46 protein-coding genes and 1 tRNA gene (2 of these 47 only partly in view) are annotated in these 57,671 nt (G+C 68.4%); 25 read left to right on the top strand and 22 right to left on the bottom strand.

Annotated elements, in window-relative coordinates:
- The 9 genes from FQ137_RS05190 to gdhA all read right to left on the bottom strand — a co-directional run.
- Positions 1-1,612 carry the 5' portion of an AMP-binding protein gene (locus tag FQ137_RS05190; protein WP_255584105.1) on the bottom strand. Its footprint begins 995 nt before the window's first position, so 1,612 of the gene's 2,607 nt are visible here — the first part of the coding sequence; its start codon is at positions 1,610-1,612; the stop codon falls past the left edge of the window.
- Positions 1,613-1,691: 79 nt separating this feature from the next.
- On the bottom strand, positions 1,692-2,750 hold the full coding sequence (locus tag FQ137_RS05185) for an ABC transporter ATP-binding protein (protein WP_149291444.1): 1,059 nt from the start codon (positions 2,748-2,750) through the stop codon (positions 1,692-1,694).
- Positions 2,747-4,222: an iron ABC transporter permease gene (locus FQ137_RS05180; RefSeq protein WP_188064955.1), complete on the bottom strand. Its 1,476-nt coding sequence runs from the start codon at positions 4,220-4,222 to the stop codon at positions 2,747-2,749. Before FQ137_RS05180 ends, FQ137_RS05185 begins: the two co-directional genes overlap by 4 nt.
- Positions 4,223-4,379: 157 nt before the next feature.
- The gene (locus FQ137_RS05175) at positions 4,380-5,402 is read right to left on the bottom strand and encodes an iron ABC transporter substrate-binding protein (RefSeq protein WP_255583651.1); all 1,023 of its coding nucleotides are present in this window, start codon (positions 5,400-5,402) and stop codon (positions 4,380-4,382) included.
- Between the two features lie 123 nt (positions 5,403-5,525).
- On the bottom strand, positions 5,526-5,954 hold the full coding sequence (locus tag FQ137_RS05170; protein ID WP_149291443.1) for a heat shock protein transcriptional repressor HspR: 429 nt from the start codon (positions 5,952-5,954) through the stop codon (positions 5,526-5,528).
- Complete coding sequence (dnaJ, locus tag FQ137_RS05165) at positions 5,951-7,135, bottom strand: molecular chaperone DnaJ (RefSeq protein WP_149291442.1); 1,185 nt, start codon at positions 7,133-7,135, stop codon at positions 5,951-5,953. The genes FQ137_RS05170 and dnaJ overlap by 4 nt, the downstream gene beginning before the upstream one ends.
- Positions 7,136-7,294: 159 nt before the next feature.
- Positions 7,295-7,855 (bottom strand): nucleotide exchange factor GrpE, encoded by a 561-nt coding sequence (grpE, locus tag FQ137_RS05160; protein ID WP_149291441.1) that lies wholly within the window; start codon positions 7,853-7,855, stop codon positions 7,295-7,297.
- Positions 7,852-9,711, bottom strand: a complete 1,860-nt coding sequence (gene dnaK / locus FQ137_RS05155) for a molecular chaperone DnaK (RefSeq protein WP_149291440.1) — start codon at positions 9,709-9,711, stop codon at positions 7,852-7,854. Before dnaK ends, grpE begins: the two co-directional genes overlap by 4 nt.
- 334 nt (positions 9,712-10,045) lie before the next feature.
- The gene (gene gdhA / locus FQ137_RS05150; protein WP_149291439.1) at positions 10,046-11,392 is read right to left on the bottom strand and encodes an NADP-specific glutamate dehydrogenase; all 1,347 of its coding nucleotides are present in this window, start codon (positions 11,390-11,392) and stop codon (positions 10,046-10,048) included.
- 263 nt (positions 11,393-11,655) lie between these two features.
- Between gdhA and FQ137_RS05145 the strand changes: the two genes are divergently transcribed.
- Positions 11,656-13,284, top strand: coding sequence for a S1 family peptidase (locus FQ137_RS05145; protein WP_149291438.1), 1,629 nt, complete (start codon positions 11,656-11,658; stop codon positions 13,282-13,284).
- Between the two features lie 174 nt (positions 13,285-13,458).
- A complete protein-coding gene (locus FQ137_RS05140; protein ID WP_149291437.1) occupies positions 13,459-16,629 on the top strand; it encodes a (Fe-S)-binding protein in 3,171 nt (1,056 codons plus the stop codon).
- Between the two features lie 81 nt (positions 16,630-16,710).
- On the opposite strand, the gene FQ137_RS05135 is transcribed toward FQ137_RS05140, so the two are convergent.
- Positions 16,711-18,561 carry an NAD(P)/FAD-dependent oxidoreductase gene (locus tag FQ137_RS05135; protein ID WP_149291436.1) on the bottom strand — a complete coding sequence of 617 codons (1,851 nt, stop codon included), beginning with the start codon at positions 18,559-18,561 and terminating at the stop codon, positions 16,711-16,713.
- A gap of 68 nt (positions 18,562-18,629) precedes the next feature.
- Between FQ137_RS05135 and FQ137_RS05130 the strand changes: the two genes are divergently transcribed.
- Complete coding sequence (locus FQ137_RS05130; protein ID WP_149291435.1) at positions 18,630-19,694, top strand: helix-turn-helix domain-containing protein; 1,065 nt, start codon at positions 18,630-18,632, stop codon at positions 19,692-19,694.
- Between the two features lie 71 nt (positions 19,695-19,765).
- Positions 19,766-21,019, top strand: coding sequence for a pyridoxal phosphate-dependent aminotransferase (locus FQ137_RS05125; protein WP_149291434.1), 1,254 nt, complete (start codon positions 19,766-19,768; stop codon positions 21,017-21,019).
- 40 nt (positions 21,020-21,059) lie between these two features.
- On the opposite strand, the gene dcd is transcribed toward FQ137_RS05125, so the two are convergent.
- From dcd to FQ137_RS05110, 3 genes are all read right to left on the bottom strand, one after another.
- Complete coding sequence (dcd, locus tag FQ137_RS05120; RefSeq protein WP_149291433.1) at positions 21,060-21,623, bottom strand: dCTP deaminase; 564 nt, start codon at positions 21,621-21,623, stop codon at positions 21,060-21,062.
- Positions 21,604-22,380 carry a hypothetical protein gene (locus FQ137_RS05115; protein WP_149291432.1) on the bottom strand — a complete coding sequence of 259 codons (777 nt, stop codon included), beginning with the start codon at positions 22,378-22,380 and terminating at the stop codon, positions 21,604-21,606. The genes dcd and FQ137_RS05115 overlap by 20 nt, the downstream gene beginning before the upstream one ends.
- Positions 22,381-22,548: 168 nt before the next feature.
- Entirely contained in the window at positions 22,549-23,361 is an 813-nt protein-coding gene (locus FQ137_RS05110; RefSeq protein WP_149291431.1) for a hypothetical protein, read from the bottom strand.
- Positions 23,362-23,585: 224 nt separating this feature from the next.
- On the opposite strand from FQ137_RS05110, the gene FQ137_RS05105 reads away from it, so the two are divergent.
- The 6 genes from FQ137_RS05105 to FQ137_RS05080 all read left to right on the top strand — a co-directional run bounded on the left by FQ137_RS05105 (position 23,586) and on the right by FQ137_RS05080 (position 30,370).
- Complete coding sequence (locus FQ137_RS05105) at positions 23,586-23,840, top strand: DUF2207 domain-containing protein (RefSeq protein ID WP_149291430.1); 255 nt, start codon at positions 23,586-23,588, stop codon at positions 23,838-23,840.
- Between the two features lie 61 nt (positions 23,841-23,901).
- Positions 23,902-23,975 (top strand) — tRNA-Gly (locus FQ137_RS05100).
- A 225-nt stretch (positions 23,976-24,200) separates the two neighbouring features.
- Positions 24,201-25,658: a class I adenylate-forming enzyme family protein gene (locus FQ137_RS05095; protein WP_149291429.1), complete on the top strand. Its 1,458-nt coding sequence runs from the start codon at positions 24,201-24,203 to the stop codon at positions 25,656-25,658.
- Positions 25,659-25,712: 54 nt separating this feature from the next.
- Positions 25,713-27,593, top strand: a complete 1,881-nt coding sequence (locus FQ137_RS05090) for a DUF3556 domain-containing protein (RefSeq protein WP_149291428.1) — start codon at positions 25,713-25,715, stop codon at positions 27,591-27,593.
- Positions 27,594-27,597: 4 nt separating this feature from the next.
- Positions 27,598-29,016 carry an NAD(P)/FAD-dependent oxidoreductase gene (locus tag FQ137_RS05085; protein WP_149291427.1) on the top strand — a complete coding sequence of 473 codons (1,419 nt, stop codon included), beginning with the start codon at positions 27,598-27,600 and terminating at the stop codon, positions 29,014-29,016.
- 43 nt (positions 29,017-29,059) lie between these two features.
- Entirely contained in the window at positions 29,060-30,370 is a 1,311-nt protein-coding gene (locus tag FQ137_RS05080) for a CdaR family transcriptional regulator (RefSeq protein ID WP_255583646.1), read from the top strand.
- Between the two features lie 26 nt (positions 30,371-30,396).
- Here the strand turns inward: FQ137_RS05080 and FQ137_RS05075 are convergent, their stop codons facing one another.
- Positions 30,397-31,248, bottom strand: coding sequence for a methyl-accepting chemotaxis protein (locus FQ137_RS05075; RefSeq protein ID WP_149291426.1), 852 nt, complete (start codon positions 31,246-31,248; stop codon positions 30,397-30,399).
- A 216-nt stretch (positions 31,249-31,464) separates the two neighbouring features.
- Between FQ137_RS05075 and FQ137_RS05070 the strand changes: the two genes are divergently transcribed.
- On the top strand, positions 31,465-33,303 hold the full coding sequence (locus FQ137_RS05070; RefSeq protein ID WP_149291425.1) for an acyl-CoA dehydrogenase: 1,839 nt from the start codon (positions 31,465-31,467) through the stop codon (positions 33,301-33,303).
- A gap of 87 nt (positions 33,304-33,390) precedes the next feature.
- Here the strand turns inward: FQ137_RS05070 and FQ137_RS05065 are convergent, their stop codons facing one another.
- Both FQ137_RS05065 and FQ137_RS05060 read right to left on the bottom strand, forming a co-directional pair.
- Entirely contained in the window at positions 33,391-35,325 is a 1,935-nt protein-coding gene (locus FQ137_RS05065; protein WP_149291424.1) for a VanW family protein, read from the bottom strand.
- A gap of 244 nt (positions 35,326-35,569) precedes the next feature.
- The gene (locus FQ137_RS05060) at positions 35,570-36,883 is read right to left on the bottom strand and encodes an acetyl-CoA C-acetyltransferase (protein ID WP_149291423.1); all 1,314 of its coding nucleotides are present in this window, start codon (positions 36,881-36,883) and stop codon (positions 35,570-35,572) included.
- A 122-nt stretch (positions 36,884-37,005) separates the two neighbouring features.
- Here FQ137_RS05060 and FQ137_RS05055 point away from each other — a divergent pair, with 122 nt between their 5' ends.
- The 3 genes from FQ137_RS05055 (at position 37,006) to FQ137_RS05045 (ending at position 40,713) form a co-directional block, all read left to right on the top strand.
- Positions 37,006-38,355 (top strand): 3-oxoacyl-ACP reductase, encoded by a 1,350-nt coding sequence (locus FQ137_RS05055; RefSeq protein ID WP_149291422.1) that lies wholly within the window; start codon positions 37,006-37,008, stop codon positions 38,353-38,355.
- A 6-nt stretch (positions 38,356-38,361) separates the two neighbouring features.
- On the top strand, positions 38,362-39,285 hold the full coding sequence (locus FQ137_RS05050; RefSeq protein WP_149291421.1) for a MaoC/PaaZ C-terminal domain-containing protein: 924 nt from the start codon (positions 38,362-38,364) through the stop codon (positions 39,283-39,285).
- Between the two features lie 216 nt (positions 39,286-39,501).
- Positions 39,502-40,713: a sorbosone dehydrogenase family protein gene (locus FQ137_RS05045; RefSeq protein ID WP_149291420.1), complete on the top strand. Its 1,212-nt coding sequence runs from the start codon at positions 39,502-39,504 to the stop codon at positions 40,711-40,713.
- 10 nt (positions 40,714-40,723) lie between these two features.
- Here the strand turns inward: FQ137_RS05045 and FQ137_RS05040 are convergent, their stop codons facing one another.
- Together FQ137_RS05040 and FQ137_RS05035 are read right to left on the bottom strand one after the other, a co-directional pair.
- Complete coding sequence (locus FQ137_RS05040; RefSeq protein WP_149291419.1) at positions 40,724-41,506, bottom strand: fructosamine kinase family protein; 783 nt, start codon at positions 41,504-41,506, stop codon at positions 40,724-40,726.
- Positions 41,503-42,810, bottom strand: coding sequence for an MFS transporter (locus FQ137_RS05035; RefSeq protein ID WP_255583645.1), 1,308 nt, complete (start codon positions 42,808-42,810; stop codon positions 41,503-41,505). Before FQ137_RS05035 ends, FQ137_RS05040 begins: the two co-directional genes overlap by 4 nt.
- Before the next feature lie 78 nt (positions 42,811-42,888).
- Here FQ137_RS05035 and FQ137_RS05030 point away from each other — a divergent pair, with 78 nt between their 5' ends.
- The 4 genes from FQ137_RS05030 (at position 42,889) to FQ137_RS05015 (ending at position 47,261) form a co-directional block, all read left to right on the top strand.
- Complete coding sequence (locus FQ137_RS05030; RefSeq protein WP_149291418.1) at positions 42,889-43,830, top strand: SRPBCC domain-containing protein; 942 nt, start codon at positions 42,889-42,891, stop codon at positions 43,828-43,830.
- Positions 43,831-43,986: 156 nt separating this feature from the next.
- On the top strand, positions 43,987-45,054 hold the full coding sequence (locus FQ137_RS05025) for a beta-ketoacyl-ACP synthase III (protein WP_149291417.1): 1,068 nt from the start codon (positions 43,987-43,989) through the stop codon (positions 45,052-45,054).
- An 88-nt stretch (positions 45,055-45,142) separates the two neighbouring features.
- Positions 45,143-46,225 carry an SGNH/GDSL hydrolase family protein gene (locus tag FQ137_RS05020; protein ID WP_149291416.1) on the top strand — a complete coding sequence of 361 codons (1,083 nt, stop codon included), beginning with the start codon at positions 45,143-45,145 and terminating at the stop codon, positions 46,223-46,225.
- 49 nt (positions 46,226-46,274) lie between these two features.
- Positions 46,275-47,261, top strand: coding sequence for an SGNH/GDSL hydrolase family protein (locus tag FQ137_RS05015; protein ID WP_149291415.1), 987 nt, complete (start codon positions 46,275-46,277; stop codon positions 47,259-47,261).
- A gap of 99 nt (positions 47,262-47,360) precedes the next feature.
- Here FQ137_RS05015 and FQ137_RS05010 read toward each other — a convergent pair whose 3' ends face one another.
- The 4 genes from FQ137_RS05010 to FQ137_RS04995 all read right to left on the bottom strand — a co-directional run bounded on the left by FQ137_RS05010 (position 47,361) and on the right by FQ137_RS04995 (position 50,436).
- Positions 47,361-48,632: a Dyp-type peroxidase gene (locus tag FQ137_RS05010; RefSeq protein ID WP_149291414.1), complete on the bottom strand. Its 1,272-nt coding sequence runs from the start codon at positions 48,630-48,632 to the stop codon at positions 47,361-47,363.
- Entirely contained in the window at positions 48,625-49,182 is a 558-nt protein-coding gene (locus FQ137_RS05005; protein WP_149291413.1) for a copper chaperone PCu(A)C, read from the bottom strand. Before FQ137_RS05005 ends, FQ137_RS05010 begins: the two co-directional genes overlap by 8 nt.
- A 73-nt stretch (positions 49,183-49,255) precedes the next feature.
- Positions 49,256-49,906 (bottom strand): hypothetical protein, encoded by a 651-nt coding sequence (locus FQ137_RS05000; protein ID WP_149291412.1) that lies wholly within the window; start codon positions 49,904-49,906, stop codon positions 49,256-49,258.
- A 32-nt stretch (positions 49,907-49,938) separates the two neighbouring features.
- Positions 49,939-50,436 carry an NUDIX domain-containing protein gene (locus FQ137_RS04995; RefSeq protein ID WP_149291411.1) on the bottom strand — a complete coding sequence of 166 codons (498 nt, stop codon included), beginning with the start codon at positions 50,434-50,436 and terminating at the stop codon, positions 49,939-49,941.
- Positions 50,437-50,558: 122 nt separating this feature from the next.
- On the opposite strand from FQ137_RS04995, the gene FQ137_RS15670 reads away from it, so the two are divergent.
- The 7 genes from FQ137_RS15670 to FQ137_RS04960 all read left to right on the top strand — a co-directional run.
- Positions 50,559-51,260 (top strand): pentapeptide repeat-containing protein, encoded by a 702-nt coding sequence (locus FQ137_RS15670; protein ID WP_149292658.1) that lies wholly within the window; start codon positions 50,559-50,561, stop codon positions 51,258-51,260.
- 51 nt (positions 51,261-51,311) lie between these two features.
- Positions 51,312-51,569 carry a pentapeptide repeat-containing protein gene (locus tag FQ137_RS15665; protein WP_149292657.1) on the top strand — a complete coding sequence of 86 codons (258 nt, stop codon included), beginning with the start codon at positions 51,312-51,314 and terminating at the stop codon, positions 51,567-51,569.
- 588 nt (positions 51,570-52,157) lie between these two features.
- Positions 52,158-53,609 carry a hypothetical protein gene (locus FQ137_RS04980; protein WP_149291410.1) on the top strand — a complete coding sequence of 484 codons (1,452 nt, stop codon included), beginning with the start codon at positions 52,158-52,160 and terminating at the stop codon, positions 53,607-53,609.
- A gap of 71 nt (positions 53,610-53,680) precedes the next feature.
- Positions 53,681-54,556: a PspA/IM30 family protein gene (locus FQ137_RS04975; RefSeq protein ID WP_149291409.1), complete on the top strand. Its 876-nt coding sequence runs from the start codon at positions 53,681-53,683 to the stop codon at positions 54,554-54,556.
- Positions 54,557-54,593: 37 nt separating this feature from the next.
- Positions 54,594-55,808 (top strand): alpha/beta hydrolase family protein, encoded by a 1,215-nt coding sequence (locus tag FQ137_RS04970; protein WP_188064777.1) that lies wholly within the window; start codon positions 54,594-54,596, stop codon positions 55,806-55,808.
- Between the two features lie 29 nt (positions 55,809-55,837).
- Positions 55,838-56,332, top strand: a complete 495-nt coding sequence (locus FQ137_RS04965; protein ID WP_149291407.1) for an SRPBCC domain-containing protein — start codon at positions 55,838-55,840, stop codon at positions 56,330-56,332.
- A gap of 169 nt (positions 56,333-56,501) precedes the next feature.
- Positions 56,502-57,671: the 5' portion of an HNH endonuclease signature motif containing protein gene (locus FQ137_RS04960; RefSeq protein WP_149291406.1), read on the top strand. 366 nt of this gene lie beyond the right edge of the window; 1,170 of the gene's 1,536 nt are visible here — the first part of the coding sequence; its start codon is at positions 56,502-56,504; its stop codon lies off the right edge, out of view.

The following is a 57,671-nucleotide window of genomic DNA, read 5'->3' as shown; positions in this document are numbered from 1 at the left end:
CGGACAACCGGGCCAGTGCGTCGAGTTCGCGCAGCGAATGCAGGTGCCAGTCCCGAGGGAGGCCCGGGACCTGCTCCTCCAGCCGAGTGGACAGCACCACGTAGGTCAGCGAATCCCCACCGAGGTCGACGAACGTGGCAGCGGGGTCCGGGTCGGTGAGGGCGAGCGCCCGGGCCACGAGCGTGCTCGGCGGATCCGCCGACCCGGTATCGGCGGCCCGCGGTCTCGCTGCGACCAGCTCCCGCAGCGCGGCGTTGTCGACCTTCCCCGCGGACGTACGGGGCGGTTCGGCCACTTCGAGGATGTCGATCGTGGGCGCGGGCAGCCCGGAGGCCCGGGACGCGGCCGCCCTCGTGTTCCGGCCGTCGTTCCACTCCTTGATCACCACGACGAGCCGATCAGACTCCCCCACGCACCAGGCATCGATGCCGCTCTCGGCTAGAGACGCCTCCACCCGGCCGAGATCGATCCGATGGCCGAAGATCTTCGCCTCGCGCCCCAGCCGGCCGACGATCTCCACCAGGCCGTCGTCGGCGATGCGCGCCAAGTCCCCGGTGCGCAGTTCCTCCAGTTCCGGCCCGCCGGCCAGGTCGGCCGAGCAGCGGGCGTACCCCATCATCACGTTCGGACCGCGATAAACGAGTTCCCCCTCCTCGCCGTCACCGCGAACATCGACCCGGAACGATCCGCCGGGGATCGCCACCCCCACGGCTTCGGGGCGGGTGCGCGCCAGGTGCGGCGGCAGGTATCCCATGCGGGCCGTCGCCTCGGTCTGGCCGTACATCACCACCAGGTGGGCGCCGCGGGACTCGAGATGTTCGGCGAGCCGGCGGACGGCCGCGGGCGCCAGTCGACCACCCGCCTGGGTCAGGTACCGCAGTAGCGGCAGCTCGTCGAGCCGGTCCAATCCCACGCGTTCGAGCAACTCGACCGTGTGGGGGACCGCCGCGAAGGTCGTGACGTCGTGGGCGAGTGCCCGGTCCCAGAATTCGGGAGTGGACACCGACGCCTCGTTGAGGACGATCGAGGCCCCGACAAGCAGGTGACTGTGGATCACCGACAGCCCGTAACAGTAGTGCGGAGGCAGGGTCGTGATGGCGCGGTCGTCGGAGGTGATGTGCAGGTAGTGGGCGATTGACCGGGCATTTGCCAGCACCGCCTGGCGTGACTGCCGCACCAGTTTGGGCGTGCCGGTGGAGCCGGAGGTGCTGAGGAGCAGCGCGAGGTCGGGATGCAGCTCGTGACGCGGAGCCGCATGCCCGGAGTCGTGGATCCGCTCCCCGGCGCCCACGACGAGATCGGGAGCCCACGACTCGATGAGGGTGGACGTGGCCGCACCGCCGGGCGGCAGCAGTAGGACGGCGTGCCCGGCCTCGAGGGCGGCGAGATAGTCGATGAGGAACGGCACCGAGTTGGTGGCGACGACCCCGATCATCCGACGCCCCGTCGTGACGGCCGGGAATTCCGCCGCGCGATCGCGGATACGTCGGGCCAATTGCTCGTAGGTGAGCGCCTGTTCGTCCGCGATCACGGCGACCGCGCTGCCCCACCCGTCAAGAAGCGAGACAAGGGCGTGCGGCCGCAGTGCGCGGTCCAGCTGCGTCAGTGTCATCGTCACGTGAACTCCACCCTCGGCATCACTGCTCCGTCAGTGCCCCCCGAGCGATCGGCCACCTGGTGAGTCGAGCCGCTCACCGATCAGGAGTGAGTCGGTCCACCCACCCCTGGCCGACCACAGTGAGCCCGACCGCGTCACCGGGCACGGGCGCGTCCTGGGGTCGGCAGCGGGCCGCCACCGTCCCTGCACCATCCACGTCGACCAGGCACCGCACGGATGCGCCGAGGAACCTGCAGTCGCGCACGACGCCCCTGGCGGCTGAGGAATAGACCGAGCCCAGCAGCACCTGCTCGGCCCGTACGGACAGCGCCACCCGACCATCTGCCACGTCACCGACGAGCCTGACCGGCCCAAGCGCGGTGGCGGCCACTCCGTCGCGGGCATCCCCCTCCAGCCGCACCATGTCCCCGAAGAACTCGGCGGTGGCCCGGTCCACCGGCTCCAGATAGACCTCGCGGGGCGTACCCACCTGGGCAAACTTTCCGTCGCGCATCACGGCCACCTGATCAGCGAAGGACAAGGCTTCCTCGTGATCGTGCGTCACCAGCACGGTCGTCACGCCCCCGGCGCGGAGGATCTCCGCGACCGAGGACCGGATCTCTGCGCGCAGGCCCGCGTCCAGGGCGGAGAACGCCTCGTCCAGCAGAACGGCGTGCGGGGACTGTGCCAACGCCCGCGCGACGGCCACCCGCTGCTGCTGCCCGCCCGATAGCTGATCGGGGCGCCACCGAGCCGTGGCGGGATCAAGGTGGACGCGGTCGAGTAGTTCCGCGATCCGATCGGGCGTGCGCTCCCGGCGGGGCAGTCCGAATCCGACGTTGCCCCCTACGGTGAGATGCGGGAACAGCGCGCCATCCTGGGGGACATACCCGATGTGACGCTTGTGTGCGGGGACGGCACGGTGTGCCCCGACGAGTTCGCGCTCGCCCAGGCGGACGCTCCCGGCGTCCGGGCGTTCGAACCCGGCGATGATCCGCAGCAGCGTCGTCTTCCCACATCCCGACGGACCGACCACAGCCACCGAATCACCCGCGGGGACCTCGAGGTTGATGTCCCGAAGGATCGTCCGGTCCCCGAAGGACTTGCGCAGGCCGCGGACGCTCAACTCCCGGCCGACTGTCCGGGGGGTCATGGCTTGCCCGCCGCGGTCTGACGCAGCAGCAGATACGTCATGGGGGCGCTCATCACGATCATGATGAGCGCGAACGGTGCCGCTGCCGCGTAGTCCAGATCCAGTCCGAGAGACCAGAAGCGGGTCGCGAGCGTGCTCGTCCCGGCCGGCGAGAGCAGCAACGTCGCGGTGAGTTCGTTGACCACGGCCAGGAACACCAACGCGAAGGCGGCGACGAACGAGGGCAGCATTCTCCGCAGCGTCACCGTGAAGACCGCGACCAGTGGTGGGCGCCCCAGTGCCCGTGCGGCCTCCTCCAGTCGTTCGGGTGCCTGCGCCAGACCGGCACGCAGCGTGACCACCGCTCGCGGAATGAACAGCAGAACGTATGCCGCCAGCACCATCACAACGGTCTGATATAGCTGCGGCAATACCCGGATGAACACGGTGGTGAGCGCCAACGCCACCACGATCCCCGGCAGTGAACTGGCAACGTAGTTGCAGGCTTCCACGAGTCGCGCCGCGGGGCCCGGGTAGCGGATCGTCAACCAGGCCACCGGCAGGGCGAGCGCCACGCACCCGGCGGCGCCGTAGAAGCCGTACCCCACCGACTGGCCGAACGCCTCGGCGAGCCGAGGGTCGGTCCACACGTCGGCGCCACCGACGACGAGCCAGCGGATCACCACGAAGAGAGGCACTCCGAGGGAGACCCCGACCACCGCGCCGCATCCCAGCAGAGCCGGCACCGTCCATGCGCCCAACTGCACGGGCGCAGAGCGACGCGCCGCACCGGACCCCAGGCGGGCGTACCGGGCCCGCCCGCGGGCCGAGGCCTCCCCCATGAGCAAGAGCAGGCACAGCAGCACCAGCACCCCGGCCAGAATCCCACCGGCCTCGGAGGCATACGTCGACTGATACTGATCGACGATGGCGGTAGTGAAGGTGTCGAACCGGATCATGGAAAAGGCGCCATACTCGGCCAGCAGGTGCAGGGCCACCAGCAGTGCCCCGCCCAGCACGGCCAGTCGGAGTTGCGGCAGCATCACTCGTGCGGCAACCCGCAGGGGGGACAGCCCGAGCGAACGCGCGACCTCCTCCTCTGCAGGGTCGATCCATCGGAGTGTCGCCGCCGCCGGGAGGTACACCAGCGGAAAATACGAGGACACCGCGATGAGCGCTCCACCGCTGAGCCCACCGATCGTCGGGTCGACCCCGAGCCACGCGTAGCTGGTCACGAACGCCGGGACAGCCAGCGGGGCGGCGAAGAGCACTCCCCAGACACGTCGCCCCGGCAGCGCCGTCCGCTCCACCAGCCACGCAGTGGCCACGCCGATCACCACCGTCAGTGGCACAGTCACGGCCACCAGCGCAGTCGTGGACGACAGGAGGTGGAGCACACGCTCGCGCAGGATCAGTTCCCCGACACGGTCGATCCCCATGTCGATCGTGAGCCACACGATGTAGCCGATTGGCAGGAGGAACAGCGCGGTCAACGCGGCCACTCCGAGCAAAAGGACCACCGGAGCCCGTCGGCCGGTCCGTCCTGCGCGCCGCCTGCCTCCGTCGCGTGGGGATGGCGCGCGCTCGGGCTGCAGGGCAGACTCGCCCGATGTCGCGGGCGGGCGGGGCGCGAGCGTGGTCACGCGCGGATCAGGCCAGACCGATCGAGGTGAGCAGGTCGGTCACGGCGGGGCCGTTCAATCCTGCCGGGTCCACGTCCGGGGCGTTGAGTTCCGGCAGTGGCACGAGCTCCGGGGCAGCGGACACGCCTGATGCCACCGGGTATTCGAAGGACGAGTCCCGCAGGATCTCCTGGCCCTTCTGCGAGGTGATGAAGGCCAGGAAGCGCTGGGCTTCCTCGGCATGCGGCGCGGTGCCGAGGACTCCCCCTCCGGAGAGCGAGAGGAAGGATTCGGGCCCACCGTTGCGGAAGTAGTACTGTCCGACGTTCTGCGAGGACTCCCCGGTGCCCGCGCGGTCACCGAAGTAGTAGTAGTGGTAGATGACCCCGCCGTCGATCTCGCCCGCGTTGACGGCGGCCAGAATCGGCTTGTTGCCCTTGTAGGTGGAAAATCCCCCGTCGGGTCGGCGCAGCGACTCGAGCCACGTGCGGGTCTGCTGCTCCCCCGAGAGTTCGAGTGCCGCGGAGACGATGGCCTGGAAGTCCGCGCCCGCCGGGGCGGCACCCCACTTGCCCTGCCAACGCGGGGTCGCGAGATCTGCGAACGATTTGGGCAGGTCCTCCTCGGCAACAGCCTGCTCGTTGTACACGAACACCGTGGAGCGGGCGGCTATCCCGACCCAGTCCCCGGTCGACGGACGGTACTGCTCGGGGACCTGGGCGAGGGACTGATCCTCCACCGGCGCAAGCAGCCCCTTGTCCGCGACCATCGAGATCGCCGGGGAGTTTTCCGTCAGGTAGACATCGGCCTTCGAGGCGTCGCCCTCGGCAACCAGCTGATTACCCAGGTCGAAGTCGCTGCCGTTGCGAAGTTCGACCTTCACGCCGGTTTCTTCGGTGAACGCGTCGGCCCACTCGCGCGTGAGCGACTCGTGTTGGGCGTTGTACACCACCAGGGCGTCGTCATCGCCGCCGGAGAGTCCACACGCCGAGAGCGATGCGATCAGCACTCCGGACATCGTCGCGGCGAGGGCTCGGGAACGGAGCGTCACGGAGGCCTCCAAGCAGGCTACGAATGGTGCGTCGTCAGGAACACACGCAACTTACCATCGGTTAGCCTATCCTCAGTAATTGTGTGCGGAACATCGCACATCCGGGTGCCCGGCCCCTCCGGATCAGTCGTGATCCCCGCGCCTGTGGCGTGGACTCCACACCACTACCGACGTCGATCTGGGCACGTGGACGAGCTCACCACCGGCCCGCCCGGCCGTTCCCGAGCGGCGCCGGAGATCGCTAACCTCGTCGACCAGCTCTGACACTCGGCTGCGTAGGGCATCGACCTGATTGGTCAGTTCGATGATCCGCTTGATGCCGGCGAGGTTGACGCCCTCCTCCTGGCTGAGGCGCTGGACCTCACGGAGCATCGCCACGTCCCGCAGCGAGTAGCGTCGCCCGCCGCCGCTGGTGCGCTCGGGGGTGACGATCCCCAGCCGGTCATAGGTGCGCAGGGTCTGCGCGTGCAGGCCGGAGAGTTCGGCGGCCACCGAGATCACCAGGACGCTGTCGTCGGGCCCGAGCTCTCCGACGTCCCGCCGGGGGCTCATGCCGAGCCTGCCCAGCCCGACCGTGGATCGAAGCCGGCGGCGCGCAACGCGTCGTCGTAAGCGGCGAGCTCGGTCTCGGCCATCCCGGCAGGGGGCGTGGCCACCCGGAGAGTCACCTTGAGGTCACCAGTTCCGGTCTTGCGGGCGATTCCGCGGCCGCGCACCCTCAGGATCTGCCCATCCCTCGAACCGGCCGGGATTTTCACGGTGACTCGTCCCGTGAGCGTGGGAACGGACACCTGGGCGCCGCGAACCAGCTCCGGATAGGACACCGGTAGGTCGACGAGCAGGTCGGAACCGTCGCGGTCGAACACTGCGTCCTTCTGGACGGTGACCGTCACGTACAGGTCTCCCGAGGGCGCCCCGCGGAACCCCGCCTCACCCTGACCCGAGAGTCGGATGCGCTGGCCGTCCTGGACGCCGGCGGGGACCTTGACGTTGATGGTGCGGGCTCGTTCGGTGACGCCGCTCCCTGCGCACTCGGTGCACGGATCGTCGATCTTGGACCCGGTTCCGCCACAGTCGGTGCAGGGTTCGGCGAAGCCGAACGCACCCTGGGTGCGCTGGACGACACCCGCTCCGTGACAGGTTCCGCACACCTTGGGGCTGGTCCCCGGCCTGGCGCCGCTTCCGTGGCAGACCAGGCAGGGCGAGGCCGAGGAGAGTTTGATCTGGACCGTCTCCCCGAGGGCTGCCTCGCGGAAGGTCAGGGTCAGGGCCGTCTCGACGTCCTGTCCTCCGCGCGAGCGTTCCGCCCGGCCGCGTCCAGTCCCGCCGCTGCCCGGGCGGGCCTGGTTGAATAGGCCGCCGAACAGGTCCGAGAACCCGCCGGCGCCGCCTGCTCCGCCGCCGGCGCCGCCGAAGATGTCGCCCAAGTCGAAGTCCCCGCCGGTGGACGTGTACCTGGCGCCGCCGCCGGGCGCGAAACCGCTGAACCCGCCGGAGGAGACCTGGGCACGGAACGTGTCGTATTCCTTGCGCCGAGTCGGGTCACCGATGACGTCGTTGGCCTCGCTGATCCGCTTGAACTTTTCCTCCGCGGCCGAGTTGCCCGGGTTGGAGTCCGGGTGGTTCTCCCGCGCGAGCTTGCGGTAGGCCTTGCGGATGTCGTCCTGGGTGGCGGACTTGGAGACGCCCAGTTCGGCGTAGTAGTCCTTCTCGACCCATTCGCGCTGACTCACCTGACGCCTCCCTTCTTCTTCTCTCGATGTATCAGTTGTAGAACCGTGTCAGGTGTAAAAGTCTCTCAGTTCCCCGGTGCGTCCGGAGTGGGTCGGCGTGCGGGTGCTACCCGAGATTTCTCGGGCGGCACCCGCACGCCGGGAGGTGAGCCTGGTGACTCAGCGGACGACGACCATCGCCGTCCGCAAGGTCCGCTCACCGTGGCGGTAGCCCTTGCGCAGGATTGTGCCCAGCACGGGCTCGGAGCCCTCGGACTCGTCCTGCACGGCTTCGTGGACGGCCGGGTCGAACGCGTCGCCCTCCTCGCCGAATGCCTCGACACCCTGGGAGGCGAGCAGCGCGCGGACCTTGTCGGCGAAGACCTTGAGCGGCCCCTCCGCGAGGTCACCGTGCGCCTCGGCCCGGTCGAGGTCGTCGACGATCGTCAACAGCTCGGTCAGGACCGTGCCCTTGGCGGTGTCGATGATCGACTGGCGGTCGCGCTCGACGCGGCGGCGGTAGTTGGCGAACTCCGCCGACACGCGCTGCAGGTCCGCGGTTCGCTCGTCGAGCTGCGTCTGCAATTCGGCGGTCGAATCATCGGCCGGCGCGTCGCCGGCAGGCGCGGTGCCGTCGTCGACGACCTCGGCCTCGACCGCCTCGGCGGCCTGTTCGGCCTCGGCGTCAGCGCCGGCCCATGCGGCCTTCTCGGAGGCGTCGCTCTCCTCGGGGCGGGTCACTTGGCCTCACCGTTCCCGGCGGGATCGTCCTCGTCGACTACCTCGGCGTCCACGACATCATCGTCGGCCGAACCCGCGCCCGACGCGTCGCCGGCCTCGGCGCCCTCGGCCGCTGAGGCCTCGTAGATGGCCTGTCCGACGGCCTGGGCCTCGGTGTTGACCTTCTCGACCGCGGACTTGATGGCGTCGACATCCGAGCCTTCGAGGGCGGTCTTGGCCTCGGCGATCGCGGCCTGGAGCGAGTCCTTCTTGTCGGCCGGGATCTTGTCCTCGTTCTCCGAGACGAACTTCTCCGTCTGGTAGATCGTGGACTCGGCCTGGTTGCGGGCGTCCGCCTCCTCGCGACGCTTGGCGTCCTCGGCGGCGTGCTCCTCGGCGTCCTTGATCATCTGGTCAATCTCTTCCTTGGACAGGCCGGAGCCGTCCTGGATGATGATCGTGTTCTCCTTGCCGGTGCCCTTGTCCTTGGCGGTGACGTGGACGATGCCGTTGGCGTCGATGTCAAAGGTGACTTCGATCTGCGGGACACCGCGCGGCGCGGGGGCGATGCCGGACAGCTCGAACGAGCCGAGCAGCTTGTTCTGCGCCGCCATCTCGCGCTCGCCCTGGAAGACCTGGATCTGCACGGACGGCTGGTTGTCGTCGGCCGTGGTGAAGGTCTCCGAGCGCTTGGTCGGGATGGTGGTGTTGCGCTCGATCAGCTTGGTCATCACGCCACCCTTGGTCTCGATGCCCAGCGACAGCGGGGTCACGTCGAGCAGGAGCACGTCCTTGACCTCACCGCGGAGCACGCCGGCCTGCAGCGCGGCACCCACGGCCACGACCTCGTCCGGGTTGACGCCCTTGTTGGGCTCCTTGCCGCCGGTGAGCTCCTTGACCAGGTCGGTGACGGCGGGCATACGGGTCGAGCCGCCGACCAGCACCACGTGGTCGATCGAGCCGACCGCGATGCCGGCGTCCTTGACTACAGCCTGGAACGGCTGGCGGCACCGGTCGAGCAGATCCTGGGTGATCTTCTGGAACTCGGCGCGCGAGAGCGTCTCGTCCAGGAACAGCGGGTTCTTGTCCGCGTCGACCGTGATGTACGGCAGGTTGATCGAGGTGGACTGTCCGCTGGACAGCTCGATCTTGGCCTTTTCCGCGGCCTCACGCAGACGCTGCAGGGCCATCTTGTCCTTGGTCAGGTCGATGCCGTTCTGCGCCTTGAACTTGTCGACCAGCCAATCGACGATCCGCTGGTCCCAGTCGTCGCCACCGAGGTGGTTGTCGCCGGAGGTCGCGCGAACCTCCACGACTCCGTCACCGATGTCGAGCAGGGAGACGTCGAACGTTCCGCCACCGAGGTCGAAGACCAGGATGGTCTGTTCCTTGTCACCCTTGTCGAGCCCGTAGGCCAGGGCGGCCGCGGTGGGCTCGTTGACGATCCGCAGGACGTTGAGACCGGCGATCTGGCCTGCGTCCTTGGTCGCCTGACGCTGGGCGTCATTGAAGTACGCCGGCACGGTGATCACGGCGTCTGTGACGTCCTCGCCAAGGTAGGACTCGGCGTCCCTCTTCAGCTTCTGCAGCGTGCGGGCGCTGATCTCCTGCGGGGTGTAGGTCTTGTCGTCGATCGAGTCCGACTTCCAGTCCGTGCCGATGTGGCGCTTGACCGAGCGGATCGTGCGGTCGACGTTGGTGACCGCCTGGTTCTTCGCCGGCTGACCGACGAGGACTTCGCCGTTCTTGGCGAATGCAACGACCGACGGGGTCGTGCGCGCACCTTCGGCGTTGGCGATGACGTTGGCCTCGCCGCCCTCGAGGACGGCGACAGCCGAGTTGGTGGTGCCGAGGTCGATACCTACTGCACGTCCCATGGTGTTCTCCTTCTACTGACGAATGCGGGATCTCATTAAGCGGACCCGGCTCAAGGCTCGGATCGATGGCTCCACCCTGCCTGCCGGGAGGCCGCCAAGTCAACCTGAGTTGAGTCTGGCTCGCTGAGGTTTGTCGACCGGTATAACTCTCACCCTGTCGAAATGATTCCATGAGTGGCGCACTTCACATCAATAATTGAGCCAGCCCGACTCAAGAAGAGAAAAAGCGTCCCGGTCCCACCCCGTCGAGGTGGTGTCCGGAACGCTCTTCACTGGAGGGAGTTCACGCGAGGGAAGGAAGGGTATGACGAGTCGTGCCGCTACCGGGAACAGATCAGATGACGCCCTGCGCGAGCATGGAGTCGGCAACCTTGCGGAACGCGGCGATGTTGGCTCCGGCCACCAGGTCCCCGGGGACGCCGTACTCCTCGGCGGTGGCGGCCGCGGTGGCATGGATCGTGGTCATGATCCGGTCCAGTTCGGAATCCACCCGCTCGAAGTCCCACAGCAGTCGCCCGGCGTTCTGACGCATCTCGAGACCGCTGGTGGCCACTCCGCCGGCGTTAGCGGCCTTGGCGGGCCCGAACAGAATGCCCCGCTCGTGGATCACCTGCACAGCCTCCTCGGTACACGGCATGTTGGCACCCTCGGCGATCACCCGGCACCCGTTGTCTGCCAGGAGTCGCGCGGAGTCGCCGTCGAGCTCGTTCTGGGTGGCACAGGGCAGCGCGATGTCGCACTCGACCTCCCACACCGATCGCCCGGCGACGTACTTGCAGTTGCCGCGCTCTTCGGCGTACGCGGTGAGCCGTTCGCGGCGGACATCCTTGATGTCCGCGAGCAGGTCCAGGTCGAGGCCATCCTCGTCGAGAATGTAACCCTGACTGTCGGAGCAGGCTACGACGGTCGCGCCGAGCTGCGCTGCTTTCTTGGCCGCGTAGATCGCGACGTTGCCGGAGCCGGAGACGACGACCCGGGCCCCCTCGAGGCTGTACTCGGTGTCGCGGAGCATCTCGCGGACAAAGTAGACGAGTCCGTAGCCCGTGGCCTCGGTGCGCGCCCAGGAGCCGCCGTATCCGACTCCCTTGCCAGTGATGACGCCCGCCTCGTTGCGGCCGGTCACCTTCCGGTACTGGCCGTACAGGTACCCGATCTCACGGGCGCCCACGCCGATGTCACCGGCCGGCACGTCGAGATCGGCACCGATGTGGTGGGCGAGCTCGGCCATGAACGACTGGCAGAACCGCATGACCTCGGCGTCGCTCTTGCCGTGCGGGTCAAAGTCGGAGCCACCCTTGCCGCCGCCGAGGCCGAGGCCGGTGAGGGCGTTCTTGAATACCTGCTCGAAGCCGAGGAACTTCAGGGTGTCCTCGTCCACCGATTTGTGGAAGCGCAGGCCGCCCTTGTACGGGCCGAGGTCGGAACTGAACTGCACGCGGAATCCACGCTGCACCTGAATGACGCCGGCATCGTCGACCCACGGCACGCGGAAGGAGATCACGCGCTCGGGCTCGATGATCCGCTTGAGAATCCCGCCCTCGACGTACTCGGGATGCTGCGCCACGACGGGAGCGAGCGACTCCAACACCTCGTGGACGGCCTGTCGGAAAAGGTGCTGACCGGGGTTGCGTCGCACCACACACTCGAGGGCGTCGTGCAGCGCAGCGTCGGCGTCGGACATGGGACCTCCGGTCGATAAGTCTCTGGTGAAGACGCGTGCGTCAGTTTCCTGATGAAGACGCGCGCGCCGTTGCCGAAGAGGCAGCCTAGCGGCAGCGGCTCCAAATCTTCGACTCAGCTCTACCTCATGAAGGACCGCCCCAACCTCATGAATCACACGTGTCACACTGGACTCACTAGTCGCATCTCCGTAATCTGGCGTGACACACCGATCCGCGTCCGGTCGACCCGCCGTCGCCCAGCCGCGCATCCCGGAAGGCCATCATGCGTATCACCTCGAAGTTCGCCGCCGTCGCCGCCGCTGCGGCGCTGGTGGTCACCGCGACCCCCGCCGGCGCGAGCCCCTCCCCCACGCCCGGGGCACCGCCCACCGGCGCCGCCCAGCCCGCCGTCGCGCAACCGTTGCCCGCATTGACGGACGCGCTCGGACCGCAACTCAGCTCGCTCGTCGAGGCACTGCGCCGTGATCTCGGACTCACTCCCGAGCAGTTCCTGGCCCAGGCCGGGATCGGGGAGCGACTCTCCGAGGCCCGTCCGCGGTGGGAGCAGCAGTTCCAGGAGTCGTTCGGCGGCGTCTGGCTCGACGATGCGGGCACCGGCCTGGTGGGCGTCGTCACGGGCGCGCCCGGCGACGAACTGCGCTCGGAGGCCACCCGCGCCGGGTTCACCGTCAAGGACGTGGCCCTGACCACGAGCGAGCTCGCGGCTCGAGAGCGTCAGGTCGTCAAGATCGTCGACGGTTTCCCCGGCGACCTTCGCGAGCTCGTCACCGACGTCCGCGTCGATCCCAGCCGCAACACGGTCGTCGTCACGACCCACGGCGGAGACGCTGCGCAGCTCGGCAACCTCGACGCCCGCCTGCGCGACCTGGCGGAGGTCGACATGATCGACGCCCCCGACCCCGCGTTCGACACGGCCCCGTTCGGTAGCGAGGGCGGCACCCAGTCCGACGGAGCGCCCACCATGGACGGCCTCGAACCGGCGACTACCCGAGGCGGTGCCGGCGCCGGGCCGCAGGCTGCGCCCGGGAGCGGTGGAGACTCGGGCTCGCTCGGGAGCCTCGCGCTGCTCAACGACACCGGCCTCATCCCCGAGGGCCCCATGCGCACGGTCATCGACCTCCTGGCCGGCCTGACCCCCGGTACCGGGTCGATCATCGACGGGATGATGGGCCAGACCATGTCCGATCCCGCCACCCCCGTGCCCGCAGATCAGCGTCGCGCCATCCAGGTGGCCCCCGCACCGGCAGGGCCGCTCGTCGGCGGCACCGCCTACCAGGTCGGCGTCCCGGGAGGGATCCTTGAGTGCTCCACCGGATTCAACGGTGAACTGAACGGCAAGCCGGTCGTCATCACCGCCGCCCACTGCGCAGGCGCCGACGGCACCCGTGCCGCCCTGTCCGACGGCGAGGAATTCGGAACGATGACCCGCACCACCCGCGACAACATCGACACCGCCCTCATCGCAATCGACGACGATGCCGCTGATCGGTTCCGCACCAACCTGGTGGGCTCCGGGCCGGACAGCACCCAGGAGATCATCGGCACCGCGGACCCGGTCGTCGGCCAGAAGGCCTGCAAGACAGGTTTCCGGACCGGATTCTCCTGCGGCACGATCTCGCAGGTCGGCACCGCGATCGACGTAGCGGGCTCGCGCACGATCTCCAACGCCTTCACCGTCGACCTGTGCGCACTGCCCGGCGACAGCGGCGGCGTCGTCTTCTCCGGCGACCGGGCCCTGGGAATCTCCAGCGCGTCCAATGTCGCCGACACCGGTACCTGCGCGAACGCCGACGCGGTCGCTCGTACTGCCGGGTTCACCCCGCGCCTCTCCGCCGTCCCGATCGCCGACGTGCTCGCGGCGCACCCCGGACTGACGCTGCGCACCAACTGACCATCTCTTCACACGCGGGCCCCGTCGGCCAGTGGAGCCTGCTCCGGTAAGGGCAGCCTCAACTCGGCAAACGGGGCCCGCGTGGCTTACCTTTGACCTCGACACAGTCGACGGGCGCCCTCAGGGTCCTGTGAGTGCTCGTGCGTCGAGAAGTGCGACGAAAGGCCGCGAACCATGTCAGGCGTGACCATCACACTCGGGACGATCGGCGTCCTGCTCAGTCTGTTCTGTTGGGCATCCTTCATAGGCGGCGTCACGCGGATGGTGCGCAGCATCCTCGTGGGGCAGAAAGACGGCTTCGACCGGTTCCGGCCGGTCCTGCCCAGGTTGAAGAACGTCATCGTCGAGGTCGCCGCGCACACCCGGATGGCGCGGAAACGCTCGGTGGGCTTCTTCCACTGGTTCGTCATGGTGGGCTTCCTGCTCGGCTCGATCGTCTGGTTCGAGGCCTACATCCAGACGTTCAACCCTCGCGGAGGCTGGCCCTGGTTGTCCGATCAATCCTGGTACCACGTCATCGACGAGTTCCTGGGACTGGGCACCGTCATCGGCATCACCGTGCTGATCATCATCCGCCAAATCAACCAGCGCCGCGGCCTCAACCGCTTTGTCGGCTCCGACCGTAAGGCCGCCTACTTCGTCGAGGCCGTCGTGCTCCTCGAGGGCCTGGGCATGATCTTCGTCAAGGCCGGCAAGCTCTCGCTGCAGGCCGCCGACGGCAACGACTTCCACTGGGCCACCGACTGGGTCACCGGCCCGCTGTCGACGATCCTGCCGGCCAACGAATTGATGGTCTCGATCTTCGCACTGATCAAGCTGCTCACCGGCATGATCTGGCTGTACGTCGTAGGCCGCAACATCACTTGGGGCGTCGCCTGGCACCGCTTCTCCGCGTTCTTCAACATCTACTTCAAGCGCGAGGCCGACGGCCGCACCGCGCTGGGCGCCCTCAAGCCCATGACCATGGACGGCGTCGCGCTGACCATGGAGAAGGTCGAGGAGCTCACCGAAGAGGACGAGGACTTCGAGCCGAAGCTGGGCGCCGGCGCGATCGAAGACTTCTCATGGAAGGGCTGGCTGGACTTCTCCACCTGTACCGAGTGTGGCCGCTGCCAGGAGCAGTGCCCCGCCTGGAACACCGGTAAGCCGCTGAGTCCCAAGCTCATGATGATGTCGCTGCGCGATCACGGCGCCGCCAAGGCTCCGTACCTGCTCGCCGGCGGCAAGACCGTCATGGGCGAGGAGGTCGGACTGGTCGACGCCGACGGCAACCCGGACGAGAAGAAGCTGGCCAAGATCCCCGAGGCCGCCCGCCTCGAGGCTCAGCGTCCGCTGGTGGGCCCCACCACCGCCGACGTGAACGACGACCCGACCGCTGCCGGAATCATCGACCCCGAAGCCCTGTGGTCCTGCACCATGTGTGGTGCCTGCGTTGAGCAGTGCCCCGTTGACATCGAGCACGTCGACCACTTCGTGGACATGCGTCGCTACCAGGTGCTCATCGAGTCGGAGTTCCCGACCGAGCTGGCAGGCCTGTTCAAGAACCTCGAGAACAAGGGCAACCCCTGGGGCCAGAACAACTCCGGCCGCGACGACTGGATGAAGTCGCTCGACTTCGACATCCCGGTCATCGGGTCCGACATCGAGGACTTCTCCGACACGGAGTACCTGTTCTGGGTCGGTTGTGCCGGTGCTTTCGAGGACCGTGCCAAGAAGACCACCCAGTCCGTGGCCACTCTGCTGCACACCGCTGGCGTGAAGTTCGCGGTGCTGGGCCAGGGCGAGACCTGTACCGGTGACTCGGCCCGCCGTGCGGGCAACGAATTCCTGTTCCAGATGCTCGCCGAGCAGAACATCGAGACCATGAACAATGCGTTCGACGGTGTCCCGGCCACGCAGCGCAAGGTCGTCGTGACCTGTGCCCACTGCCTCAACGCCCTGAAGAACGAGTACGGCGAGCTGGGTGGCGACTACCAGGTGGTCCACCACACCCAGCTGCTCAACCGTCTGGTGCGGGAGAAGCGCCTCGTGCCGGTCGCCCCGATCGACGGGGGCGTCACCTACCACGATCCCTGCTACCTCGGCCGCCACAACCAGGTCTACGAGGCCCCGCGCGAGCTCATGGACGGTTCGGGCGTGACCCTCACGGAGATGCCCCGTCACGGGCAGCGCTCCATGTGCTGTGGCGCCGGTGGCGCGCGCATGTGGATGGAGGAGACGGTCGGCAAGCGGATCAACATCGACCGTGTCGACGAGGCCCTGTCGACCAAGGCCACCAAGATCGCCACGGGTTGCCCGTTCTGCCGGGTGATGCTCTCGGACGGCGCCACCGCGCAGACCGACGGCACCGAGCTGGAGGGCAAGGTCGAGGTCGTGGACGTGGCCCAGCTGTTGCTGGAGTCCGTCTCCCGCGACGGTGGCCTGCCCGAGCCGCGCGAGGCCGCGTGGCTCGAACAGCCCAAACGCGAGAAGACGGCAGCGGAGCGGGAGGCCGAGCAGTCCGAGAGCGACGCCGCCCGGCCGGAGCCCGCCAAGGCCTCCGCACCCGCCGCCCCCGCCGAGGCCGCGCCGGACAACGCGGTCATCGACAGCGGCGAGGGGGCCGAGGTTGCCGCCGCCGGTAGCGGTGGTGCAGCCAGCGCCGCCGAGGCCGGCCCGTCGGCCACCGATTCGAAGGGCGCCCCCAAGTCGGGTGGCCTGAAGCTCGGCGGCGGCGGCAAGGCTCCCGGCGCCCCCAAGGCCCCTGGCGGCGCCGCGAGCGGTGAGTCCGCGACCGAGGCGCAGTCCGCGGTCAAGGACGCCGAACGCACCGAGGAGACCCGCGAGGCCGCACAGGGCGCCGCCCCATCCACTACCGGCGCTCCCAAGCCCAGTGCAGGCGCGCCCAAGTCGGGCGGGCTATCACTCGGCGGTGGCGTCAAGGCGCCCGGCGGAGCCAAGGCTCCGGGTGGCGCCAAGGCGGCGGCTGCCGCACCCTCCACGGGTGAATCCGCGGCCGCGCAGAGCGATTCCGTCGACGCCGGGTCCACCACGGACACCGCGCCGGCCGCGCCTGCGAAGCCGACCGTCGGGTTGGGGCTGAAGGGCGGGGCCAAGGCCCCCGGTGCTCCGAAGGCGCCCGGCGCTCCGAAGTCCCCGGCCGCCGCACCGGCGACCGATGCGCCCACGACGAACGCGCCGACCGGTACAGAGGAGCCCGCTACCGGTTCCGCCGACAAGACCGGGTCGACCGACGCGCCTGCGTCCGATGAAGGCTCACAGAAGGACGCCACGGAGAAGCCGTCGACGGGCGGGGCCATCCCCCGCTCGAAGAAGTCCGGCGGCTACGGCCTCTCATTGGGCTGACCCCTTCCGGATGTCGCTTCGGCCCGTGATCAGGATTCCTGATCACGGGCCGAAGCCATTTGGGGCCGACACGTCCCGCTGTCAGCAGGTGTGGTGCGCCTCCTGCACCCAGTACACCGGCGTCGGAATGTTCTCCATCCGCGCCTTGAGCTGGAGCGCGAGGTACTTCGAGTAGTGACGGGACTGGTGCAGGTTGCCGCCGTGGATCCAGAGTTGCTCGACATTTGTCGGTTTCCACATGTTGCGCAGCTCCCCCTCCCACGGTCCGGGGTCGCGGGTTGTGTCCGACCCGTAACCCCACACCTTTCCGACCTGGTCGGCGACCTCCTGGGACACCAGATCTACGAGCCACTGGTTCATCGACCCGTACCCGGTGGCGTACACGATGATGTCCGCCGGCAGGACCCTGTCGCGGTCGAGTTCGACGCCGTCGGGCAGGATTCGCGACACCTGTCCCCTCTCGAGCGCGACCTCTCCATCGATCAGGAGTTGGCTGGCGCCGACGTCGATGTAGTAGCCCGACCCGCGCCTGAGGTACTTGAGGAACAAGCCCGAGCCGTCCTCACCGAAGTCGAGGTCGAATCCCACCTCGCGTAACTGCTGGTAGAACGACGCGTCCTTCTCCGCAATCTGCTCGTAGACGGGGATCTGCGCATCTGGAAGCAGCTTGTAGGGCCACGAGGCGAAGAGCATGTCCGCCTTCTCAGTGGTGACACCGGCGTCGAGCGCCTCCTCGGAGTAGAGGGGCCCCAGCGCCAAAGACATCAGTGATTCACTCCGCGAGATGTGCGTGGAGGATCGCTGCACCATGGTGACCTCCGCCCCGTTGTCCCAGAGCGCAGCGCAGATGTCGTGTGCAGAGTTGTTCGACCCGATCACCACGGCGCGTTTACCCGTGACGTCGCCCTCACCCGTGAACTCGGACGAGTGCCATTGTTGACCCGCAAAGTCCTCCGCCCCGTCGAACCGCGGAATGTTCGGGTAGCCCGATACACCGAGGGCGAACACGAGCTGGGCCGGTCGCAGTACGACCTTCTCGCCTCGGCGGTCGACCTCGACCCTCCACGTTCCGGATTCCTCGTCGAAGACTGCCCCTATGCACTGCGTCCCGGACCAGTAGTCGAGGTCCATGATTGCGGTGTAGTGCTCGAGCCAGTCGCCGACCTTGTCTTTCGCCGGGAACACCGGCCAGTCGTCGGGGAACGGGATGTACGGCAGGTGGTCATACCAAACCGGGTCGTGGAGGTGGAGGGACTTGTAGCGCTTGCGCCACGAGTCGCCCGCCCGCTCGTTTTTCTCGACGACGATGGTCGGCACCCCGAGTCGTTTGAGTCGCGCGGCGAGCCCGATACCGCCCTGCCCTCCGCCGATGATGACCGTATACGGCTGCTCGGTGTACCCGAGGTTCTCCCGGCGTTCGGTCGTCTGCTCGAGCCAGGTCTTCCGCCCCCGGGTGATGACATGCTCCACGCCTTGATCACGGCTGTGACGCTTTTTCTCTTCGTGCCCCTTGAGTTCTTGCAGGGTCGTCAGCAGAGTCCAGGCCCGCCCGTCCCGTAGCCGGAGGTGACCCCAGCCGCGGCCCGTCCCCGTCTCGAAGCGCACCCACGCCTCTACCACGCCGTCGCTCTCGGTGGCGGGCTCGTCGAGTTCCCACCCGCTGGGCGAGATCGCCGCCAGTTGGGCTACCAGCATGTCGCGGATTTGATCGCGTCCCTCGAGCGTCCGGAGGTTCCATGTGAAGGCGACGAAGTCGCGCCAGTACCCGTCCGTGTCGAACAGTTCGGCCGCCCGCTCCGGATCGCCCGCCCGTAACGCCTCGTCGAAGTCCGCCAACCACCGTTCGACCACCGTGTCCGCATGTGCGCGATCGGCATCGACGGTCGAACCCTCTCGACTCCGGGGCACTCGCGTGTGCTGAGTCTCGGTCATGTCCACTCCTCCACGTCCTGTAGATTCTGCAATGACGTAGATCACACTTTCTTCCGAGGGGGGTGGCAATGTCGTTGCATGCAGAGTTGAGGTTCTCCGACCCGGGGACGTTCGCAGCACGCTCTATCAGGGCACACGAGCTCGCCCTGGCCGGCGGGATGCCCACCGATGTGGATTCGCGGGTCCTGCACGCATGGAGGCGCAGCGGCGACGCCGGTATCTGTCCCGACCAGCAACTCCCGGCGAGCGTCCTGGCCCGCGATGAAATCGCGGAGGCGCGGGCCCGCACCCCCCTCCGTCACGTAGCGGACGACGTCGTAGCGTGCCTCGCAGATACCTCCGCTGCAGGAAGGCACCTGGTTGTGCTTTCCGATGTCCGCGGGCGGGTGCTTTGGCGAGCGGGAAGTCCGCAGGCGCTTCGCCGGGCGGATTCGATTGCGTTCGCCGAGGGCGCGGATTGGTCCGAGCGGGGCATCGGAGCAAACGGAATCTCGCTGGCACTCGACGTCGGGACGCTCACGCACGCCACAGCCGGCGAACATTACGTCCGCGCACACCACGGCTGGACATGCACGGCCAGTCCCATCAGGGATGCGCACAGAAGGGTAATTGGCGTCCTCGACGTCTCCCACCCTCTGCGCTTCTCGTGCGCCGAGACCGTGTCACTGGTCCGCTGCGGCGTCCGGCTCGCCGAGACGCTGCTCGCCGCGAGAAACCCTGACGAACTCCGCACCCCCACCCCCGGCTCCGACGACCCGGCCCCTGCCGAGACCAGCAACCCTGTCACCTCGATTCGCCTCCTCGGATGGAGGCCGGCGGTGATCCGTGCCGATGGGACCTCGGTGTCGCTCACCCCAAGGCGGGCCGAACTCCTCGCACTCCTGGCCTCCCGCGAGGCGTGGTCCGCGCGCGCGTTGTCCGAGGCGCTCTACGATGACGGCGCCGCCACGACCACCGTGAGGGGAGAGGTCCGCCGACTGCGGCAGCTCACCGGACTAAGCATCGGATCACAGCCCTACTGCTTGGCCGCGCACGAGCGGCAGTGCGTGGACTACCTTTCCGTGGAACATCCGGACGACCTCCTGCCAGATTCGGAGATCCCCGCGATCATCGACCTGCGGTACGGGATCTGACCGCACGCCGGGCGCGAGTAGCCCAGTCCGTGACACCGGACACGCAGGCCAAGGTGGCACAATCGCAAAGTATGACGCCTGAGACCACGGGACGCACGCTCCGCCAGCCGCGCACGCTCGATCAGTCCTCGAAGCTCAAGGACGTCCTCTACGAGATCCGCGGGCCGGTGCTGGCCAGGGCCAATCAGCTCGAGGCCGAGGGGCATCGCATCCTCAAGCTGAACATCGGAAACCCCGCGCCGTTCGGTTTCGAGGCCCCGGATGTGATCATGCGCGACATGATCGCCGCACTCCCCCACGCGCAGGGTTATTCGGAGTCCAAGGGCATCCTGTCGGCGCGGCGGGCGATCTTCACCCGCTATGAGCTGGTGCCCGACTTTCCCCGCCTCAGCGTCAATGACATCTTCTTGGGCAACGGCGTCTCCGAACTCATCACGATGACCATGCAGGCTCTTCTCGACGACGGCGACGAGGTCCTCATCCCGGCCCCCGACTACCCGTTGTGGACGGCCATGACCTCGCTCGCGGGTGGCAAGCCCGTCCACTACCTCTCGGACGAGGAGGATGGCTGGAACCCGTCGCTGGAGGATATCGCCTCCAAGATCACGCCACGCACCAAGGCGATAGTGGTGATCAACCCCAACAATCCGACCGGCGCGGTGTACTCGCGGGAGGTCCTGCAGGGGATCGTCGACCTCGCACGCGAACACAGCCTGCTCATTCTCGCGGACGAGATCTACGACCGGATCATCTACGACGAGGCCGAGCACACCTCGATCGCCACCCTCGCCCACGACCTGCTGGTGCTCACCTTCAACGGCTTGTCCAAGACGTACCGGGTGGCCGGGTACCGGGCGGGCTGGGTGGCGATCACAGGGCCCAAGGCGCACGCCGCCGGGTTCCTCGAGGGACTGGAACTGCTGGCGTCCACCCGACTGTGTCCCAATGTGCCGGCGCAGCATGCGATCCAGGTGGCCCTCGGCGGGTATCAGTCGATCAACGAGCTCATCGAGCCCGGGGGCCGATTGCACGAGCAGCGGGGCATCGCGTGGGAGAAGCTCAACTCGATACCGGGAGTGAGCTGCGTCCGTCCGATGGGCGCGCTCTACGTCTTTCCCAAGCTGGACCCGAACGTCCACGAGATCCGTGACGACCGGCAGTTCGCCCTGGATCTGCTCGAGCGCGAGCGGATCCTCATCACCCAGGGCACGGGCTTCAACTGGCCGGATCCCGACCACTTCCGCGTCGTCACACTGCCTCCGGCCCGCGACCTGGGCGTGGCGATCGAGCGGATCGGCAACTTCCTGTCGTCCTACCGCCAGTAGCGGTCGCGGCCAGCCGCGCGGACTCCGACCAACCGCCGTCTCACTGGAAGTTGAGGTACGCCTTGGACGCGGTGGGGCCGCGTTGACCCTGGTATTTCGAGCCCACTGCGGCGCTGCCGTACGGGGTTTCTGCGGGGCTGGAGAGCCGGAACAGGCATAGCTGGCCGATCTTCATCCCGGGCCACAGGGTGATGGGCAGGTTCGCCACGTTCGACAGTTCCAGGGTGATGTGGCCGTCGAAGCCGGGGTCGATGAACCCGGCGGTGGAGTGGGTGAGCAGCCCGAGTCGGCCGAGCGAGGACTTGCCTTCGAGCCGTCCGGCCAGGTCGTTTGGCAGGTGTAGCCGCTCTAGTGTGGCACCCAGGACGAACTCGCCCGGATGGAGGACAAAGGGGTCGCCGTCTGCGACCTCGACCAGCTCGGTCAGCTCGTCTTGCTGCTGGGCGGGGTCGATGTGGGTGTAGCGCGAGTTGTTGAAGACGCGGAACATCCGGTCCAGGCGGACGTCGATGCTCGACGGTTGGATGAGCTCGGGGTCGAGCGGGTCGATGCCCAGCCGCCCGTCGGCGAGCTCGGCACGAAGGTCACGGTCGGAGAGCAGCACGGTCCTGAGGGTACCGCGAGCCCCCGGCGAGCAGACGGAGCTGGGTACCCAGCTCGGTGACGCACGTGCACGCCTCGGCGAACGGCAGCCGCGCGCGACGGACGCGATTCTCGCGGTCTACCAGTTCGATGTCGACTCCGGCGCGGTCGATGCCCACCAGGAGGGGGCGAACGGCGGGTAGGCAGCGACAGACGCGCAGTGCGATCCGCGGGACCACCTGGCAGCGCGGGTCGTTGAGGTGGTCTAGCCAGTGTCCCTCGAGGTCGGTGAAGGGGTCGGGCCCGGAAGTGGCGAGGTCGTCGGGGGCGATGTCGGTGACGCCGTCGTCGTCGGTGAGCAGGATCCGTTCCGCCCGGAGCCGGACGAGGGTGGAGTCGGACCCGACGCCCAGGAGTGCCGAGTCGGGGAGGTCGCGCGCGATGTGGGTGGCGGTGTGGCGTTGGGCGCCCGTGCTGAGCTGGTCGACTCGCCCTTCGACGACGGCGAAACGGCGGCGCCGGCCCTGAGCTGCACCTCCGAGGATCTCGTCGACGACCTCGAGGCGCGCCCGCACTCCCCCGGAGCCGATGGCGGTGGCGTCGGCCGTCGGGATGACCAGGTTGAGGTGGCTCGTTCCCGGGACCTGATGCACGAGTGCGACCGGAGCCGGAGCCATTGTGGTCGTGGTGCCCGGGTCCAGTGTGGCCCTCGGGCAACGCCGCAGGGCCGAGCACGCCCGCTCGGCAGGCTCAGGAACGGGTCCCACCAGTGATCGCATGCCTTACCCTCTCGTCGTCGCGGTCCCGGTCTTTTCCGTTCCGGCGCCTGTGATTCAGCGGCGCCGGAACGGAAAGAACCGACGCGGGGACGTGACTACCCGCAACAGTGAATTTAGGTAAGGCTTACCTTCGACGCAAGGGCTTTTGGGGAATTAGTGCGCCCAGACCTAGCTCGACAGCGTTGCCAGCTCGGCCAATACCTCATCGGAATTGCTGCAGACCTGCGCGAACGGCAGACGGACACGCTCGCCGAACACGCCAGCGGTCGAGCCGATCATGAGATCGATCCCGCGTCGATCTATCGCCACGATGCGGGGTTGCGTGCCCGCGATCTGCCGCCCGGCACGCAACGCGAGTCGAGCTGCGAGGCCGGCATCGGACGCCAATCGGCGCAACCACACCTGCTCGTCCACACCGATCGGGTCGACCGCGGCGGCGGCGAGATCCGCACGCGCAACCATGTGCACCCCATCCGACGTGAGGTACGTGATCTCCAGGGGCTGCAGTTCGCTCAGCTGGAGAGTTCCACCCTCCCCGGTCGAGCCTGCCCCGCCGCCGTCGGCGGTGACCAACCTGCGCCTGCGTGCTGCAGAAGAGGCGGTCACGATACCCGAGAGAGTGACCACACCCCGGGCCACAGCGCACTCGTCGTCGCACTCCCCATCACGTTCCGACCCTGACGCGGCGCGGCCGTCGAGGGCGAATGATGGGCGCGACGCGGACGACCGGCACCGACCGGTGCACACCGTGTCGACAATCTCGACGGTCGCGGCAGCGCCAGTGCCCACGACCCGATCGGCGTTGCCAGCGTCGCGAGACACGCCCGCCACGTCGACTACCAGGACGACGACGCCGTCGTCCCGGACCCGCGCAGAGCGCAGGGGCCGCCTGAGGACCCCGGCCTCGACCGTCCCTGCCGCACCTCTGGCGAGCACTGTTCGCACCCGCTCGGCGACTGATCGCTCCGTGAGGTCATCCACGTCCACCACGCACCTCCTGCAAGGTTGCGCCCGCCGACCGGACGCCCGGCCGCACAAAACGGACTGCTCTCCATTTCAGCGCATGATGGGCCTCGTTCGTTCCCGAATCGCCCGCCGAAACCACGTGAGACCTGCCACATCTCCGACCGACCGGCGCGGCGAGGGCCCCCCGACAGCGTCCGCAGATATGCGCCGACCCCGGCTGACGTGGTGAAATGGGTTCCATGAACGAGTTCAGGGAAGAGCCCTCGAAGTACATCTGGCGCTGGACCCAGTGGTCGTGGGTGTGCGTCGGCGTCGCTGTACTCATCGCGCTGATGGGGATCACCAGCGGGGGATCGGTCACGCCGTGGCTCATCGGGGCGATCGCGGTGGCGGTGATTGGTGGCGTGGCGTTCGGCTTCGTCCCCCGCGCGTCACTCGCCCAGCCCAAGCGGCCCATGACCCCCGGCGCGAAGCGCAAGTCCGCCGGGAGATGACCCCGCCTCCGATGCGGCTGGCGGGGCTCGTGCTAATCTGAACCGGCCTCCAGCAGGCACTGCCGATGTAGTTCAATGGTAGAACTTCTGCTTCCCAAGCAGACAGCGCGGGTTCGATTCCCGTCATCGGCTCCACTACCCGAATCGGGCCCTCCACTGCGGGGCACCTCCACCACGGAGGTGCCCCGCAGTCGTCTTTCCGGATGGCCCCGCAGCCACGGCGACACACCGCGAGCTAGGCGCGCCCCACTGTGCACGATGCACTACGAACTTCGTGTACTTCGTCACATCTGCCGATGTACCTACTGTCCGCACTGCGTAGTGTCCAAGATCACATAAGCCCACCGATGAGGAGTCGATGTGCAACCCGGATACCTACCGAGAGTGCTGGCGCAACGGTTCGGTGACGCCCCCGCGATCCGCGACGATGCGACGCAGATGTCGTTCGTCGAGCTTGACAGGAAAGTGACCGCAGTTGCGGCCCAGTTCCGCGACCAGGGCGTCACCAGGGGAGATGTCGTGGCCGTGATGCTCCCCAACCGGAGCGAGCTGGTGGTCTCCATTTTCGCTGCGTGGTACCTCGGAGCCGCCGCCACCCCGATCAATCCGAACTTCACCCACGACGAGGCCGCCCACCAGATCAATGACGCCGGGGCCGCCCTCGTCGTGAATTCCAGCTCTGAGTCCCCCTCAGGAGGGCGCCAGACGATTAGCGTCGATGACCTAAGAACGTCGGGCGATGGCACCGAACTCGACCCCGTCGACCTTGCCGACGACGACCTCGCCTTGGTCATTTACACCAGCGGGTCCACCGGGCGCCCCAAGGGCGTCATGATCACCCATGCCAATACCACGGCCATGTCCCGGACGATGGCCGAGACGATGGCCATGACGGCCGAGGACCACTGCCTACTAGTCCTACCGCTGTTTCACGCCAACGCTCTGATGGTGAGCCTGCTTACTCCCCTGCAGGTCGGCGCGCAGTTGACGATCATGCCCGGGTTCAACGCCCAGGAATTCTACGACGCCGTCGAACACTTGCGGCCGACATACTTTTCCGCCGTGCCCACCATCTACGCACTCCTGCTCACCAAGGCAGAGGGCAGGCGGCCGGACATGTCCTCACTCCGCTTCGCGGTCTGCGGAGCGGCACCTGCCACACGAGAACTACTCGCCGCAGCCGAAGAATTCTTCGACGTGCCCATCCTGGAGGGGTACGGCCTGACCGAGGCGACATGTGCCTCCTCGATCAACCCGATCGACGGCCCCCGCAAACCCGGCACAGTGGGGCCGGCACTGCCCGGTCAGCGCATAAGGATCGTCGACGACTCCCTGCAGGACGTGCCCACCGGACAGACCGGGGAGGTGTTGATTACCGGGCCAGTAGTGATGGCCGGTTACCTCAACATGCCGGAGGCCACTGCAGAGACGATCGTTGACGGCTGGGTCCGTACCGGAGACCTGGGCCGGCTCGACGAGGACGGCTACCTCAGTATTGTCGACCGGCTCAAGGACATGATCATCCGCGGCGGGGAGAACATTTACCCCAAGGAAATCGAGAACGCCATCGGCAGTTTGCCGGGGGTGCTCGAAGTCGCTGTAGTCGGCCGACCTGACGACGTGATGGGCGAGGTCCCCGTGGCGTTCGTGGTCCCCTACCCCGACGCCGAGCTGACCCCTGAGGCCGTGATCGACCACTGCCGTGAGCACCTCACCCGCGTGAAGGTTCCCGTGCACGTGGAGATCACGCCCGAACTACCCAAGAACCCGGTCGGAAAGATCGACAAGCCCGGACTCCGGGCGTCGTTCGCCGCCTGACCTCGACCCGTCCCCTACCCCTCAAGACCCCTCGACTTAAACGAAGGAGTACCAATGGCATTTCTCCAAGCCGACGTACCCGATATCGACCCGGAGAAGTTCGAGTCGATCCCGGTAATGGAGCGGATGAAGCTCCTCGCCCAACACTGGGTTGAATACGGCTTCGGCGCCCCGAAGATCATGCACTCGATGTACCTCATCAAGGGGCTGTTCTTCTTCCTCGGCGGGTGGCTCGCCATCGGTCTGTCGACGCCGGGCCTGCCGCTCACCGATATCGGTGCGTGGTGGGGCGAGCTCATCGTTTATCAAAAGGCCATGATCTGGGTGATCCTGTGGTCCGCCACCGGGTTCAACGAATCGTGGGGGCCGCTGGCCTTCAAGTTCAAGCCCAACACCGCCGGTTACCGGTACTGGATGCGGACCGGCACGTTGCGGCTGCCGCCGTGGCCGGACAAGGTGCCGTTGACCAAGGGTGACGAGCGCCGGGGAATCGACGTCGCGTTGTACGCCGCGATGCTCGCCACCCTCGTGCTGGGCCTGGTCCTGCCGGGCCAGCAGACCGCTGCCGCCTACAGTGAGGCGGGCCTCGTCCCGGCCTGGCCGTTCATCACGTATGTCGCGTTGCAGATGATCATGGGGCTGCGTGACCGGGTGACGTTCCTGGCCTCGCGCCCGGAGCAGTACTCGGTGATCATGCTCGGCTTCGGCGTCCTCACGCTCTACGGCGGCGGCACCGTGGACATGATCATCGTGGCCAAGATCGCGATGTTCGCCGTCTGGTGGGGCGCGTTCCTGTCCAAGATCGGTGTCCACTTCACGCCCACAGTGCAGACGATGCTCACCAACGGCCCGCTGGTGAAGTCCAAGACGCTGCGCCGGTCGCTCTACCGCAACGCGCCCGAGGATCTCATGCCCACCAAGGTCGCCTGGTTCGCCGCGCACGTCCTGGGCACGATCGTCGAGTTCGTAGTCCCCATCATCCTGCTGTTCACCACCAACTGGACCGTCGCGGTCCTGGCGGCAGCGTTCATGATGTGCTTCCACGTCTTCATCTACTCCATGTTCGCCCTGGCCATGCCGCAGGAATGGAACCTCTTCTACGTCTTCGCGACGCCGATCGTCTTCCTGGGCTTCTTCAACGGCGACGGTTACGCCCTCTGGGACGCCAGCAGTGTGTGGGTTGTGGTGGGCGCAGCGGTACTGACGCTCACGGGGCCGCTGATCGGCAATTTCCGCCCGGACAAGATCTCGTTCCTCATCTCGATGCGGCAGTACGCGGGAAACTGGGCGAACTCCACCATGGCGTTCCGCAACAATGGCTGCGAGGCCAAACTGGACAATCCGGAGTTCGTCACCTCCATGACATCACCGAAGCACCAGCTCTCGGCCCTGTTCGGGGAGGCGGGCGCGGAAATGTTCCTGCAGAAGACCACGGCGTTCCGAATGATGAACACCCAGGGCCGCGGCCACATGTCGATCTTCCCGGACCACCTGGACAGCATGGAGAACTACCGGTTCCGCGAGGGCGAGGTCATGTGCACCTTCTTCTCGGGCTGGCAGTTCGGCGACGGCCACCTGTTCGACGAGCGGACTATCGCGGCCGTGCAGAAGCGGTGCAACTTCGCCCCGGGAGAGTTCATCAGCGTGTGGACCGAGTCGCAGCCGCTACACAAGAAGACCATTGAATACCGCGTGATCGACGCGGCGCTCGGTGTGGTGGAACGTGGTCACTACGACGTCCGGGACGTCGTCAAGGAGCAGCCGTGGCTGCCGAACGGGCCCATCCCCTACACGGTGACCTGGCGTCATCCCGAGTATCTGCCGGCCGATCAGCGCGCGTCTTCGTCGGTCCCCGCCTCGCCGGGCGCCGAAGGCCCGCTCGCTGACAGGTCCCCTGCGACCGGTCTCGACGAGTCCACAGTCGGATCGAGCTGAGTTCATGCCATCAGCGATCATCGTCGGCAGCGGGCCGAACGGTTTGGCAGCCGCGTTGACACTGGCCGCCGATGGAGTCGATGTGACCGTCCTGGAAGCATCCGACTCCATTGGCGGCGGCACCAGGTCCGGCGAGTTGACCTCGCCGGGCCTGCTGCACGACCAGTGTTCGGGCTTCCACCCGTTGGCCGTCGATACAGGTTTCAGTCGCCAATTCGATCTCGAGTCCCACGGCCTACGGTGGGCACTCCCCGACGTCCAGTACTCGCACCCTCTAGACGGCGGCCGGGGTGCAGCGGTCTGGAAGTCGGTGGACCACACCGCCTCGCATCTCGGCACCGACAGGGAATCCTATCGGCGGATGTTCGGAACACTCACCGCTCGCTTCCCCCAGATCGCCGAGGAATTCCTCCAGCCCCTCCTGCACGTCCCGAACCACCCCCTGGTCCTCGCTCGCTTCGGGGCCTATGCCGCCCTACCCGCCAGCATGCTGGCTCGCCGGTGGCACACCGACGAGGCACGGGCCCTCTTCGGAGGCGTCGCCGCGCACGCCTTCCGCCCCTTCGGATCGGTGATGTCCTCGGCAATCGGCGTCGCACTGGGCACCGCCGCACACCGGTTCGGCTGGCCGGTAGCCGTGGGGGGCTCAGCGACGATCGCCAGCACGATAGCGACGATGCTGACCTCCCGCGGTGGCCGGATAGAAACCGGGATAACCGTCCGCGACCATCGCGAGCTCGGGAACCCGGATATCGTCATGCTGGACACCTCGCCCTCCGCCGCTGCACAGATCCTCACCGGAGTGCTGCCCCGACGGGTCGACCGCGCCTACCGCCGGTTCCGCCACGGGCCGGCCGCATTCCAGGTGGCCTTCGCGGTCGAAGGCGGAATACCGTGGTCCCACGAACCGTCCCGGTCGGCCGGCACCGTCCACGTGGGGGGCACATTCGCGGAGATCGCCGCCGCCGAGCGTCAAGTCGTCCGGGGAGAGATGCCTGAACGGCCATTCGTCCTGGTCGGCCAGCAGTCGCTCGCCGACCCCGGCCGAGCGAAGAACGGGCTCCATCCCATAGACACCTACGCCCATGTACCCGCGGGCTGGACGGGAGATGCCACGCAGACAATCATCGACCAGATTGAACGATTCGCTCCGGGGTTCCGCGACCGCATCCACGAAATCCACACGCGCTCGACTCAGGAAATCGAGGATCACAACCCCAACTACGTGGGCGGGGATATCGTGACTGGTGCCAACGACCCTCGACAGTTGGTCTTCCGGCCCAGGGTCGCCCTCGACCCCTATTCGACCGGAGTGCCCGGGGTCTACATCTGTTCTGCGGCCGCCCCACCCGGTGCGGGCGCTCACGGGATGGCCGGATGGAACGCGGCGCGTTCCGCGCTGGCCCACCTGTCCACACGGTGATCACGCAGGAAGGATACGGCGGGTCCTCGCCCCGGAGTAGGGCGTGGCCCCGCCCGCGCACATGCTCAGCACCACACCGCACAACCCCGAGCGTCTCCGCGAACTGACCCGCCGGATAGGACTGCGGCTCAGTTCGCGGACCGCCGCCATCGCCGACAACATGACCATGGCCATCGAAAAAGCCATAGGCGAGCTCACCGAGGAGGACATCCGCCCCGCACTCCAGGCCAGTGTGACGAACAACGTCGAGGTCATCATCGACCTGCTCTCGCGCACCAAGGATGCACACGACCTCCCCCCTCTGCCCGACGCTCTGCACTACGCCGTCGTGCTTGCCCGACGCAACGTCTCCAGCTCCCCACTTCGCCGCGCCTACCACGTCGGTACCGACTGCCTCCTGGCCCACGTGTTCGATCAAGTGCAGGAGGTCGACTGCGAGGACCACGAAAAGCTGCCGCTTTACCACCACCTTGCAGGGTGGCTGTATCAGTACGTGGACGAGATCACCCGCACCGTCATCACCGCGCACGAGCAGGAAGTGCGCTATTCCCAAGATCGGGCGGCGCGCTCGATCAACTCGATCGTCAACCGAGTCCTCGAGAAAGAGGATGTCGAACCCATCGAGTTCGAGAGGGTGACGGGATACCGACTGAACCAGACGCATGTCGGCTGTCGGGTGTGGATCGACGACTTCGGCGCCGTCGCTGACCAGTCGCGACTCTTGGCCAGTGTGGTAGAACTCCTGGCCGAGAAGCTCGGGGCCAGTCGGACGCCACTGATGATTAGCACCGACCGCGCCACTGCAGAGGCGTGGTTCGGCATGGAGGGCCGCCGCCACCCGGTGGATACGCGAATCGTCGCGTCGGTCGCCGAGCAGACCCCCGGGGTCCGGATCTCGTTCGGCGCACCCGGTTCCGGGATCGAGGGGTTTTGTACGACTCGCACGCAGGCAAGGGTGGCCGCCACGATCGCGCAGGGATCGACCAGCGACGGTCTACATGTTGTCTCGTATGCGGACGACGGGATCCCGGTCATAGCCCGGTTGACTGAGGACCTCGCGTCCACCCGACGGTGGGTCCGAGAGGTCCTCGGCGGTTTGTCCAGAGATACGGAGGACGCGTCGAGACAACGGGAGACGGTTCGCGTGTTCTTGGAGTCTGCGGAGAACTACTCGGAGACCGCGTCCCAACTGCTCCTTCACCGCAACACGGTGAAGTACCGCTTGACCAAGGCCGCTCATGAACTGGGAAGAGAGCCGGGGGCCAAGCGGCTGGACACTCACCTGGCACTCGCCGCCTGCCAGCTTCTGGGCAGTGTGGTCCTGACCCCCGACGACAGCACACCATCCGGGTGATCACGTGTGCTCGCGGGCGCCGAGGCTCAGCTGTCGGGCTTGCCGTTCTCCCCGCCGCGACGGCGCAGGAGTTGGAATCCGGGGATGCCGGCGACCGCCTCCAAGCACTGTTGAGCCACGTCGAGGATCTGGTGGACCTCGGGGGCGACGGTGTCGAGGGAGGCCAGCACCGGCATGACATCGTTTTCGAGGGCCTGGCCCAACTCGGGCAGGTGATCGATGAACTGCACGACCGCCTTGACCTCCTCGGGGTCGACCGACCCGAGCACCTCATCGGCGATCGGGTCCAGCAGCCGGATCATCTTGTCGGCCCACGCCAGGACTTCGATCAGGCGAGTCGCGACGAGCCGGGCAGTATCGGGGTCGAGATCAGCGTCCCGGAGAAGCGCCTCCACCACGGGCTTGATCGGAGCGACGGCGGACTCCGCGAAGTCGACGAGGGGCACCACTCGTTCGATGAGCCCGCCGGCGTCGAGCACCAGGTCGTCCGCAGTGTCCACCGTCGCCCCGACGCGCGCCACCACTCCATCTGCCGAGTCAACAGTCGCCCCCACCCTGCCGACGATCCCGTCGGCGGCGGAGACGGTGTCGGCGACCCCGTCGACCACACGGTTGGCCCTGGCCACGGTGTTGCGTACGCCGTCGACGGTCTCGGCGGCGGTGGCCACGATCCCATCGATCGCCCGCACGGTCCGGTCGACCTCGTCGAGCAGGCCCCGAACCCGCTGGACTATGTCCTCGGCATCGTCGAGGAGGACCAACACTCGGGCGGGCAGGAGCAGCCACTCCCTGACCAGCCTTATCTCCCACTCCACGACACGGAACGCACTCCCCACCAGGGAGGATGCGGAGGGAAAACGGAGCTGGATGTCGGCCATGAACTGATTCTGCCCCACCGGCCTCGTCCCCCGTGACTGTGCGAGCGGACCTGCCAGACGAATCAGAGCCTTTCCTCACCTTGGACTGTTTGCTGAGAACGCACTAGCATCGGTCTTGTTACCGGCGAGTAGGTTCCGGCGTACCAGAGGTTACGTGCACCGACTCCTCGGGCGCGACACATCCATGACACCGCACTCCGAACGGAGAAGACCGTAATGGGTCACTACAAGAGCAACGTCCGGGATCTCGAGTTCAACATGTTCGAGGTCCTTCGTATGAACGAGGCACTCGACGCCGGCGAGTTCGGCGACTTGGACACTGACACCGCCAAGGGCATCCTCACCGAGGTCGCCACCCTCGCCGAGGGGCCGGTCGCCGAGTCATTCGCGTCCGCCGACCGCAACCCGCCGGTGTTCGACCCCGAGACCCACTCGGTCTCGATTCCCGAGGACTTCAAGAAGTCATTCAAGGCCTGGTTCGACGCCGGCTACTGGTCCATGGGACTGCCCGAGGACATCGGCGGCATGCCGGCCCCCCGCGCCCTGGTGTGGGCCACCGGCGAGATGATGCTCGGCGCCAATGCTCCGGTGTTCATGTACGCGGCCGGCCCGTCATTCGCCGCGGTGCTCTACGAGAACGGCAACGACGAGCAGAAGAAGTGGGCTGCCACTTGTGCCGAGCGCGGCTGGGGCGCCACCATGGTCCTCACCGAGCCCGACGCCGGCTCCGACGTCGGAGCGGGTCGCACCAAGGCGATCAAGCAGGACGACGGCTCCTGGCACATCGAGGGCGTCAAGCGCTTCATCACCTCGGCTGACTCCGACGACATGTTCGAGAACATCTTCCACCTGGTCCTGGCCCGCCCGGAGGGCGCCGGCCCCGGCACCAAGGGACTGTCGCTGTTCTTCGTGCCGAAGTTCCACTTCGACTTCGAGAAGAACGAGCTCGGGGAGCGCAACGGGGTCTTCGTCACCGGTGTCGAGCACAAGATGGGCATCAAGGCGTCCACCACGTGTGAGCTCACCTTCGGCGGCCACGGTGTTCCCGCCAAGGGCTGGATCGTCGGCGACGGCGAGCTCAACCTGGGCATCCGCCAGATGTTCGACGTCATCGAGCACGCCCGCATGATGGTCGGCACCAAGGCCATCTCCACGCTGTCCACCGGCTACCTCAACGCCCTGGAGTTCGCCAAGGAGCGCGTCCAGGGCGGCGACATGACCGAGATGGCAGACAAGACCGCGCCGCGCGTGACAATCACCCACCACCCGGACGTTCGCCGTGCGCTTATCCGCCAGAAGGCCTTCGCGGAGGGCCTGCGCGCCGTATACATGTACACGGCCGCGCACCAGGACGTCCAGATCGCCGAGCGGGTGTCCGGCGCTGACGGCGAACTCGCCCACCGTGTCAACGACCTGCTGCTGCCGATCGTCAAGGGCGTGGGCTCCGAGCGTGCCTACGAACTGCTCACCGAGTCGCTGCAGACGTTCGGTGGATCGGGCTTCCTGCAGGACTACCCGATCGAGCAGTACATCCGCGACGCCAAGATCGACTCCCTCTACGAGGGCACCACGGCAATCCAGGCCCAGGACTTCTTCTTCCGGAAGATCGCTCGTGACCGCGGCACCGCTGTGGGCCACGTGTCGGCGCAGATCAAGAAGTTCCTGGAGAGCGACGCGTCGAACGGCTCGCTGGCGGCGGAGCGCGAGCTGCTGGCGACGGCCCTCGCGGACGTCGAAGCCATGATCGGCACCTGCTTCGAGCACCTCATGGGCTCGCAGGAGGATCCCAAGCGCCTGTACACGATCGGGCTCGCCTCGGTGCGCGTGCTCATGGCGTTCGGTGACCTGATGATGGGCTGGCGTCTGCTGGTCGGCGCCGAGGTCGCGCTCGGCGCGCTGGACGGGGCGTCCGACGACGACAAGGACTTCTACAACGGCAAGATCGCCGCCGCCCGGTGGTTCGCGAAGAACGAGCTGCCGCTGCTCACCGCCACCCGCGGGATCGTCGCCGGTCTCGGCAACGACCTGATGGAGCTGGACGAGTCCGCGTTCTGACCCCTGCCTGACTGGCCGCACCTGGCCTGACCCGTCGATCCGTCGCCCACCCCAGGGCGGCGGATCGACGCGCATTTCGGGGCGCGGTCAGTTCCCTGGCAGGCCCGGGATGCGAATCTCCGGCAGTCCCGGAATGCGGATAGCGTCACCGGGTCCGGGCGGTGGCGGGGGCGGCGGCGGGGCGGGCTCCGCGCCCGTGGCCGGCGGCACGGCCCGGCACTCGATCCGGTCCCGCGGCGCGTAGCTGGACGACACCGTGTCGGTGCTGACGGTCTCCCCGCCGCGCTGGACGGTCCGGGTCACGCGCGCGGTGTACCCGTCCTCTCCCGGGTCGGGGGTGCAGTCGGCGGAGGTGACGACCCGGGTCTGAGCCCGCCGGATGTCGGTGCGCGGAGCCGAGGAGACGGTGACGGTGTACTCCCGTGTCCCCCACAACCGGACGGTCACCGAGTTGCCGTTGCCTGAGGCATCGATCACCAGCCCGGTACCCTGCGCGTTGCGGAACCCGACATCGGCCGAGGCGGTGGCGTCCCGGCCGGCGGGGAACGCGTCGCCGTCGACGCCGCGGGAGCTGCGCACCAGGTCCTGCGCGCCGGACTCGAACGCCGCGTTGAACAGCGCGGTTGCCACGGCATCCGTGGACACTCCCCCGGAGACCGTGCCGACGAGGTCGTTCATGGAGAAGCTCTCGCCGGCGGGGATGAAGTGCCCGGCCAGCGCGGCGATCATCGCCTGTGCCCGCCCGTTCGCGCCGACGGCCACGGTGAACTGGCCGACGGGCTCGCGGATGCCTGCCTTCTCGGCCTCCTCGGTGGTGAGCTCGGGGTCCCGGCCCACGTAACCGACGGGCAGCACGCGCGGGCCGTCGACGTCGGTGAGTTGCCCCGGCAGGGCCCCGAGCAGTGGCCCCCATTCGATGGTGCGTCCCTGCACCGCGGGGACGACCGTGGCGCGCGAGCCGCTGAACTCGAAGGTCGCGTCCTTACCCTCTTGCTCGGTCTTCTCCAGGATCGGCTCGAGGATCCCCTTGGCCGCGTCGGCGTCGAAGCGCGGCTCGAGCACACCGCCTGCGCGGACGAAGGTCAGGTACTCACCGATCCGGTCGCGGGGGAACAGGACCGGTACCGCACCCGGGTCGTCCGGGTTGACCATCTCGATCTCCCGTTCGGCGGGCACGGCCCGTTCGCGACCCGGTGGCGGCGGTGGGGCCGGGAGCCTGGTGGTGACCGTGGTGACCGCCGGTGCGGTGCCGTCGTCACGCATCCGCGAGGCCAGCAGCGTCAGGTCCCGAGAGGCGGCGGGCTCGGCCACATCCCGGATGAGGGCGCGTACTTGGTCGGCGTCGGTCTCGGTGGGCGTGTAGTCGACGGGCAGGTCCACGCCGTCGTCGTCAAGCCAGTGTTCGAGCACCGCGTCGCGCCCGTTCTCGATCTGCAGTCGCTGCCCGTCGAGCGGGATCGTCGCGCGGACCTGGTCACGGTCGAACCAGATGGCACCCTCGCGCGGCTCGAAATCGGCCTGGAGAGCCAATCGCTCAAGAAAGTCGGTCAGCCGGGCGTCGGGGATGACACTGGCGATGCCGACCTCGGTCGACCACACCACGCTGATCAGTCGCTTCAGCGGATTGAGGGGCTGTTCACCGGCCCTGTCGAGGGTCCCCTGCCAGTCCACCGTCAGCCCGACCGCTCGGGGGTCCAGCGAGGTCGACACAGCCCCGGCGCGCAGGTCCACCTCGTCGTCGACCCGCGGACCGAGTTCAGCGATCAGCCGCTGCTCGGCGTCGGCGGTGAGCATCCCGCCCACCCGGATACCGGATACCTCCGTGCCGCGCGGGACCCGGCCGATGCTGTGCACCAGGTCGAAGCCGTACAGCACCGCCAGCGCCATGAACACGCCCGCGCCGATGTGGATCCACCGCGATCGCACCCGGTAGCGACGCCGGTCCGACGCGGCCGGCTGGGGGCCCACACCCTCGATCGCGACGGGGCGGGTCGGGGTGCTGTCGTCCCTGGACTCGTCCACGCGTAATCCGCCTCCTTCCGGGCGGGGGACGACGGAACCCGGCGAGCCGTCAACCGGGGTGTCCCCGCCCGAACCACTGTGAGCACCACTATGACCGACCGGTACCGATGAGTGCAGCCCCCGCGCCGAACGCGGGGGCTGCACTGTGTCACGAGATGACCCCGTGACCTGTTCGGTTGAGGATACGTTTACCGTTTCCACCCGCGGCGGCGACGTGCCGGACGGGGTCACATTCCGGTGTGGGTCAGCGCTCCACGATCGCGGTGACGCCCTGGCCGCCCGCCGCGCAGATGGAGATGAGTGCCCGACCGGAGCCCTTCTGCTCGAGCAGCTTGGCCGTGGCGGCCAGGATGCGGCCGCCGGTGGCGGCGAACGGGTGGCCGGCGGCCAGCGAGGAGCCGTTGACGTTGAGCTTGGAGCGGTCGATCGACCCCAGGGCCTTGTCCAGGCCCAGGCGCTGGGTGCAGTACTCCTCAGACTCCCAGGCGGCCAGGGTGGCCAGGACCTGTGAGGCGAAGGCCTCGTGGATCTCGTAATAGTCGAAGTCCTGCAGGGTCAGGCCGTTGCGTGCCAGGAGGCGCGGCACCGCGTAGGTGGGGGCCATGAGCAGCCCGTCGGGCGTGCGACCGTCGTGTCCGTGGATGAAGTCCACCGCGGCGGTCTCCGAATCCACCAGGTAGGCGCGGACCGGGAGCTTGTTCTCCTTGGCCCATTCCTCGCTGGCCAGCAGAACTGCGGAGGCGCCGTCGGTGAGCGGGGTGGAGTTGCCGGCCGTCATCGTGGCCTCGGTGCCGTGGGCCTCGGCGTCACGTTTGCCGAACACCGGCTTGAGCTTGGCCAGCTTCTCCTCGCTGGAGTCGGGCCGCAGGTTGTCGTCGCGGGCCACGCCGAGGTACGGGGTGACCAGGTCGTCCTGGAAGCCGGATTCGTAGGAGGCTGCCAGGTTGCGGTGGCTGGTGGCGGCCAGGGCGTCCTGGTCAGCGCGCGTGACGCCCATCTCGCGGGCGGTGATCGCGGCGTGCTCGCCCATCGACAGGCGGGTGCGCGGCTCGGCGTTCTGCGGCTGCTCGGGCACGATCGCGTTCGGTCGGATCTCCCCCAGGAGCTTGAGGCGATCGACGGTGGTCTTGGCCGCGGAGAGCTTGATGAGGATCTTGCGCAGGTCGTCGTTGACGGCGAGCGGGGCGTCCGAGGTGGTGTCGGTGCCGCCGGCGATGCCGGATTCGATTCGACCCATCGCGATCTGGTCGCCGATCTGGATGGCCGTCGCCAGCCCGGTGCCGCAGGCCTGCTGCACGTCGTAGGCCGGAGTGGAGGCGTCGAGCACCGAGCCGATGACCGACTCGCGCGTGAGGTTGAAGTCGCGGGCGTGCTTGAGGACGGCGCCGGCGGCGACGGCCCCGAGACGCTTGCCCTGCAGGTTGTATCGCGCGGCCAATCCGTCGATGACGGCGGTCAACATGTCCTGGTTGGAGGCGTCCGCGTATTTGCCGTTCGAGCGCGCGAAGGGGATTCGGTTGCCGCCGACGATGGCGACCTTGCGGGGGCTGGTGGTCACGTGTGTCACTCCCGTTTGTTCTCGGTGTCCGGTGGCCCGAAGCGCGGCCCTGCACGTATTGTTACTCAGCAGTAAGTTACTTGTCGACCCGTAGTTCCGCACCTCTCCAGGAGATGATCGCCATGGCACAGGGCAACCTCGACCTCTACTCGCAGTTCGTGACCTCGGCCCCGGGGTCGTTCATCGCCGGCAAGGTCGGCCTCCCGCAGCCGGAGCACTTGCGTCGTTACGAGCCCGGACAGCCGGCCCTACACGGTCCCGTTCTCATCGGTGGCGAGGGCCGCCTGGTCGAGCCCGTCCGCGAGATGCTTGCCGGTGACTACGAACTCGCCGGCGCGGACGCCGAGGGCAAGCTCGCCGGACTCGTCTTCGATGCCACCTCGCTGCGTCGCGCCGAGGACCTCAAGGAGCTGTTCGAGTTCTTCAACCCGCTGGTACGGAATGTGTCCGCCAGCGGCCGCATCGTGGTGCTGGGCACCACCCCGGAGGAAACCGGTTCTGTCGACGAACGCATCGCCCAGCGTGCGCTCGAGGGCTTCACCCGCTCCCTCGGTAAGGAGATGAAGCGCGGCTCCACTGTCCAGCTCGTGTACGTCTCCCCCGACGCCGATGCGGGAGCCTCCGGGCTCGAGTCCACCCTGCGGTTCATCCTGTCCGCCAAGTCGGCGTACGTCGACGCGCAGGTGTTCCGCGTGGGCGCCGGTGCGGCCACCGCCCCGGCATCGTGGGACCGTCCGCTCGAGGGCAAGCTCGCCGTCGTCACCGGCGCCGCCCGCGGCATCGGCGCCGAGATCGCGGCGGTCCTCTCACGCGACGGTGCGCACGTGATCTGCTGCGACATCCCCGCCGCCGGTGAGTCGCTTTCGGCCACCGCCAACAAGGTCGGCGGCACCTCCCTGCCGCTCGACGTCACCGCCGCCGATGCCGCCGAGGTCCTGGCCAAGCATGTGCAGGAGCGTCACGACGGCACCATCGACGTGCTCGTCCACAACGCGGGCATCACCCGTGACAAGACGCTGGCTGGCATGGACGGCGCGCGCTGGGACTCCGTCATGGCCGTCAACCTCATCGCCCCGGAGCGCATCACCGCCGAGCTCGCCGAGAAGGGCGTGCTGGGCGAGGGTTCGCGCGTCGTGGGCGTCTCCTCGATGGCCGGCATCGCCGGTAACCGTGGCCAGACGAACTACGCCGCCTCCAAGGCCGGCGTGATCGGATTCGTCAACGGTGCCTCCGCCGAGCTGGCCTCGAAGAACGTCACCGTCAACGCCGTGGCGCCGGGCTTCATCGAGACGCAGATGACCGCCGCCATCCCGTTCGCCACCCGCGAGGCCGGCCGCCGCATGAACTCCATGCAGCAGGGTGGTCTGCCGGTCGACGTCGCCGAGACCATCGCGTACTTCGCCAGCCCCGCCTCCTCCGCGATCACCAACAACGTGATCCGTGTGTGCGGCCAGTCGCTGCTGGGTGCGTGATCTGACGTGGAGTACACCCGCCTCCCCGGCATCCCCAACCTGCTCGCCCAGTACGGCAAGGCCGCGGTGGCCGCGCTACCCGTCGTGGGCGGTTCCCGCGACGGAAAATCCATGCCCGCCAAGGGCGTCGAGGTCTCGGGCGTGCGCGTGGACGTGGCCAACCTGGCGGCCTACGCGCGTGTGTGCGGCCTGCGGTTGACCGACGAGCTGCCGCTGACCTACCCGTTCACTCTGGCGTTCCCGCTGAGCATGCAGCTGATGCTGGACCCGGACTACCCGGTGCCCGCCATGGGGTCGGTGCACCTGACCAACGAGATCTCCTCGTACCGCGCGCTACATGTCGGCGACGAGTTGACCATCCGTGCGCACGCGGAGAACCTACGTGAGCACCCCGCCGGGTTGCTGCTGGACGTGGTCACCGAGATCCGTACCGGCGACGACGCCGAGCCCGCCTGGGTGCAGCGGTCGGGCCTGCTCTCGAAGCGGCGGACGTCCCTGACTCCCGCGAAGGACGCCCCGCGCCCGCCGAAGCCCGCGCCGCCGACCGCGGCCGAGATCGGCGATCCCACCGTGGTGAAGTCAGTGTCCGAGGCGCAGATCGCCGAATATGCCGCGGTATCCGGGGACCGCAATCCCATTCACGTGTCCAAGGTGGGCGCGAAAGCGTTCGGGTTCCCGAACGTCATCGCCCACGGCATGTGGACGGCCGCCACCCTGCTCGGCACGGTCGAGGGTGGGATCCCCGAGCGGGCCCGCTACTCGGTGGAGTTCGGCAAGCCCGTGATCCTGCCGGCCAAGTTGGGTATCTACGCCCGCCGCGGCACCGGTTCGACGGGAACCGGCGTCGGGGATCCGGTCTGGTCGCTATCCGTACGCAACCCCAAGAAACTGGACACCGTGCACGCGACGGCGACCATCGACGAGCTCTGACCCCTGACTCGAACGCACCCCGGGACCTCCGGGGGCACACCGCGAGAGCGCCCCGCACACTCCGCCCCACCGGGCAGGTGTGCGGGGCGTTCTCGTCATTGCGGGCAGTGCCGTCTAGTGGAGGCCGTACCTGTCGGATAACGTCTCCTGCACCCGTGGGGTGATCTAGGTCACTGCGATCTCGCCGCCCTGTCCCCACCCCGTTCAGGAGGAGCAGTGCCCAGAACAGTTTTCCCCCGCGTCCTCGCAGGGATCACCGCCGTTATAGCGGTCACCGTGGTCGTCCCGCTCACCGCGTGCGCACAGAGCAGCCTCCCGGGCGGTGGCTCCAGCGGCGGCTCGAGCACCGACTCGCTCGGGTCACTGGCCCCTGACCGGCCCCTGCCTCCCGGCCCCGCCGTCGCCGTGGACACTGTCGCCGACGGATTCACGATCCCGTGGGACGTCGTCCGAGATCCCGCGGGCGTCATCGTCACGGGTGAGCGCGGCTCGGGCACCCTGCATGCGATCCGTGAGGATGGTAGGCGCTCCACTGTCGCAGCCGACTTCGGCACTCTGGCCACCGGTGGCGAGAGCGGCCTGATGGGCTTGGCACTGGCCCACGACTTCGCCACCAGCCGTGAGGTCTACACCTGTCATTCCTCGGCCGACGCCGGAGACAACCGGGTCACCGCCTGGCACGCCGCCGACGACTGGTCCCGGCTCGAGTCCCCGCGAGTGCTCGTCAAGGGCATCCCCCTGGCCGACGGCGGACGGCACTCTGGGTGTCGCATCCTCGCCCACTCCGACGGCACCCTGTATATCGGCACTGGCGATGCCTTCACCGGCCCCGCGCCGCAGGACCTCACGTCTCTCTCAGGCAAGATCCTGCACATCACCCGCACCGGCACGCCCGCGGACGGCACCATCGGAGATTCCCCGGTACTGACCTTCGGGCACCGCAATGTGCAGGGGCTGGCCCAGCGACCAGGCTCTGACCAGATCATCGCCGCCGAGCACGGGCCGGACGTCGACGACGAGGTGAACCTCGTCATCCCGGGCCGGAACTATGGGTGGAACCCGAACTCGGGCGGCACGTACAACCAGAACGTCCCGATGACCGACACCCGCGCGTTCCCCGATGCGGTGCAGTCCTCGTGGCGATCGGGAGCACCGACCCTCGCGCCGGGCGGGATCGCATTCCTCGATGACCCCGCCTGGGGCGACTGGGACGGAGCCCTGGCGGTGACGATGCTCAAGACCAGCCAGGTCGTCCTGATGAAGCTCTCCCCGGACGGCACATCGGTCACCGAGACCGCGGCGATCCTGCGAGGCGAGCACGGCCGGCTGCGCTCAATCACGCCCGAGCCCGGCGGGTCGCTGCTGGTGACCACCTCCAACGGCGACGGCAACGACGAAGTCCTGCGCATCAGCCCAGCGGTCGGATAACTCCCGGCCGCTAGAGCCTCAGGACCTGCCGGGCCGCGTCTGCCAGCGCGATCGCGTAACCGGCGCCGTGTCCGGCCGAGTGTGTGGCCAACGGGTGCAACTGGTGCAGCGGGACCCGGTACTGCCAGCCCTTGCGCAGTGGGTGGGCCTCGTCGTACCCACGCAGGATGTCCGCAAGGTGCGGTGCTCCGAACAGCGCCAGCATCGCCAGGTCGGTCTCGCGGTGGCCACCGTGCGCGGCAGGGTCGATGAGCACGGCATGCGCCCGGTCACCGGATCCACTCCACAGCACATTGCCGGTCCACAGGTCGCCGTGGATGCGGGCGGGGACATCGTCGGGATCGTCGAGGTCGCCGGAGGCGACGCGGTCGCAAGCCCGCTCGACCACGGCCAGGTCCGTACCCCCGAGTACACCGAGGTCCACGGCGATCCGGACGAACGGCCGGACCCGCTGCTCCGCGTAGAACTCGCCCCACGACCCGGTGGGAGCGCAGTCCTGGGGCCGGTTGCCGATGAAGCACCGTCCTGCCCAGTCGTGGGCGGGGGCGCCCCAGGCGGCCGCTCCCGCGTCGTGCATCGCAGCCAGCAACCGACCGAACCGCAGCGCCGCTCGCGTCGTCGCTCGACCTGCGGGAATCCTCTCGAGGGTGATCTCGTCGTCATCAACCCCCACCACCTCCACCACCCTCGGCCCGCCGGGTGCCGCGGCGAGCCAGGCCAACCCCGCGGCCTCGTGGCGGTAGAAGTCGGGGCCGTGTCCGGACCCGCGTTTGACGAACACCTGGTCACTCACGTCGCGGTCTCCCTCGTATGGTGGGCGGGCAGGTCGCGGCCGGGGCAGCCCGAACGGTCGAGCAGGGGCCCGGCCACGGCGGCGATGACGATCCCGCCCACGAGCATGGGGGTGACGGTCCAGCGCATCCCGGCATGCTCGGCGACGAGACCGACCAGCGGCGGCGAGACGAGGAATCCCAGGCGCATCACCCAGTTGAGCACCGCCAGTCCCGCGCCGGGGGCCAGTCCGGGTACCGAGTCGGCACCGACCATCGCGCCCGGGATGATCGTCGCGATCCCCCAGCCCGCCAGTGCGAATCCGGCGAGCACCACCGTCAGCAGGACGGGGCCGTCGAGGAGGAACGAGGCGGCGAACGCGGTGCCGACCCCCACCACGACGCCTACCCCGCCCATGCGACTGACGTGTGCGGCGCCGAAGCGCTCCACCAGCATGTCCCCGGTGAACCGGCCGGCGAGCTGCGCGCCCTGCACGGAGATGAACCCGAGCCCGGCCAGACCGGCGCCTGCCACCGTGATCTCGCGCAGGTAGAGGGCGGACCAGGTCTGCGCGAAGTCCTCAACGAGTTCCGCACAGCACGCGAACAACCCGAGCGCAACCACCAAAAGCAGGGCGCGCCCGCCGGGGATGCGGCGGCCGGCGGCCAGATTGCGCGGCGGGTCGGGAACGGCGTCGAGGTCGCGGCCGAACTTGTCTTCCGCCACGGGCGGGCCCAGCCGCGACGGGTAGGCGGCGACCGCGGCCGCCGCGCAGATCACGGCCGCGCCGAGCATCTGACCCCGCACGGGCGCGCCCGCGCCGGCCGCCACGGACCCGCCTGCGGCGCCGAGCACCGCGCCGAGCGACCACACCGCGTGGAACCGGTTGATCAGCGAGCGGCCACGGCGCAGCTGCACTCGGATCCCGTGGGCGTTCATCGCCACGTCGGTAATAGCGTCGAACACCCCGAACAGCAGCAACAGACCGGCGAACACGGCCACAACGGGCGAGAAACCGACGAGCGCGGCGGCCACGGAAGCGGCGATCATCATGGCGACGGCGACCGCCCCGTCCGACCGACGCCGCATCAGTGCGGGGGTGAGCAGTCCGCCGACCAACGCGCCGGCCGGGTAGAAGGCCATGGCCACGCCGAAGGCGGCCGGGCCGAGCTCGAGCGCGTCCTTGAGATCGGGCAGTCGCGGCACGATCGCCCCGAAAATCGCACCGTTGGCGGCGAAGAGCAGGGCGGTCGCGGCGATCGGCCCGCGGACGGTGCCGGCCCGGGCGCCGCCACCCCCGTCTCCCGCCCTGATCGTCGCGCTCACGACCGCCACACTACGTCCGGTGGGCACGCCGGTAGCGTTACGCGGCAAGAGCAGCGGACCGGTGAGGGGAATCGAGTCATGTACGACGTGACGGCGGGGATCGAGACCGACGACGGCGGCCGACGCGTGGCGTGCCGCGTGCCGCTGCCGGTGCCGCCTGCAGTGGTGTGGGACGCGGTCGCCACCGGTGAGGGGATCTCCTCCTGGTTCGTGCCGTGCGCGCTGGAGCCGCAGGTCGGGGGGCGGATCGTGCAGTTCGCCGACCCGGGCGCCCCCGATCCCACGACCGGTCCGGAGGCCGCCGCCGAGGCGATGCTCACCGCGACGGTCGGCGAGATCACGATGTACACCCCGCCCAGCGGGAGTGTCCCTGGACTGTTCTCATACGAGGAGCGGGACTGGATGGGCGAGGGGGTCCCGGTGCCGCCGTGGGAGACGTCGTGCGAGGTCGTCGACGACGGCGAGGGCGGCAGCGTGCTCACCCTGCGGTCGGGGTTCGGCTCCGGCGGGCAACTGGCGGAGGAGTCGGTGGACGGCAGTGTCGACGGCTGGATGCAGGCCCTGATCGTGCTGGCCCACCGGCTGACGCATCGCCCGGCCGACGGGGTGGTGACCGTCGACGCGGCCACGGACCCGGTCGAGGAGACGGTGCCGGAGCTGTGGGCGCGGGTGACACGTGCGCTCATCGCCCCCGCGTCCGGTGTTGGCGGAAATCCGGTGGACGGCGCCGTGGTGGCCAGGTCGGGCGAGGTGGGCGGGATCGTGGTGACCGAGTCGCAGGCCTCTCGCACGCTCATCCTGTCCGCGCCGGCCGACGGAATGCTCGAGCTGTTCGCGTTCCCCGCGGGCGAAACCCACGAGGACGCCGCCGGCAGCGCCGCCCTGGCGGTGCGGGTGTTCGAGTACGTGGACGCTCCCGAGGGTGACGGGGGTCCGCTCGGGGCCGCCGCGGTCGATGTCGCGCCGACCTGGGATGCACCTCGCTGGCGTGCGTGGCTGGTGGGGCTGCTCGCCGACTGAGTCGCGGCGAGGACGTCCCGCCGGGGGTGGCGAGAGGGATCGGTGAAACATCGCGGACTGGTAGGACGACTCACTGCACGACCGCAGTAGGGTGGCGGGGAGCATGAGGCGCGCGCCGCGGGTGGCGCCGTACACCGACGAGGAGCGAGATCGCCAATGGCGGATTCCAACGAGACCGTGACCATCGCGACCGGCGAGGGCACCACCGGCACGACCCTCCTCGGCATCGGGGCGTACCGCCCGAGTCGAGTGGTGAGCAATGAGGAGATCTGCGAGAGGATCGACTCCACCTCGGAGTGGATTTACGAGCGCTCTGGCATCCTCAACCGTCACATCGCGGGTCCGGACGAGGGCATTGTGTCCATGTCCATCGAGGCTGCCCGCGCGGCCGTGACCTCGGCTGGCATCGACCCCGAACTCATCGACGCGATGATCGTCTGCACGTCCACTAACTGGACTCAGGTGCCGCACGCCGCCCCGCAGGTTGCCACCGCCCTCGGACGAAACGGCATCGCCGCATTCGACCTCACCGCCGGGTGCGCGGGCTTCGGCTACGGCCTGGCTGTGGCGACCAACATGATCCGTGGCGGCGGCGCCCGGTACGTAGTGGTCGTGGGCGTGGAGAAGCTCAGCGACGGCCTCGACTACACCGACCGCAACACCGCATTCATTTTCGGGGACGGCGCCGGCGCCGTGGTGGTGGGCCCGTCGGAGACCAACGACATCAGCCCGGTGGTGTGGGGCTCGGACGGCGAGAAGGGCGACGCCATCCGTCAGACCAAGGACTTCAAGCAGTACGTGGACGAGGTTGACTCGACCGCCGCGTCGCGCAGCGAGGAGGCCGTGGTCCAGCCGTTCCTCACCATGGACGGGTCCAAGGTGTTCCGCTGGGCCGCGGTCCAGGTGTCCAAGGTCTGTGCGCAGACGCTGGAGGCTGCCGGGGTGACAGCCGACCAGATCCAGGCGTTCATCCCCCACCAGGCCAACGGCCGCATCAACTCGGCCATGGCTAAGCACCTCGGACTGCCGGACTCCGTAGCTATCGCCAACGACATCGAGCAGACCGGCAATACCTCGGCCGCCTCGATCCCGCTGGCCATGGAGACCATGCTCCGTGAGGGCCAGGCCAAGCAGGGCGACGTCGCGTTGTGCATCGGCTTCGGCGCAGGCCTGTCCTACGCCGGTCAGGTGGTCCGCCTCCCCGCCGCACCGCCCGCCGACTGACGGCCCCGGCGCGTCCGTCCCGGTCGGCACGGCCTGTATTTCGGGAGGGACGCCCCGTCGGGCATGCTTCCGTGCGAAAGTGATCGGCATGCACACGTCTCACCTGGGCCGTGCACGCCGCCTCGTCGCCGGCGCCGCTACTGCCACCGCCGTTCTGTTGTCCCCGCTGCTGGCCGCTCCTGCCGAAGCCGAGCCCGCTATCCCTGGTCCGAACGCACCGGGGGCGTCCCCGCTCGAGCTCGCCAGCGGATCCGCACAGGCCTTGGGCGACAACATTGCTGGTCAGGTGACCGGTACCGGACTGGGCCCGTCCGTCCTGTCGGGCCCTGGCACCGGGCTGTCGAAGTACGTCGCGCTCGGGGATTCCTTCGCCGCCGTCGGCAGGATCGCGCCCGGCGCGTGGGGCGCCGGTCCTGTCGCATGCGTGCGCACCGACGACGCCTACCCGACCGTCGTTGCTCGCGAGCTGGGTGTGGGAACGTTCGTCAACGCCAGCTGCGGCGGAGCGGTGACCGATGACTTACTGGCCGTCGGGCGGACGGGCGCACCGCCCCAGTTCGACGCCCTGGATGCCGACACCGATCTGGTGTCGATGACCATCGGCGGCAACGACGTCGGCTTCGGCGCCGTGATCGTAGCGTGTGCGCTGCGGCCCAACACCGCGCCGGAATTGCTGCCGCTCGTCGACGGTGCGACCGGGGACCTGTCGAAGGGTTTCGACCCCACAGCGGGTTGCTCGGACGTGATCGACCGCCAGGCCGCCGAGGCGCTTGCGACCCTTGACCAGCGCATGAACGCGGTGTACGCCGGGATCGCCGAGCGTGCGCCGCGGGCCCGCGTCGTGACGGTCGGCTATCTGGCCGCGGTGCCCGAGGACGACGAGATCATCCGGAGCTCCCCGGCGTGCGCTCCGTTCATGAAGATCAGCCAGGAGGAGCGGGCCAAGGTCCGTGGCTTCCAGGACAGCATCAACCGGGTGGTTCGCGCTGCTGCGGAGCGCAACGGGGCCACGGTCGTGATCCCGGACGAGCCGGGCCACTCGATGTGCACCTCCCCCGATACCCGTTGGGTCGACCTCACGGGCCTTGACACCGGCTCGGCACCCGTCCACCCGACGAGTGCCGGTCACGCGCATGTCGCCGACAGGGTGCTCGCCGCGGTAGCGCCCTAACAGATCCAAAAGACGCAGACTACGACACCGGCGGTGTGATACTCGTCACATGCTCACACCTCGTCGCCGCGTTCGCGGTCCCCGCGCCTTCACCACGTCTCTCGCACTTGCTGCGGCGGTCGTCCTCGCCGTATCCCCCGCCGCCGCCGCCCAGTCCACTGCCCAAGCGGACGGTGCGATCGCCGTCAGTTCCCTCAGCTCCACCACGGAGATCCCCGGCAGTGTCGCCGGGTCGCTCGGTTCGCTCGCAGGCCCCGCGTATGCCGAATACGTGGCTCTGGGTGACTCGTACGCGGCATTCGGGGACGACACTAAGCCCGCCGGCGGACCCGCGGGTTGCGCGCGAAGCCTGGCGAACTACCCCCACCAACTCGACGCTAACGCCGCCGTCGGTGCCCTCACCGACGCCACCTGTGGTGGCGCCCAGACGAAGGACATCCTCGTCGAGACCCAGTTCCCGGGTGCGCCGCCCCAGATCGAGTCCCTCGAGGCGGACACCGACCTTGTGACGTTGTCGATCGGCGGTAATGACGTGGGCTTCGGAACCATCGTCGGCTGCATCACCGCCCATCTGCGGCCTGACGGTCCTGCGCAGCCGTTTGACTGCCGCGAGACCATCGGCGGGGCCGTCGCCCAGGACATCGCCTTAGTGTTCGGTGCTGACGGCGCGGTCGATGACGTCTATGCCGCGATCGACGAGGCGTCGCCCAATGCGACCGTTGTCGCGACCCAATACCTGCCGCTCATGCCGGCGGCAAACGACGATGGTTGCTTCTTCACGACCGCGATCGGGCCCGCAAACCTCGAGTGGGCGCGCGAGATCACGAAGGCCATCAACGACGCTGTCGACGCCGCTGCACGGCGCAATGGCCACTTCTCGGTCCTGCCCGTCTCGGATACCGATCGCAGCGGCTGCGCCCCGGTGGACGAGCGGTGGGTTGTGTTCGCTGATGGGTCGCAGAACAATACGGCCGCTTTCCACCCCACTGCCCTCGGCCAGCAGGCTATGGCTGCCGCGATCACCGCAGCGATCTGACCGGGCGGATCTGCCCCGGCTCCACTGACCGGGATCGACACACGCAACTGCCCGCGGCGATACATTCGCCGCGGGCAGCTTTGTTGTCGAGTGTGGGCGTCACCCCTCAAACAGTCCCTGCCCCACGTAGCCACCCTCGGGCGCGCCGGGCGGGAGTGCGAACACCGCGGATCCGATGGGGATCGTCCACGTGTTGAGCGCGTCCTGCTCGGCGAGCCGCTGTTGGACGGGGATGTAGGTGCGGACCGGGTCGGCCTGGTAGGCGGTGAACAGCAGACCGGAGTTGCTGATCTCTCCGCCCTCCGGCGGGTCGTCGTAGTTGTACGGCCGCCGGAGCATTGCCTCACCGCGGTGGCGTTGCCGGGCTCGCGCCATGTGGGATTCCGGGGGAATCACGGGCAGTCCCGTCTTGTCGATCGCGTCGAAGTCGGCCGGGTCGTGCTCGTCCGTGCCGGTCAGCGGGGCGCCGGTGTCGAGTTTCCGTCCGACACTCAGCTCACGTGAGTTGCGGTCGATCTCCTCCCAGGTGTCCATCGTCATCCGGATGCGCCGCAGGACGAGCGAGGAGCCACCTCGCATCCACCGTTGGTCGCTACCGTCGGAGAACAGGACTTGGTCGAAGTCGACGTCGGTCGGCCGTGGGTTTTCGGTGCCATCGATCTGCCCGAACAGGTTGCGTTGGGTCCGCCCACTCGGATCGGTGCCGACGGCCTTGCGGAAGCCCCGCTGCGACCACTTCTGCCGGGCCACCCCGCGCACGCCGGAGGCGAGGATCCTGGAGGCATGGGCGACGATCACTGGGTCGTCGGAGCAGATCTGCAGCAGCAGGTCCCCTTCCGACCACCGGTCCTCGAGCTTGTCGATCTGCGGGAATGCCGGCAGCTGTGCGAGCCACGAGGGCTTTTTGTCCGGCATCCCGATCGCGTCGAACAGCCCGGGGCCGAATCCGATCGTCACTGTGAGCCGTGCGGGATCTTCGGCGAGTTCGGGTTCGAGGTCGGCGAGGCCGCCGAGACCCTGGGTGAGTCGGGCGGCGTCCTGGGACCACGCCCGCAGGACGCCCTGGATCTCGGTGCGGGTCGCCCCCGGTACGATGTCGAATCCCACGAACGCGGCGTGCGATTGCGGTGCCGTGGTGATGCCGGCCTGGTGCGGGCCGTGGAACGGTTCGGTGGCCGCCCCAACGACTCGCGAGTCGGCGACGGTCTTCCAGTCCGCGCCCAGCTCGCCGTCGTCGACGATTCCTCTCCCGACGTATCCCGCAGCGCCGCCGACCGCAGCCCCGCCGACGACGCCGCCACCCACGACGGCCGCGACGCCGCCGGTGAGTACCGACCGCCTGGACAGACCTCGGCGGGCCTGGTCAGCCATCGTGATTCATACCTCCGGTTGTCTCGCCGTGGTCCATTCCGCCGTGACCGCCGCCGACGTACTCTTCCTCGCCGCCCTTGAAGTCGCGGGCGGAGACGGTGATGTCCTGCTCGGCGCCGTCGAACTCGAGCGTCAGCGTGATCTGTTGGCCGGTGGTGATGGGCTTATCGAGCTCCATGAGCATGATGTGGTTTCCGCCGGGTTCCAGGACGAGGTCGCCACCGGCGGGAATGATGAAGCCCTCTTCGCGTTCCTGCATCAGCATTCCGCTGGCGCCGGGGACGGTCTCGTGGAGTTCGGTGCTGCCGCCGAGGTCGCTGTCGACGCCGGTCAGGTGCAGCTCGGTGTCGCCGGGATTGTGGATGGTGCCGAAGACGCCGGACATGTCGGTGTCGGTGGCCTTGGCCCAGCCGTCGTTGAAGGTGACGGTGGTCGTCTCTGTGCCGGTGCTGGCGGTTGCGGTGTCGCCGTCGTCGGTTGCGCAGGCGGCAGTGAGGGCGAGCGCGAGGGCGGAGGCGGCGGCGAAAGCGGCACGGGTGTGGGTACGCATGGCGTGTGAGTCCTTGGTGTGGTGTGTGGGTGATCGCCCGGCAGCGCGGGGCGCGTACCGGTGCGGGAGGTGGTTACACAGCCACGGGCGGCGCGCGGGTTCCCCCGCGGGCCAGGAGGTACCGTCCGCGGGGGGCGTCGGCGTCGTAGGAGGCCAGGAGCCGTGCGACGACGACGAGGTGCGCCACCGCCGGCATGGGCAGGACCCGGGCCGCCAGCCAGGACAGTGCCCCGGAGATGATCGCCACGAGCACGAGCGTGGCGGCGATCGCGGCCATGTGGGCTCCGAGCATCGCCGGGGTGAACAGTGTCCCTGCGGAGGCGCCCGGGCCGAGGCCGACTCCATCCATGGCGGCCCGGACCGCTGCCGGGTCGGCGCTGTGGTGGCCGAGCGCCCCGGCGACATTACCGGCCGCGTGGCCCGCCGCGCCGTGCGTGTGCCCGGAGGCGAGCACGAGGTGGACGAGGCCCTGACCGGCGAGCAGCCCGCCCGCGGCGGTGAGGACCGGTGTCCGGCGGCGGGCATGAGCTGCTGTGACAGCTCCGATGCCGGCGCTCGCGGCCGCCACCATGAGTATTTCGCCCGAGGTGGGTGGGCCGGCGAGTGCGCCGGCGGCAAGTCCGTGGGCGCTGATGCCGAACACTCCGCTGACCAGCGCCACCACGATTCCCACGACCGCGGTCACCGCGGGCGGGACCTCGGCGCGAAGACGGTCAGCGGACATGACTCGATTCTAGATGGGTCCTCGGACAGGACCTATCCGGCGACCGTGCCCTCGGTGGTGGTGGCGATGCGGGCGCGTTCCTCGTCGGCCAGGCCGGCCTCGATCCGGGCGAGCATGTGGGGCCGCATGTCGGGGAGGTTGTCCGCGTCGAACCAGCGGACGTCGGTGTTCTCGCCGTCGGCGGGGTGGGGGTCCCCGTCCAGGTAGGTGCAGGCAAAGGTGTGGTCGATGTACTGCGCCTGGTCGCCGTTGGAGTAGGTGACCATGCGGGAGACGCCGATGGAGGCGACACGGTCGACGCGGATACTCACTGCTGCCTCCTCGAGCGCTTCGCGGACTGCGGTGTCAGCGGGGTGTTCGCCGGGGTCGACGATGCCGGTGACTGGTGTCCACCAGCCATTGTCTGCGCGGCGGACCAGGAGGACGCGGGCTCTCTCGGGGGCCCGGATTACTGCGGTCGCTCCGGCGAGCCACAGCGGAGCAGTCCCGATGTGCTTGCGGAGTTCGATGACGAAGTCGGGGGTGGCCATGTCCGAGAGCGTATCCGTGGCCGAAATGGCGGATCCCCCGCCGACCGTGTGGTCGACGGGGGATCGCAGAAGTGCTATCCGGTCGCTGACTCAGTCAGCGTGGAAGGGGCAGAACCTCAGTTCTGCTGCTCCTCGGGCTCGCACTCATCCTGCTCCATGGAGCCGTTGCTCTTCAGGAAGTCAATGCCCTCCGGCGGGAGGTTGCAGACAATTCCCAGGTTGATCTCGGGGAGCGGCGGGAGGTTGACGCCACCGGAGACGGCAAGGCCGATGCCGATGCTGGCAGCGGCGAGCGAGCCGACAGCCAGGACGGTGCCGGCGTCGGAGCCGGTGGAACCGGGAACGATGATGTCTCCCGAACCGAGGATCAGGTCGCCCGAACCGAGATCCGAAGAGGCCGAGTCAGAACCGGTGTTGGACGAGCCGCCCTCAGACGAGCCACCCTCACTGGAGCCACCCTCGAAGAGGTCGGTCAGCGAACCAAGCGGGCTGTCCTCATTGGACGAGCCACCCTCAGACGAGCCACCCTCAAAAATGCCGGTCAGCGAACCGAAAGTATCGTCCTCCTCCGACGAACCGCCCTCACTGGAGCCACCCTCAGACGAGCCACCCTCGGAGGAACCGCCCTCAGACGAGCCACCCTCGGAGGAACCGCCCTCACTGGAGCCACCCTCACTGGAGCCACCCTCAGACGAACCGCCCTCACTGGAGCCACCCTCAGAGGAACCGCCCTCAGACGAGCCACCCTCGCTGGAGCCACCCTCAGACGAGCCGCCCTCGAAGAGGTCGGTCAGCGAACCAAGCGGGCTGTCCTCATTGGATGAGCCATCCTCAGACGAGCCACCCTCAAAAATGCCGGTCAGTGAACCGAAAGTATCGTCGTCCTCGGACGAACCGCCCTCAGACGAGCCACCCTCAGACGAACCGCCCTCACTGGAACCACCCTCAGAGGAACCGCCCTCAGACGAGCCACCCTCAGAGGAACCGCCCTCAGACGAGCCACCCTCACTGGAGCCACCCTCAGACGAGCCACCCTCACTGGAACCACTCTCGGAGGAACCGCCCTCAGACGAGCCGCCCTCACTGGAACCACCGCCACTGACACCTTCGAGCGAACCGGCTGGGGCGCCTGATTCATCCAGCGAGCCGAGCGCCACGCCGAGGTCAACGCCAATGATGTCGGCTACGTTGAGATTCAGGCCGAGAACCTCACTCTGCGCGCTGGCGACACCCGGCATGGAGCCGAGCGCGAGTCCGGAGGCCGCGATGACGGCGAGCATCCGCTTCGAGTTCTTCATAGGAATTGCCTTCCTGTTGATGTTGACGACCCGGCGACTCGGTCTCTCCCCCTGGCCGCCGGCCCGGCTTGTGGCGTTGACCACTAACCATTGGATCGTGTCGTCACTGTATCGGGCAGATTCCCAGGTTTGTTACAGGAAACTCTTCAATGACACAGCCCACACTCCTCACGAGTCGCATTGGCCTACGCGCAGGCAGGCTCGCTCACCGCTTCCCTGCATCACCCCGCAGCCCCCACCTCGGCTTATGCAGAAACCCGCAGATAAACATCACCTTAGTTAGCTTTCCTAAAATCCTCATCGTGAGCTTGCTCACTTTTTTGTTCAATTAGCAGATCGGCAGCGCGGATCCGACACGGAGTTGCCCCGCGAGAAAAACTTGAGGCTAACCTCGTATTGTTGTCCCCGACTATCAGGAGCGTCATGGCACCGAGCACCACCGGAGTCCTCTTCCCCACCGATTCCTCCGGGAACCGCTCGACCGGCCAACTAGCCAAGCAGGTCGTCGCGGACGCACTCGCCACCGTCGACCCGGCAGCCGCCGAACGCGTCCATCGCATCAAAGACTGGCGCAAGGGTTACATCGAGCCGTTCACCGAACTGGTCAACGTCGGGGTATCCGACCCAACCGCCTGGGACGGCGTCGCGCGGGCCGCACTCGAGTCGCTGCAGTCCCGCATGGTGGGCGTGCACGAAGTAGACGGCCAACCCGTGGAAACCCCGATGTCGGATTACCTCGCCGTCGTCGAACCCCGTTCAACCCCGGGCACCGAGACGATCCAGGGCACCGCGACCCCCGTCCGAGAACTGTCCATCCCCTTCCGCGGCGAAGAACTGACCGGAGAACTCCTCCGGGCCCGCTTGGACAAGTGGGTCGCGGCCGGCGTGATCGAACCGAGCTGCGCCGAGGCCCTCAAGCTCGTGCAAGACAATCCCCAATGGCTTTCCCTGCCCGGCCACGCCATGCTCGTCCTGGGCCTAGGCTCGGAGATGGGACCCGCCCGCCGCCTCCTCAAGTGGGGCGCAGATGTGATGGGCGTCGACCTACCCTCGAGCCCCGCTTGGCAGCGCTTCCGGGCAGCGACCTCGACATTCGCAGGCCGCTTACACATTCCCACCGCGCCCGATAGCCAACCTGGAATCGACCTGTTGACGCAGCTTCCCGAGCTCGCGGCGTGGGCCAGATCCGCGGCCCCGGCCCCACTCACTGTCGGCAGCTACTTCTACGCCGACGGCGGAACCCACGTCCAGCTCTCCTCTGCAGCAGACGCCCTCGTCGTCGACCTCCTGCGCGACAACACCGCCGCCGCGCTCGCCTACCTCGCCACCCCGATGGACACCTTCGTCGTCCCCGAGGACGTCCGTAAGGCCGCCGACGCCGCGCTGGCCTCCCGCAAGGTCACCGACATCAAGCGACTCGTCGGCGCGCTGACCCGCGGCAAGGTTTTCCACCGCAACTACCCCGCCGGCAACGGCCCGGCAGTGCACGACGCCCTCGTCCCCCAGCAGGGTCCCAACTACACCCTCGCCAAGCGCGTCCAGCGCTGGCGCGCCACCACCGCGTTCGCCGACGGCCACACCGTCTCAGTCAACGTCGCCCCAGCCACCGACACCCACTCGGTGACCAAGAACAAGATCCTCGCCAGCACCTACAAGGGCGCCTACGCCTTCGGCATCGAGATCTTCCACCCCGACACCTCGGCCGCCCTGCTCGCCGCGCTAATGGTCCACGACCTCAACGTGGGCCGGCCCCAGGTCGACGTCCAGTGGCAGCACGAGTCATCCGGAGCGGCGTCCGGCGGACTGTGGCGCCAGCCGTATCTACCGCGGACCGCTCTACCGGTAGCCGCGCTGATCGGTACCGTCAAGAGGTAGGAACACCCGCACGGACGTCGACGAACGCCGCCCCGCGCCTAGCCGACACCGAGAGACCTAAGGACGCCGCCATGCCGAACCCCTTCGCCAAGGGCTGGAACTACTTCAAGGCCTCACTGGACAAGAAGGTCGACGACAACGCGGATCCCAAGATCCTCGTCCACCAGGCGATGGCGGGCGCCCGGGAGCAGCACAAGGCGGTCGCCGAACAGGCGGCCGCCGTGATCGGCAACGCCAAGCAGCTCGAGATCGCCATGGGGACCAAGGCCCGGCAACTCGACGAGGTGCAGGGACAGATCCGCCAGACCCTGCAGGCGTCCGAGAAGGCCCGCACCGAGGGCGACACCGCCCGAGCCCAACAGCTTGACGCGCAAGCCGAGCAGCTCGCCGGGCGACTCGTGGCACTGGAGCAGGACCTCGACCACACCAAACAACTGCACGGCCAGGCGGTGCAGGCCGCCGAGCAGGCCAAGCAGGCGGTCTCCGAATCCGAGCGCCGGCTGCGCGAAACCTTGGCGCAGGAGGACCAGCTGCTCCTGCAGGCCACCCAGGCCGAGATGCAACACCGGACCACCGAGTCCATGACCTCACTGCAGGGCGCCGGCGGTGGCAACTCCCCGACCTTCGAAGAGATCCGCGCCAAGATCGAGGGCCGCTACACCACCGCCCTCGGCAAACAGGAGCTCGCCGAGGCGATGGGTGGCCCGTCGACCGCCCAGCTCGACGCCGCCGCGTTGACCCGCGAGTCCGAGGGCAAGAGCAAGCTCGAGCAGATCCGCGCGTCCATGGGCCTGACCTCCGGCTCCGACGCGGGCACCGACCGCCAACTCACCGAGGGAGACGGCCAAACAGACCCGCAGCCGCCCCGGAACCCGGACGAGGCGACCGGCCAGCCGAGACCCGAAGACCCCTCCGGCCCCACCCTGCCCCGCGACACCCGGGAGTAATACCCCGTCATCGAGCCGATCGGTTTATCGTATGCCGGTGCCCAGACTCCGCTCGCAAGTTGCCCTCTCACTTCTGACCCCCGCGCTCGCATCGGTGTTGGTCGGTGTAGCCGCGGCGCCGGCCCTGGCGCAGTCTCTCCCCGCCGGGTCCACCCCGGACGTCGGGTCGGCGATGGAGTCGATCGGCGGCAGCGTCGACCCGTCGAGCGCGGCCGCGGGCGCGGCGACGATCGGTTCCACCGGATCCACCGGCACGGAGTCGCTGACCGGCTCGGGCACCCTCCCGCCACTGGGGACCGGCTCGCAGAACACCGCCGCCACCCCGCCGATCGGCATGGAGTCCGAGCCCGTCGCTGTCAGCGAGGTGCGGCGCGTGGATGTTGGCGACCGCCTGGTGGCCGGCGGCGACTCCCGCTTCGAGCGCTGGTGGGTGGCGTCGAAGTCGATGAACCGTGTACTGCCCGTGGAGATCTGGCGCCCGGCCACCGACGCGCCTGCACCGATGCTGTACCTCCTCGACGGCGTGGACTCCCCTTCCCCGAGCGGGTGGCTCCTGCCCGGCAACGTCCAGAACACCTTCGCCGGCGAGCACGTCACCCTGGTCATGCCGACCCGCGCAGACGGCTCCCTGCACGCCGACTGGCAGCGCGATGACCCAGTCCTGAGCCGCAACAAGTGGCAGACCTTCCTCACCGAGGAGCTCCCGCCGCTGCTGGAGGCCGGCGACATCCCGTTCAACGGCAAACGCGGCATGGCCGGTCTGTCGATGGGCGCCGCCAGCGCCGTGACGATCGCCGAACTGCGCCCCGATCTGTACGAGGCCGTGGGCGCGATCGCCGGCTGCTACTCCGCGCGCGACGACCTCGGGTTCGTCCTCGCCAAGATCGTCGCCGAGACGCGCGGCGGCAACATCGCCAACATGTGGGGTCCGCGCACCGACCCCGCCTACCGGGACAACGATGGGCTGCTCCACGCCGAGAAGCTGCGCGACAAGGCCCTCTACTTCGCCACCGCCACCGGCCAGCCAGACGCCACCGAATGGGACCGCAACGGCCACGATCTGCTGCGGTTCACCCAGGGCACGGGGCTCGAGATCGCGACCCACGCGTGCACCGTGGAAATGGACCAGCGGCTCGACGAGCTCGGCATCGACGCCCGAGTCGACTACCTGCCCACCGGCATACACAACTGGGATAATTTCGGTCGGTTCATCGCACCGATGCGCGATACCCTGATGCCAGCGCTGCGCTGACCGCTGCGTCCTCGACTTGAGGAGATGCCATGACCTCCACACCCACGGCCTCCGGATACCTCGCCCCTTCGGGTGCCGTGGTGTTCTCCCGGCGACTGCCCATGTCCCGCGAGGCGGCGTGGTCGGCCATCACCGATCCGGCCCGCACGGTGCGGTGGATCGGCTCGTGGTCCGGCGACCCCGAGTCGGGCAGCATCGAGATGACGATGTCAGCCGAAGAGGGCGCGCCCGCCGAGTCGGTGGAGGTGCTGCGGTGCGAGGCGCCGAGCCTCGTCGTCGTCAGGATCGGTTCGGGCGGCTGGGTGGTCACCGTGCGGATCGAGGGCGACGACAACGAGGCCACCGTCTCCCTGGAACAGGACATCGCGGACGCCCAGTCCGCGTCCGACATCGGTCCAGGTTGGGACTTTTACATGGACCGATTGGTCGAGGCCGAGGCGGGCCGGGATCCGGGCGCTCTCCGTTTCTCCCCCGACTACCACCCCGCGCTGGCCGGCCACTACCGGGCGCTGCTGGGTGGCTGAATCGGTCAGCTCCGTCTCTCCTACCACCCCTGTCGACAGCCACGGATTTCGGGAACATTTCCGCAGGTAGAGCGACTGTGTCGGACCGTCTTGCTAGCGTTTACTCTATCGAACACATGAGCGAGCGGCGGTGGCGGGAGCCGGGCCCGCAGGCGGGAGGGGACGGTACATGGACACCGAGCACACCGAGCCCAGCGGCGACAGTGCCAGCATCGCGGCCGCCAGCGCCGTCGCCCTGGAGGCGCTGTACACCCAGAACCGGGCCGCCGCGGCGCGGCTGCGGGCCTGCCACCAGCTGTGGGCCACGTGCCGCGACGCACAGGAGCTACGCGACATCGCCGCCGGCTACGGTCCGGGCCTTCACCAGCGCCCCGAACACGCCGTGATCGACCCCCTCGACATCGCCAGCGACCAGATCGTCGCCGTCTACGGAGTCCACCGCACCCGGGCCCGCAGCCTGCTCACCCAGGCCATCACCCTGGTCACTAGATTCGGCGCTCTTGTCGAGGCCATGGAAACCGGCCGACTCGACGAGGACACCGCCATCCTGCTCGCCCGCCGCATGCGCACCGTGGACAGCCTGCACCGCGACGATGTCCAACGCGACGTCCTCGACTGGCTCCTAGCCGCCATCGCCGCTGGCATCCGCCCCGGACGCGAGGCGATCCTGTCCAGGACCGACCGCATCATCGCCGCCCACGACCCTGCAGGAGTGCGCCTGCGCCGGGCCGCCGCCGTGCGCGAGCGTCGCATACGCCTACGCCGAGGCCTCGACGGCATGGCCGACCTCCACGCCCACCTCACCGCCGCCGAAGCCACCACCATCCACGCCATCCTGCACAAGGCCGCCACCAAGCAACAGCGACACGACACCCAGACCCGCCTCGAGACCACCCGCCAACACGGCGCCGAAAGTCTTGATACCGAATACATCCGCAGCATGGACGAACTCCGCGCCGACGCCCTCGTCGCCGCCTTCCTCGACCCCACCCCAGGACCGGGCGCGAGCCGCAGCCCACTGGCCACCCAGATCCGGCCCACTATCACCGTGCTCGCACCCCTGGGCCCCGACGGCGAACCCGAGGTCTACCTCCCCCGCGGCGGCCCGGCCACCATCGACGCCCTCATCGAACTACTCTCCCGCAGCATCGGCGCCACCGTCACCGTCCCCGACACCCACCCCGGTACCGCCGACACCCCCCACGGCGCCCCTCGCTACCGCCCCAGCGCCGCACTGGCCCACCGCATCCGCCTGCGCGACGGCACCTGCCGCCACCCCGGATGCTCCGTCCCCGCCGAGGCCTGCGACATCGACCACGTCCGCCCATTCGACCACACC

Source organism: Dietzia sp. ANT_WB102 (assembly GCF_008369165.1).
GTDB lineage: Bacteria > Actinomycetota > Actinomycetes > Mycobacteriales > Mycobacteriaceae > Dietzia.
The sequence above is the reverse complement of the archived record's forward strand: the minus strand, read 5'-3'. Positions and strand labels throughout refer to the sequence as shown.

Bases quoted from the DNA above. Each gene is read 5' to 3' on its own strand.
- FQ137_RS04975 (WP_149291409.1), top strand. From the start codon at position 53,681: ATGCCGAACCCCTTCGCCAAGGGCTGGAACTACTTCAAGGCCTCACTG.
- FQ137_RS05075 (WP_149291426.1), bottom strand. From the start codon at position 31,248: ATGGCCGACATCCAGCTCCGTTTTCCCTCCGCATCCTCCCTGGTGGGG.
- FQ137_RS05000 (WP_149291412.1), bottom strand. From the start codon at position 49,906: ATGTCCGCTGACCGTCTTCGCGCCGAGGTCCCGCCCGCGGTGACCGCG.
- FQ137_RS05025 (WP_149291417.1), top strand. From the start codon at position 43,987: ATGGCGGATTCCAACGAGACCGTGACCATCGCGACCGGCGAGGGCACC.
- FQ137_RS05055 (WP_149291422.1), top strand. From the start codon at position 37,006: ATGGCACAGGGCAACCTCGACCTCTACTCGCAGTTCGTGACCTCGGCC.
- FQ137_RS05145 (WP_149291438.1), top strand. From the start codon at position 11,656: ATGCGTATCACCTCGAAGTTCGCCGCCGTCGCCGCCGCTGCGGCGCTG.
- FQ137_RS05010 (WP_149291414.1), bottom strand. From the start codon at position 48,632: ATGGCTGACCAGGCCCGCCGAGGTCTGTCCAGGCGGTCGGTACTCACC.
- FQ137_RS05130 (WP_149291435.1), top strand. From the start codon at position 18,630: ATGTCGTTGCATGCAGAGTTGAGGTTCTCCGACCCGGGGACGTTCGCA.
- FQ137_RS05005 (WP_149291413.1), bottom strand. From the start codon at position 49,182: ATGCGTACCCACACCCGTGCCGCTTTCGCCGCCGCCTCCGCCCTCGCG.
- FQ137_RS05085 (WP_149291427.1), top strand. From the start codon at position 27,598: ATGCCATCAGCGATCATCGTCGGCAGCGGGCCGAACGGTTTGGCAGCC.
- FQ137_RS05030 (WP_149291418.1), top strand. From the start codon at position 42,889: ATGTACGACGTGACGGCGGGGATCGAGACCGACGACGGCGGCCGACGC.
- FQ137_RS05090 (WP_149291428.1), top strand. From the start codon at position 25,713: ATGGCATTTCTCCAAGCCGACGTACCCGATATCGACCCGGAGAAGTTC.
- FQ137_RS05115 (WP_149291432.1), bottom strand. From the start codon at position 22,380: ATGCGATCACTGGTGGGACCCGTTCCTGAGCCTGCCGAGCGGGCGTGC.
- FQ137_RS04980 (WP_149291410.1), top strand. From the start codon at position 52,158: ATGGCACCGAGCACCACCGGAGTCCTCTTCCCCACCGATTCCTCCGGG.
- gdhA (WP_149291439.1), bottom strand. From the start codon at position 11,392: ATGTCCGACGCCGACGCTGCGCTGCACGACGCCCTCGAGTGTGTGGTG.
- FQ137_RS04965 (WP_149291407.1), top strand. From the start codon at position 55,838: ATGACCTCCACACCCACGGCCTCCGGATACCTCGCCCCTTCGGGTGCC.
- FQ137_RS05135 (WP_149291436.1), bottom strand. From the start codon at position 18,561: ATGACCGAGACTCAGCACACGCGAGTGCCCCGGAGTCGAGAGGGTTCG.
- FQ137_RS05015 (WP_149291415.1), top strand. From the start codon at position 46,275: ATGCTCACACCTCGTCGCCGCGTTCGCGGTCCCCGCGCCTTCACCACG.
- FQ137_RS05125 (WP_149291434.1), top strand. From the start codon at position 19,766: ATGACGCCTGAGACCACGGGACGCACGCTCCGCCAGCCGCGCACGCTC.
- FQ137_RS05170 (WP_149291443.1), bottom strand. From the start codon at position 5,954: ATGAGCCCCCGGCGGGACGTCGGAGAGCTCGGGCCCGACGACAGCGTC.
- FQ137_RS05020 (WP_149291416.1), top strand. From the start codon at position 45,143: ATGCACACGTCTCACCTGGGCCGTGCACGCCGCCTCGTCGCCGGCGCC.
- dnaK (WP_149291440.1), bottom strand. From the start codon at position 9,711: ATGGGACGTGCAGTAGGTATCGACCTCGGCACCACCAACTCGGCTGTC.
- FQ137_RS05070 (WP_149291425.1), top strand. From the start codon at position 31,465: ATGGGTCACTACAAGAGCAACGTCCGGGATCTCGAGTTCAACATGTTC.
- FQ137_RS04995 (WP_149291411.1), bottom strand. From the start codon at position 50,436: ATGGCCACCCCCGACTTCGTCATCGAACTCCGCAAGCACATCGGGACT.
- FQ137_RS05105 (WP_149291430.1), top strand. From the start codon at position 23,586: ATGAACGAGTTCAGGGAAGAGCCCTCGAAGTACATCTGGCGCTGGACC.
- FQ137_RS05185 (WP_149291444.1), bottom strand. From the start codon at position 2,750: ATGACCCCCCGGACAGTCGGCCGGGAGTTGAGCGTCCGCGGCCTGCGC.
- FQ137_RS05140 (WP_149291437.1), top strand. From the start codon at position 13,459: ATGTCAGGCGTGACCATCACACTCGGGACGATCGGCGTCCTGCTCAGT.